Below are 57,671 nucleotides of genomic sequence, written 5' to 3' on the forward strand. Positions count from 1 at the left end.
CGAGGCGAAAGCCCGCTTCGAAGCACTGCTGGCCGAAGTCGGCGACGAGGCGTGGGTCGGCTACCACGGGCATCAGAACCTCAGCTTCGGTGTCGCCAACTCGGTGATCGCTCATGAGGTTGGAGTCCGCTACATCGACGGATCCCTGTGCGCGCTCGGCGCCGGCGCGGGCAACTCGCCGACCGAGGTGTTGGCTGCGGTGTTCGACCGTCTCGGGGTGGACACCGGACTGGATGTCATGGGTCTCCTGCACGCAGCTGAGGACGTCGTGAGGCCGTACCTGAACCGCTGGCCGAGTATGGACCGCAACGCCATCGTGCAGGGCTGGGTCGGCGTCTACTCATCCTTCCTGCTGCACGCCGAGACTGTGGCAGAACGCTACAAGGTGCCTGCCCACGAAATCCTCAGGCGCTGTGGTGATCTGGGTCTGGTAGGCGGCCAGGAAGACATGATCATCGACGTCGCCGTAGAGCTGGCGGAGACGCGCTCATGATCACGGCTGGACACGTCATCGACGGCGAAGAGCGCGAATCTGTGGACGGCGGCCGGTTCGCCTCCGTGGACCCATGGACTCAACAGCCCTGGGCCGAGGTCGCCCTGGGCGGTACCGGCGATGCGGACCTTGCCGTAACGGCGGCCCGCCGCGCGTTCGACGAAGGCCCCTGGCCGCGAATGGGCCACGCTGAGCGTGGCGCACTGCTGCATCGGCTCGCCGATCTGATCGACGAGCACGGTGAGGAACTCGCCCTCGCAGACTCTCACGACATGGGAAAGCCGGTCGCCGATGCCAGGGGCAAGGACGTGCCGCGCACCGCACAGAACTTCCGGTTCTTCGCCGACCACGCCCGGCTCGCCGCGTCGGATGCCTATCCGAGCGACACCGGACACCACGCCTACGCGCGCTTCGAGCCCGCAGGAGTGGTCGCGGCGATCGCGCCCTGGAACTTCCCCATGATGCTGGAGTCCTGGAAGGTCGCACCGGCACTCGCCTGGGGCAATACCGTCGTGCTCAAGCCCGCCGAGGACACCCCCATCAGCGGGACGATCCTGGCACGCCTCGCCCTGGAGGCCGGGATCCCGGCAGGGGTATTCAACGTGGTGCACGGATACGGGCCCGGTTCGGCCGGCGAGGCTTTGACCACCGACCCGCGCGTCGATCGGATCACGTTCACCGGCGAGTCCGGCACCGGGCGGGCTATCACCGCCGCTGCTGCGCGAAACCTCACCCCGGTCAGCCTCGAAATGGGTGGCAAGGGTGCCAACCTCGTCTTTGCCGACGCCGACCTGGACACGGCGGTGGAGTGGTCGGTTCGCGCGATCTTCACCAATGCGGGGCAGGTCTGCCTGGCTGGTTCGCGGCTCTACGTCGAGCGCAGCGTAATCGACGATTTCACTGCGCGATTCGTGGCCGCGGCTGAGGCCCTGGTACTCGGCGACCCGCGCGATTCTGCAACCCAGGTGGGGCCGCTCGCATCGGAGGAGCACTGGCGCAAGGTCTGCGGCTACCTCGACGACCCTGGCGGGACGGTGGTCACCGGTGGGCGAGGTGCCGGCTGGACAGTACGGCCCACTGTGGTCACCGACGTCCCCGCCGACAGTCGACTGCAGCGGGAGGAGATCTTCGGCCCCGTCGTGACGGTCACGGCGTTCGACTCCGAGGCCGAAGCGGTCCGACTGGCCAACGACTCCCCCTACGGCCTCAATGCGATGGTGTTCACCGACAACCTCTCGCGCGCGCACCGCGTCTCGGCGGCCCTGCGGGCGGGCACGGTCTGGACGAACTGCTTCTTCGTCCGCGATCTACGCGCACCTTTCGGCGGCATGGGCGACTCCGGATGGGGCCGTGAAGGCGGCAACTTCTCCCGCGAATTCTTCACCGAACCCAAGACCGTCGTTATGGCCATCCGCCAGGCCGCCGGCCCGGCCATGACAGGCACCCCATAACCCGGCGGCCCGCGTCGGCACCGGTCCGCGGAGCGCACATCCATAGATCGCATCCAGCCTTCCGGCTCGGAAGTCACCTTCGGAAAGGACCCCAATGATCGAGTTCTCATGCATACACAACGGCGGGACCGACCTGCCGATTGCCAGAGCCGATGAGGCGGGTGACGTGACGTATGCGGTGGGCGACTTGGCTGCTGGTCACCGCGCCGCCCAGCGGACGGTCATGCAGCAAGTGGAGCAGGCGGTCCTCGCAGAGGAACTCGGCTTCCACTACTACTTCATGACGGAGCACCATTTTCAGCCAGAGGGCGCCGAGTTCTCTCCTGCCCCCATCGTCGTGGGTGCCGCTATCGCTATGCGCACCAAACGGATCCGAATCGGTCAGATGGCAAACATCCTCGCTCGACACCACCCGATCGCCCTCGCCGAGCAAGCCGCGATGCTCGACGTGTTAAGCGGGGGACGGCTGGAGTTCGGCGTCGGAAAAGGCGGCGGGCCGCGCGAGACCGAGGTTTTCGGGCAGGTATACGGCTCCTCTGACCTTGATCCGGACCGCGCTCAGGCCTATTTCGACGAGGCACTAGAAATCATCATGAAAGCCTGGACCGAGGACTCGTTCTCCTACCACGGTGACTTCTACGCGATCCCACCGAAGTGGAATCGGTGGGAATCTGAGATCACCCGCGCCTACTTCTCACAGCCGGATGTTGCCAAAGACGTCTCCGACATTGTGGAGTCACGCAACGGCAAGCGCTACGTGCGCGAACTGTCGGTGTATCCACACCCACTTCAACAACCGCATCCGCAGGTGTGGATGACGGGGCTGAGCGCGAACTCCGCGCGCGAAGCCGCGCGGCGCGGCTTCAATCTCTGCCACCTGGGTGCGGGCCCCGATCAGGTGCGTCAAGTGCTTGAGACCTACCACGGTGCGGCCGAGGCGGCCGGCTGGCCCGACCGCAACTCGCACGGCCCAGTGAAGTTCGGCTGGGACTCACACGCTAAGCGCGGCGTTGCCTTCCTCAGGTGGATCCACATCGGCGACGTCTCCCCAGAGCAGCGAAACGGGCTGTTCCACTTCCCGAACTATGTAGCGACCTCGCTGATCGACGGTATCCACCTGCCCCACGGTGTGCAGCTCACCGGGTCGCTGTTCGAGCAGATGGGGGTGACGCTGCACGGCAGCAAGGAACGCATCATCGACGGGCTGATGACCGACTTTCAGGTGGGTGGATTCGAGGACTATCACGTCTTCCCGGTCTTCGAGGCCGCTGGTATGACCGGCAAGGAGGCAGAAGACCAGATGCACATGTTCGCCGAGGAGGTGATGCCCGTGCTCCAAGCCGAGTGCGGCGGGTCGCCCGCCAATCCCGCACTCATCGAACCTGACCTGACCTGACCCCGACCGAAGCCCGACAAGAAATGGTGATCGCTGTGCCGAGTTCCGAATCTGAAGCGCTCCGAAAGTATTTCGAGGACAAGCGACAACTCTTCGCCGATAATCCTGACGTGTCCTTCGCCGTCAGGCGCGCCCTGATCGAGGACATCCACGAGTGCACCGCCGAACCCACCGACGTCACTTACGCCGAGGTCGAGATCGATTCCCGGGACGGACTGTGGTGCCTGCCGCGAGCCGCCCGGCCGGACAAGGTCATCCTGTATCTGCACGGTGGCGGCTTCGCCCTGCAGAGCATTCACAGCCACCGCAAATTAGCCGGTCATCTCGCTAAGGCTGCGAGAAGCCGGGTGGCGCTGATCGATTACCGTCGCACTCCAGAGCATGTCTTCCCGAGCCAGATCGAAGACACGATCACTGGATACGACTGGCTCCTTGGACAGGGCTATGCCGGTCGTGACATAGCGATCTGCGGTGACTCAGCGGGCGGAGGGCTCGCGGTGATGGCATCGGTGTGGCTTCGCGACTCGCTGCGTGAGCTGCCCGCCGCCGTATGCGCGTTCTCGCCGTGGGTTGATCTGGAATGTGCTGGTGAATCAATGCGGACCAATGCGCATCTGGACGCCTTCATTACCCGCGAACTCGCCGAGCAGCTCACCGCGTTGTATTTGGGCCCTACTGGCTCGCCCACAGACCCGAAGGCCAACGTTTTTCACGCCGACCTCGACGGTTTGCCGCCCACCTTCGTGGCGGTGGGTGGACACGAGGCATTACTCTCCGACGCTGAGCGGCTCGCAGAGCGCCTCATGAATGCGGGGGTCGACGTCTCATTCGATGTCTGGCCGGCACAGCAACACGTGCACGCCTTCATGGCCGGCCGCGCCGCAGAAGCCGACGACGTGATCAACGCGGCTGCGGCGTGGATCGGAAACCATTGGAACGCAGGGTAGTTCTCGATGACCGAGAATGTCGTTAGTCAATGGAGTGGGCTGGACCGGGCTGCCGTGCTGGAAGGCATCCTGGGCGAACGGCACAGCTGTCGAGCGTTCCTGCCCCACGAGCTCGCCCCGGACACGGTGCGCCGTCTCCTGACGATGGCGCAAAGGTCCGCCTCCTGGTGCAACTCCCAAGCCTGGCAGGTCATCGTCACCAGCGGGGAAGGCACCGAGCGCTTCAGGAACGCGCTTCACCATGCTGCCCGCACGCGACCGATGAAGACCGATGTCCCAGAGCCCAGCGAGTATGTCGGCGTGTACCAGGAACGGCGGCGCGCCGCGGGCTTCGCACTCTACGAGGCCGCCGGCATCCGACGCGATGACCATGCGCGCCGCGCTGAGCAGATGCTGGAAAATTTCCGACTGTTCGGGGCCCCCCACTTGGCCGTCATTACCTCGGATAGCCGACTTGGGCCGTACGGGCTCGTCGACTGTGGAGCGTACGTCTCGACGTTTCTAGCCGCGGCGCAGAGTTTAGGTGTGGCGACGATCGCCCAGGCCGCCATCGCGATGCAGTCAGACGTCGTGCGCGAACACTTTTCGGTTCCTAGCGAACGAGATATTGTGTGCGGCATAAGTTTTGGGCTGGCTGACACTGCGCATCCCGTCAACAGTTTCCGGACTGAGCGCGCTGACATCGATGACGTCGTCGAGTGGGTCACGGCGTAACATTTGCGGCGGCGAGGAGCTCACCACGCTAGGTGCAGCGCTGGCGATGCTTTCCGAGCATGTCTATCCCGAGACTGTGCAAGTGCTGCGCCATGTCATCTATACCCATGGCGCTAAGCAGGCCGAGCGCTGGAGGGTCGAACGAGTGCTGTTGTGCGGGGACGCAGCACATCTCATGCCGCCCATGGCCGGCCAAGGCCTCAATTCCGGTATCCGGGATGTCACCAACCTGACGTGGAAGGTAGCCGCCGTTGTTAGAGACGCTGTTGGACACTTACGAAATCGAGCGGCGCCGCCACGTCGAGAAGATGACCCAGTTGGCTGTCATTTTCGGCCGGTTATGGATGATGAGGTCGCAAACGGGCGCGAGCTGCGTGGCCGGGATGTGGATCAGGCGCCGATCAGGCCCGCGGGTGCAACGCCTGGAGTCGCGAATCCGGGGCTGACTGCGTTGAATTCGTCGGTGAGCGTATTGCGGATCTCGTCGGTCCTGGCTGCCACGTTGTGATAATCGAAGCGGTTGGCTGTCCGCATCCAGACCGCTGCCTGCCGGTTGAGGTCCGCCGACGAACCGAACATCAAGAAATTGCTCATGTAACCGTTGTCGCGGTAGGCAATGCTGGGGTTTGCCCCGAGCGTTGCGAAGTTGATCGTCGAGCGAAAAAGCTGGCCCGCCAGCAATGTCGCCGTAAGTTCCGCAATCGCTGCAGGGCGGGTGATCACGCCGCTGGCGAGCATCGCTTGGGCGTGGTTACCCACGAGGTCTTGATAGACCTTCCAGGCGAGGTGGCGGCAGCCGACCTCCTCGATGAAGGTTGCGCGGGTAAAGGTCGTCGGCTCGCCCCCGGCCCCGGCGGCGTTGGCCTTGCCGACGTCGACGTAGTCGGTAGGTGTGATCGGTTCGGCGTTCAATGCTTTTGCGATTACGCGGTTGCGGACATGGTTGAGCTCGTGGGTAAGGGACAACATCGCACCCACATGGCGTTCGCCGCCGGGGACGGCGCGATCGAGGTACCCATCTTGATAGATAATGAAGCCGCGCATCCACCCGGCCTGATCGAATCTTCTGGTCTCGGCGTTGGCGCCGGAGGCGGGTATATCGGGCGTCGCAGCGAGTAGTCGCGCCGCGATCTGATCGACCAACAAGTGCTCTGCTACCGGAATGTGCGGCTTGAGGTCATCCGCCCGGGAGGCGCGAACAATGCCCGCAAGATTCTGATTGGTGAGCTCCTGAAGCGCAAAGAGTGCCGTCTGACCGGCCCATGGCAGTGCCGCAAGACCAGTCAATTCATCGAGCAGACCAGCAACCGTGAAATCGATGCGCTGGGTGGCCACGAAGGGAGCGAACACGCCCAGACTCATTGCGCCCGGCGGGAACTCGTCATCGAGCGCCTTCGATGTCCTCGGGCCGACGATGCCGTCCGACGGATAGATGCCGCGGTCGAACTTGAAGCGCGAGACGGCTTGCGCGGTACGGTTGCCGTAAGCGCCGTCAACTTCGTCATCGAAGCTCAGCAGGTAACCCAAATCGACGAGAGCGCGCTGCACGCGCTTTACTGCGTCGTGGTCGGTCTCGGGTAACGCACCATTGCTGGGCGGCATTGTTCGCGTCCCGTTGAGGCATTGCTCGATCGTCACGCTCCCCTGGAAGCGCGGTGAGTTCAGCACGGCCATGGAATGCCTCCTCGCTCGATGGCTTCAATTACACAGTGGGGCTGGACAGTTCGACCCGCGCCATGGCTTGCGATGGTTGGTGGTGGTGCAGTGTGTAGCAGTGCGCAGCCGAATTGGGCGCTGGTGCAACAACACTGCGTGCATCGGTAGGAAGCGCGGCGCGCTGGCGGCGACCGGCTCTCTGATTAGCCGAGGCGCGACAGGGCTGGCCGTCTTCTCGTGTGGTGTGCACCGCACGAGTAGAGGTGTGTCCGCTGGTGATGTCATAACCCGAAGCGGTCGAGGTAGACGTATCGTTCGACAGGGGCCCCGTCGCTGAATATTTCGTCGTACGGCAGGGTTTCCCATTCGCCGACGACAATTCGGTACGCGGAGGCTCCCCCGTCGGGGTCTGTTCCCGGCAAGTTGGGTGGGATCGGCTCTGGCAGTGCGACGGTCGCCGACCACACGCGGGCGACTTCATCTTCGTCGATGCGCCGCAGCTCGGTCGGCGCCCCGACGGGTGTCCAGTCGATGTCGGTTGCCAGCGGTCCTCGACGCTCGATCCAGGCGCGCACGCCTCGACGCAGATCGCCGCGCCGTTGAAACTGCGGGAAGCTGTTGGGCGGCAGGATGGCCGCGGCGGGAAGTCGATCGGAGATGCCCGAGACCGTCACGGCGATCGTGTTCTCGTCGGGCCGTGTGAGCGAGGCGGTACGTGCGTTGAGGATCTGCACGAAGTCCACGATCGCGACCGGCGACAGTTCAGCGCCTTCTACTGACCAAGGCTGAAACCTGGTCAGCGCCAAACGTAGGAACGGCCACGCCGCCTCGCCGGGATCGACGTCGATGTCGGCGAACCACATATCGCGTTCGGGTGAATACGTAACGGGATGGCCGACGACGGTGACGCCGGGGTGGCGTCCTGGCGGGGTCTGGCCGAGCTCGGCCAGCGTGAGCCGATCGCGCACCAGCAGGCCGTCGCCGCGGAAGTCTCGCGGCCGCGGTAACGGCGCGGTCAGTTCGCCGGTCGGGCGGATGGGGTCCTTGCCCCAGACGCTGATGTGTTGTCGCCGCATATCAGTGCTGCGCAGCACACCGTCCTCGCCGGAAACGATGACGCCGAGCATCTCGTCCTCCCCGGAGATGTACCACGGACGGGCCAGCCAGACCCGCAGGCCGCTGCGCCGGCGTCTGGTGGTCGACGGCTCGGCGAATCGATCCTGCGAGAGGTCGTCCCACAGGAATGTCGGCATCACGCTGTGCACATGGGGTGCGCCAGGGCGAGCAGAACACGGGACATGGATGATCTCTGTCGCGCCGACGACGGCCAGCGCTGCGGGATTTGAGGCCAGCGGCGGCGGTAGGTATTCGCGGAAGCGTGTGGTCGCGCGCGGCGTGTAGTTGACGACGCGGTGGATCGTGTCGCCGAACTCATGACGGGCGTCGGCGGCCGTTGTGAGGTCGATAGCGTCGGAGCCCGCCACCACTGGCAGGTCGAACGCGTGCCCGGTCTTGCCGTAAACGATGTGCGGCGCTCTTCCCGACGCGGGATCGTCGAACCATTCGCGCCACCGTGCCTCGACGTCGAGGCGACCTGTGGTCGCCGACTGGTTGTGCAGGATGCCGCGGAAACCGGTGTGCGTTTCGCCGTAGGCGCGTGCAGGGCGCAGGGTCTTGAACGCGGGCCGGGCAAGTGGTCGCTGCGTTGCGTGAACGAGGATGATCGTCTCGCCCGGTGTGATCATTTGATGGGTGCCGGCAAGCACATTAGGCCGGTCGGCCGGCGCGACGGTGTCAGCGATCCAGTCCCACAGACCAAGAAGCTCCAGCGTTGCCGCGTCAATCGTGCTCGACGATCGCACCCGGGCGGCGCCGCCGGGCGGCAGCGCCACCGTCACCACTCGGTCCGCAGTCGTCACCGTCGGGTTTGGGCCGTCGACCAGCACGAGCCGCCAGGTGTCGATGTCGGGCCAATCCCCGCCCAGAGGCAGGATCTCGGTGTGGCTCCACCCCGACGCGGTGCCCGAACCCTGGAACCGCAGCGCGATCCCGGCGGCCAGGACGTCAGGCAGATAAGGCACCGCCAAGTTGTCGGTGTCGTGAACCACGGCGAAGCCTGGATCTGGAGCCTGACCGCGCGCCAGTGCGGCCAGTGTCATGTCGAGCTGCGCAGCGGTGAACTCGCCGTCGCGGGCCAACGGCGGGACGAGGTGGATCCCGTCGGCGGGACTGTCGGCGTCGGGGTCGGTGGCCGAGAGGATCCTGATGTCCTGCAACGTGCCCTGTTCGCGGCGGGCGCGCGCATACGCCGTCCGGTAGTCGGCCGCGGCCGCCGCCACGCCGATCGCGTCGGTGTCGAAGCGGCCCAAGAGTTCACTGTCGGTTTGGCTCACCTTGGGCGGCGCGAGATGCCGTTCACACGCCGGCCGATAGGTTCCGAACTGGCGGGCCACGGCGGTGTTGAGCTCGCCGGCATACGCCGATGGCGCGACCGGTGTCAAAGCCGCGCCGGCGTCGGCAGGGGCGCCGGATACCCCGGAGCGGATCACCAGGCGCAGCGTGGACTCGCCTTCAGTGACCGCGTGTCGCTGCACAACGACGGGGTGGGCGATCGGCTGAAACCGCTTGAACGCCTGCGCGCCAGACGCGTGCTCGTCCGTTGGATAGGCGGTCGAGGTGCCCGACAGATCGACGGTACGCATCCGCATCCGGTATGCGGTGCCGTACCGGAGCCGAGGCAACGTCCCAGGCACGAGTGATGCCTGCGGTCTCAGATTCAAATCGCCGGGGAACGGGTCACCGGGACTGTCGGTGACCGGCGGATCACCGTCGGCCGGCGTCTCCCGTGGGATGTGGCTACCTGGGCGTGCCACGGCCAGTGACCATCCGTCCCAGCCGAGCAGCGCTTCGTGCAGGTATGCGGGAGGGTCGGCGACTGCGGGTGTCTGGGTGAGTGTAGCGCTCTTGAGGTAGGCCTCGTCGTCGACCGCGAACCGCTCGGCATCGGTGGACGCATCGACGTAGGAGACGTGGCGGTGCATCAGCGAGCGCCAATCGGCGCCATCGTGCACGTCGGCGCGATATCCCCGCACCAGGTCCTCGGCGAACAGGACGACCTCATTGCCCAGGTCGATGTTCCTGGCATTGTCTGCGGCCCTACCGATCCGCTGCTCCAATACCAGCGCCCGCTTCAACCGGGTCAACGTGAAGCCGGTAGATCGCAGGGCGGGCAGGTCGGTGGCGACCGGGTCGTCGTCCTGTGCCGCCTGCGCGATCGGGTACACGTTGGCGATGCGTTGTTCGACCAGCAGCGCGGTGGAGTCGATATCGACTTGAGACAGGTGGTAGCGGTTGGGGTCGTCGAGCAGCAGCATGCCGTGGTGCAGGTCGCCTGTGTCGCTGACCGGCTGGAAATAGGGTGAGTCCACGACGGTGCGGGTGAATGGTTGCAGCACCACGGCGTTGTCGGCGAGTAGGTCGTGCTCCAGGTAGGCGCGCAGGTCTGCGCCGGCGCCGACGAATCCGGGGTCGAGTTCGAATCCGATGATGATGCCGAGGCGACGTAGCAGCTGGGGGTGGTCGGCCAGCGCCGCGAGCACACCGTGAAAGTCGGGCTTGTCGTTGTGCGGTGCCACCGGCTGGTAGTTGGGGTCGGGCTTCGGGTAGGTCGCGGCGTCTGGGTCGCGTGCCTCGGGGCGGTCGTAGAACCGGCGCGCCTCGGCGAGATCCAGTGCCGCGTTGTAGCTGTCGGCTATCGCCGCTGCCGGATCCAGCGCGGCGGAGGCGGGCGCGGGTCCGCCGTGTCCGAGTGTCCCCGGGGCCTCGCCGCGGCGCTCGCGGCGCTCAGCGATCGCGCGGTCGACCCGCGCGTCGATCCCTTGGCGCAGCTCGGCCGAGGCGGCGGCCCGCGTCGCAGCGGGCCACCCTTCGCGTCCGGTCGGTTCCTGCAGTGGGCGCTCGCCGGTGATCTGCAGATATGCCGCGCCCAGGTTGCGCAGCCCGCCGGCCAACGGATCCGGATGATCGCCGCCGCTGCTGGCGGCCACCGCGTGGTAGAGGCCTTGCGCAGCTGCGAGGATCGACTGGGCGGGAAATGACCGGATCTCGGTGTCCGACAGGTCATTAAACGTCCACCCCGTGACGGGAAGGTCGGCGATGTAGTCCTGCCACAACTCCGAGCTCAGGTCGGTCGTGTCGGGTGCGACGACGGTGCGCTGCCCGTTCGCGTTCTCCACGACGATCCGACTCTCCGCCACGACGTCGGGCCAGTTGGCGAATGGCGCGAAGTCCGACACGGTTTGGTTGGGGCCGTCCGGTGTGAGGCGCGGCGACACGAACAGCGCGGCACGCAGCTGGCCGTCGGCGGTTTCGTCCTGCGGCAGCAATGTGAACACGGCGGACTGGGGCATCTCACACCTCGGCGAATGCTCGGCAGTAGTTGATCCAGGGGCACTCGGGCTCGACGTAGGGGCCCAGCGCATCGGCGAAGGTCGGGTCCCCCTTGGAGCCGGCGAACTTGCGTTCCGCCGAGATCGACACCGACCCGGAGAAAACCAGCACTTCGACCTCGACGGTGATGGTGGCGCGGCCGATGACCTTGCCGGAGCCGAATTCGTAGGTCAGGCCCATGTACATCTCGATGCACGCCGAGATGAGTCCCAGGACGTCGACCTCGCCGCGGATCCGCAAATATCCCGTCAGCGACCCGTCATCGGCCTGCAGCCGCAGGTACACACCGGCCATGCACGACACCGACCCGGACGCGACGCCGAAGTCGAGCGCCAGCGTCGCACCGAACTCGACAGCAGCCTCGAGCAGCACCATCTTCTTCGGACTTAGCCGCAGACCGAAGAAGCCACCACCGCCCAGGAACAGCACCGCGACGGTGAACGGACGCTCGCGCGAACAGAAGCAGAACCCAACAGTCGGGGTGTCGCCGATGAACGGCAGCTTCAGGTCGGCGGCCATCGACATGTTCGACAGGTTGAACACTCCGACAGCGACATTCGGCAAAACCAGGCTGAACCCGGCTGAGACTCCTTGGGTGTCCACCGAAACACTGGGCGGATCAGAGAAGCCATCGCTGGGGATCAGCTCGCGCAGCTTGTCGACGAAGCCGAGCACACCGAGCCATTCGAGTTCGCCGAGGTCGACGTCGATCTCGGTCTTAGCCCCGCTTGTGGCCCGGAAGTACAGCCGTTTGAACGGGATGTGCAGCAGCGGCAGCCCGGGCAGCAGCTGCAGCCTGAAGTCGGTGAGCTGCGCGAGAACCTCGACCGAGGGTTCGACCACGAGATCGCCGCCGCGCACGTCGACCGCAACAAGCAGCGACCGCGGATTTGGCGGCAGGAAGATCGCGTCGCTGGGCGCGCCATCTGGCCACTGCTTGATCGGCGGACGCCATTCCAGGTGCACATGATTCAGTGCGCTGGCCGTCGGGCGACCGGCAGCGATCGATCCCAGCAGCGCGGCCGGCACGATCGGCGATCCAGGCGGTGGGTGGATCACCGCGTCGACCGTGGCCAACGTACGCTCGACGATGGCGGCCTCGGCTTTACCCAACGTGCCCAGCACGCCCGCCGCGCGTCCAGCCTCGACCGCGGGCCTCAGCGTCGCTGTGATGAATGCCGCGAAGTCGCCCTCACTCGGCGCGGGAGTCTGATGGATCAACGCATCGAGGCCAGCCCCGGCCGCATCCAGCTGCCCGCCAACAGGATTCGCCCCGAGGAAATCGGCAGCGCGCGAGATGCCGCCCGTTATCGCGCCGACAATGTCCAGCAGCTGTGCGGTGTAGGCGGGAATGTCGTCGAGCCCGAGGTCGTCAAGAATGTCGGCGAGCTCGAACAAGCCCAGCAGCTTGCCGATCCCGGCGAACAGCGCCGACGGGTCGGCCGGCGCCCCCGTCGTGGCAGCAGCGACGTCGGATACCGGACCGCTGCCGCGGGCGATACCCGCGATGTGCTGACTGGGTTTGAGAAACCCGCCAGACCTATCCGACGAGTCGAACGTCAACGCGGCCGGCGGCGCGTTCTCGGCGTTGACGAGCACGACCTCGCCCTTGTTGTCGGCCGGGCTGAAGCCGTGTTGCACATATGCGTCGGCATAACTCAGCGGCAGCGAATCCTTACGGCCCGTGGCAGCAGCCACCGCCGGGATCACAAACTCGCCGAACAACATTGACGGCGTACACGTGTCATCGGCGAGGTCGGCGGTGAAACGCAACGTGCGCGTCTCATATGTCGCCTCACCGCTCGCCGCTGTAGGAGCGATCGCGATGCGCTTGCCACCGAGATCGTGGCGCACCAGCTGCTCATAGGGCGTGCCAGTGATGTGGTGGCGGCCATCGTCGGTCAGCGCATACTTCTCATAAACCTCGTGCTTGGTCGGCCGCCCCTTGTCCGGCGCTTCTGCCCGGCGCTCGAGGACGAACAGCAGCGGTGCGTGGTACTTGTGCTCGCTTCCGTCCTGGTCGACAACCGTGATCGTGAACGCGAACTCCTTGGTGCCGATCGTCGGCCAGAACACGAACGCGTCCTGTCCCGGGTCGTTAATGTCGGGCGTCACCTTGGGGTCGATCGTGACCTGCACCCCGGGCATGCCACGGTCGGAGTAGGAACGCACACGCTCACGCAGAATTATGTAGTGCCGCTGCCACAGGATGGCGAAACCTCCATCCGGCAACGTCGGATCGGCGCGACGACGTGTTTCGGTGATGTACACGGCTCGATGTCCGAACGGACAGAAGTACCCCTTCTCCACCACCCGGACGAACTGGTCGCGTCCCAGCGTCGTGCGGTGTTGCCACTCGGTCAGTGGGACACCCTTGACATCCCAATGGCCGCGTACATCCATGAACGCACCAAGCGAGGTCAACGCAAGCTTGTTGACCTCAACCGGCGCCGGCGCCGGCAGCAACCACGGGCTCCCGGCGTCTCCAGTCGACAGGTTGACGATGTCGATCCTGTTCGTCCGTGTGAGGCTCGCGCGAAAGGGCCACGGCGGCAGCTCAATCCACGACGGCAACTCGATCTCCTGCTCAAGGTCCCGCGTCCAGACAGCTCGCACGATCCTCTGATCAGCAGAGACCTCATCGACAGTCGGGGCATCGGTGCTGCCGGCCCGGACACCCAGCCTTGTGTTCCACAGTTCCACGGCTACACCCGGCGCATCATCGACATCGATCGCATGCGCCCACGCGCCGCGCTCACTCGGCGAGAGCTGCAAACGGCTCGGCACCTCTAACGCCGTCTCACTCTGGGTCGGCGGCCGCGGTGAGGGCCGCCCGATATAGATGGGAACCCGCCCAACGTCGACCCCGGGGCGCAATCCGGCGGCCGCGATGCCATCGATGGCTCGCGCTCGTTCGCTCGCCGGGATCGCCACAATCGCCTGCCGTGCAACCGGTTCCAGCGCCACAACCTTTTCGCCTAGCCCCGCCGCCGTCAAAGTGCGCGTCGCACGCACACGATCAACAGCGCTCTGCGCAGCGGCCACACCCGCCCGGCCGAACACTCCGCTGACCGGCTCTTGCGCCTCGGCAATTGCAGGTGTGGTCAGAACGTCCCAAAGGTGCCAGATGACCCGCGGCTCAGCCAGCGGAGCCACCGCCAGCGCCAGACGGCTCATGGCTGTGAGAATTCCGTTCACCGTGAGCTCGACGGAGTCACTTTCCGAAAGCGTGAATGCCAACCGCGACCGCCCCGAAAACCGAGCGCCGGCAGGCAAATCCGGATCCTCGGGCTGGCCCACTTTCGGGCCGGTTCCTTGCTTCTCCTGGTAGACCTGCTCGAGAACATGCTGCGGCGGCAAGGTCACAATCAGCCGCGACTGCGACTCACCCTCAACCGGCTTCAGCCAAGGTACCTCGTGCTCGTCGACGACCACCTCACAGTCCACCGCACTCACCGTGAGCACGAGATGGTCACGCGGCCGCACTACCTGAAACCGCAGACGCCGGCCAAGCAAGCCGGGCGACTCCAAGCGCGCCGCGTCACCCACACGCATTCGACGCAGACGTGCAGCAGCACCAGGGTCGCGTTCAACCGGACGGTTCATATCTCCAACCTCCCCCGTCCTCATCGCCACGAGAAAGCCTCCATGGACAGCGTTTCAATGCCCCGCAGAACACTCCGAAGCCGCGCTTTCGCAGGCAGAGAATCGTGTACACCTTCGAAACATTCAGCTTGCACAGCGCATCAGCAGCAGTGACTCCGCCGCGCAATACTGCTGCCGAAACCTGGTCGATCCGATGCCCAAGATAAAGCGAGGGAACCGCCGATCCATCAGGAAGGAAACGGCCCCGTTTAAGTGGGCCCAAACCGCCTCGACATCGCAGTGATGAACAACAACGACTCGACCAATCGGCGTCGACGCCGGCCCCACGCCAGTGCCGATTCCCGCAATGAATCTGGCTGTGCGTTTAGAGCGCAACCCGTCGCGCCTAATCGGACGCCAATTCGATGTGGCGGCAGACCGCGACGGACCCGGTTCGATTCCAGACAGCAACCTAACCCCCTCCCCACGCACATGCGCGTTAATCGGTGACCGAACAGCGACGGTCCATAGAAGACAAGAACTGACTTGTGCGCGTGTTTCAATTGTGCGCTTCGAAGACATGCATTGTGCGCGTATTTGACAAGTCGAGTATCCCGAGTTTGACCAATCGACCGAACGCCTCCGATGTGTCAGCGGTGGCGGTCGCGCGACGGCGTGCATATCACCAGCGCGAAATTCTTCGGCGGCGCAATCTGCAATCACTGATCAGATCGTTCGCAGAACCAGAATCGCATCACTGTGGTATTCCTCGACCCTTCTCATTCTGGAACGCGTGCAGTCATGGCGCACAACAAGGTTCGGCGACGCCGAGGCTAGGTAAGCTGCGATCGTCGCAGGAACCCCGCCGATCAGGGGGTCGTTGATGGAACTCGATACGATGGGGCGCCCCAACGGGATCTCCGAAGACAAGGCTCGTGAACTGCACACATTGCGGCGGCGGGCGCTGTATGGGATGGATCCCGCAATCAGTCAGGAGTTGAACAGATCAGGATCGGCCAAGATGGCGTTCGCTGGCGCATCGCCTGTCCGCGTCGCCGACACCGGAATGATGAATACCGTCCCCTGTAGGGCGCATTCATTCGTTTCCATCTTCTGAGTTGCTACCCCTTCGAGCGTGCCGTCGGGCTGCGGCTCCAAGTCCAGACTTGCGGTCACCGTAAAGAGGTCCTTGGGGTCGATGGTCGCGGTTGTTGAGCCTCGGCTGGTGCCGCATTCTATGCGCAAAGTGAGCGGCACATCATGCCAGTGACCATTGTCGAAACGAAGGACTGTTGAAAGTCCGCTGGCCTCTTGATAGTTGGCGTCGTCGAGTTCGGCGCCGGTGGCCACGCAACCCGAAGCGGCGCAGGAGGAACGGAATGCCCACCGATACGTTCGATTACTCGTGGCGAGATTCGGCACCCCCTTGTTATTCGTCGCGCTCAGAAAGTCGTAATCGAGCCGATAGGTACCGTCGAGCAGTGGGCCTGAAATCGTCGGCGGGGATGAACTGATTGTCGGTCGGTCGACCACGGAGACCGGGTCCGCCACAGTAACGCCGGGTGGAATATCGCCAATCCGCGCTGCCACAAAGGGATCCTGTCTGACCACTCCCTGTAGGCCGCACTCGCTGGTGAGCACCGTGTTGGTCCGAAGGCCTCGGAGGGTACCGTCCGATTGCGGCGTCATTGTCCACGTCGTCATCTCGGTGTCCCCGCCGGCGACTTCTTTGTCGCCGTCGACCGAGCAATGCTCGTACTGGACGCGCTGCCTATCGGGCATGCGCAGCCACTCACTATCGGCATAGTGCCAAACGGCTGAAACGTTGGGTGTGATCGCTGCTTTGTGGTTGTCGTCCAGGGCGGTTCCGGTAGCCACGCAACCCTTGGACGTGCACGCTTGGCGATAGGCCCAATATGCGGTTTGGGTTTGCGGCTCCTTCCCTGGCGGAGGATTCGGCGAGCCGTTGACCGTTTGTTGGCCGAGCATGTAATCGAGGCGGTACGTGCCGTCGAGGACAGCGGCGGGTTGGACCGGGGCATTGGCTGTGGTTGGCGTCACACGATCCTTTTGGTGAATCACCCAGCTACTCAACCCGATCCCCGCGATGAGGATTACCGCAAGCGCTGCAGCAAGAACGACTTTGGGCCGCTGTTTCCGCTTCTTGCTGAACGCCGGCGGATCGATTCCCCCTGGCGTCGATTCAACCCTGAGACGATTCACTTGCCCGGCTGCAGCGGGGGGCGTCGTGATCCGCAATTGAGTCTTGGACGTTGGAATGGGAGAGGCAGATGTTATGCCGGCCTCCGTGCCCCATTCACTGATGGGGTCACCGACTTGTTCATGGAATGCCGTAGCGAAATCGCGGCACCGCATGAACCGCTCGCCGGGGTCCTTTGCCAAAGCTTTTGCCAGTACTAAATTGAGTCGCGCCAAGTCCGGTCGTCGATCACTGACTGGCGGGGGGACCTGGGTGAGGTGCTGGCTGATGACCGCAACGGGGTTGGACTGCTGAAACAGCGGTGCCCCGGTCAGCAGGTGATACGCGGTAGCGGCGAGCGCGTACTGGTCAGCACGCCCGTCGAGTTCCGAACCCATAAGCTGTTCGGGCGCGGCGTAGGCGACGGTACCAACCGTGAGATTGGTCGCCGTGAGTCCACTCGGATCGATCATCGGTCGAGCTATTCCGAAGTCCGCCAGAAAGATTCGTCGCTGACCATCGCGATCGGGCTCGCTGAGCAAGACGTTGGCTGGCTTGACATCGCGGTGCAGTAGAAGGCGCTCATGGGCATGATCGAGCGCGCCAGCTAACGCCGTGACGATGGCCAGCACATCGTCGACCGGCATACCCGCGGGGTAGCGGTCGCACACCAGCTGAGCGGCGTCGGTTCCGTCGATGTAGTCCATCGAGATCCACAGTTGGTCGTCATACTCGCCGCGGTCATGCATACCGACGATGTGCGGATGAAATAGCGTCGCGGCCAGGTCCGCTTCCCGGATGAACCGCTGGCGGAACTCGATGTCAGCGGTCAGGGCCCGCGGGAGGATTTTCAACGCATCGTGACGCGGCAACCTCGGATGCTCAACAAGATAGACATCCCCCATGCCGCCCGATCCAAGTAGCCGCACAATCGTGTAGCCAGCAAACTTCGATCCGCTGGCAACAATCATGGTCACAGACTACCGAGGCGCGCTGGTTAGATGGCCGTCTTGCGGCCGGTTGCTCTGGTGTATCGGTGGTTTGCTCGTTGGTTGCTCTGAGTGTCTGAAACGGGGTTACAGTTGTCGCCCGGCGGGTTGCCAGGGGGACAGGGGACTTTTCCAGTGAGGCTTACCAGCGGAATTGTCTGCGTTGCATTCAGCGCGACATGGGCACTCATTACACCCCTTGCGCACGCCGATCCCGGCAGCGATTTCCTGTCCAGGCTTCACGCGTACGGGATCGACATCTCCGCAATTATGGGTCACCCGATCAGCTCGCAGGACACCATCGAGCTAGGGCAGGCCCTTTGCACCGAGTTGCACCAGGGAACGTCTGCGCCAGTCGAAACCGAAAAACTGTATCGGCAGATGCCACGAATCACCGACAAGCAGGCGGGCAACTTAGTTTCGGCAGCTCAATTCTCGATTTGCCCTGACACGCTTTGAATGACTCCTTCGGTCTGAAGTGGGGTATGCACATGGGAGAGCCTCCACCACATTGCAGAAGGCCTGCGGCGTTTATGTCATATATGCCGTCGAGATGACATCTCAACTGAGACAACGACACTCAGTTTGAGAAACTACAGCCGCCGCGGGGGGCGACTACGCCTTCGCCATGCTCGTGAAGCGCGCCATGTGAAGTTGATGGGCGATTCTGACCGACTTAATGGGACCATAAATTGGCGGTGTCGCCAGAACGGCGACGACGACGCCGTCGAGAAGCCCCGCCTACCCCGTCCACGTCTGTTCCTGGCGGAACACCACCATCGCGATATCGATGACGCGCGCCCCGGCGGTGATCCGCACCGTGTTCTCCGACGTCTGCTGGAACAACACATCGGGCCGGGTGGCCTCAGACGGGTTGTGCCCCAACGTGATCACCGTCGAGGACAGTCCCGCCGACGGCACGATCTGGGAGTGGTCGTTGACAATGATCGTCGGCACGAAGTCGGCGTGTCGGCCCGGCTCGACGACGGTGAGGTGCCGCTGGGCCAGCGAATACCAGCGGCGCGGCTCCTCGGAATAGATGACGATGCGCTCCCCGCACGCCGCGGCGCGGATCAACAGTTGCCGCAGATAGAACGCTGAGGTGTCCATCGTGATGCGGGTGGCCCGCTGCGGATCGGTCAACGGCCACATCACCAGGTCGTCGCGCTGCATCGCCGGGCGTGCGGCGGGGTCGTCGTTGATCGCCGCGCCGACCAGCACACCGGTCGACCCGATCGGGATGGCCAGCTCGTCGCGCGCCTTCAGCACCCGCCGCGGCAGCGTCAGCCGCGGACGCGAGGTCGGGGCGGCGGCCAGCGCGGCTGAATATTGGTCGCCGGGTAGCGGATTGAGGAACAGCGTGGGCGGCTGCTGGGGGGCTTGCGGGTCGGTGGTGCGCACCAGCGCCGACACCGCGATCTTCCCGCCGCGCTGTTTGCGCAGCGTCGTCATCTGCACGACGTGATCGCTGCGCAGCGCCCACATCGCGTTCAGGCTCTCGGTGGTGATGTCCTCAGGTGAGAAGTAGTACGTCGTCAGATAGCCCGGCCTGGTGTTGATGGTGCGCCATCCGACGCTGGCTTTGGGGCGCACCCGCGCCGGATGCGCCTCGGCGTGCTCATCGACGTCGGCGACCGGCGCGGAGGGTGCGCCGACACCGGCGAACACCTCGGACTCGAGCTCGTCATAGCCGGGGTCCTCGAGCACGTCCGGCGCGATCTCCTCGTCGGCCACCGCAACGGCGGACCGCGGCGGCGGGGCCGCCAGCCCGACGCCCAGCGCGGCCAGCGCCGCGTCATGTTCCTCGGCGTTGCAAGGCACCGCCCGAATCCCCTGCTGCAGTAGGGCTTTGAGGATCCGGTCGGACGCTGCGGCCGCGGCGGTGCCGATCGAGTGCCGGTAGGACAGGCCGGCCACCGACTCGGGCAGGATCAGCCGCACGGTCAGCCGGGTGGTGCGCTGCCCGGCCGCCGACCGGTCGGCCAGCAGTGTGGAGTACAGCGGCGGATATCCGCTCTGGGGCACCACCCGGTAGCCGTCGTTGACGATGTCGAGTTCCAGGTGCAGGCCGCCGGGTTGCTCGAGATGGTCGATGAGCACCCGCAGCGGCACCGTGTTGGTGGTGTGCAGGGTCGCCGCGCTGCGCAGAAACGTCGGGCTGTCGGCGCGCCCGTCGATGCGCAGCATCGTGACGGCCTCCTCGCCGGCGGTGCGCACCCCGTAGACGTGGCCGCCGTGGTTGATGTCGACCGCGGCGCCGACGGGGGTGGCGAATCGGCGCTGGCGTCGCCAGCGTGCTTGGGCGCCAACCCAACTCACGGCGTTGCGCCGGTGCACCGTGACCACCAGCGCCACCAAGGCGACCGCGGTGATCACCGCGGCCGGCCACCAGCCCCACCGGCCCGGCGGCAGCGCGGTGAACGCGGCCAGCGCGACGACCTCGGCGGCCACCACGGCACCCAGCGCAGGGCGCAGCGCCACGGTGCGCGCCTTCACGACATCCTCCTGCGGATCCCGGCCACCGCCGCGACGATGAGCGCGGCCCCGAACGCGACCCCCACCCCGATCAGCGCCACGTTGCGCGGCCGCAGATCCGGGCCGGGCGGCGGCGGGGGCACGTGCAGGGCGCTGCTCAGATGCTCGGCGGGTTTCGGGTCGCCCGGCGTCACGTCGAACGTCAGCGCGGCGACCGGATCGACCACCCCGTGCCCGACCTGGTTGTCCACCCCGTGCGCCGGGTCGTGCGCGGTCTCGGTGATCCGCCGGATCACTTGGTGCGCAGTCAGATTCGGAAACTTGGCGCGCACCAGCGCCGCCACGCCCGACACGTAGGCCGCCGAGAAACTGGTCCCCCACATGCCGTTGCCGGTGCCGGGATCCTTGGCCGGCGAGGCGTTGACCGCCGCGCCGTTGACGCTAGACAGCCCCATGATCCGGGCGCCGGGCGCGGCCACCCCCACCCACGGGCCGTTGATGGAGTCGGGCATCGGCAGCCCGCCCGGGGTGACCGCGGCCACCGAGAGCACGTAGTCGGAGAACCACGCCGGGCTGACGATGGTGCGCACCCCGGCCCAGTCCCGCGGGTCGGCGGGGTTGAGCGGATTGAACGCCGGGTTCTGCCCGCAGTCGGGCTGCAGCGGGTCGTTGCGGTTACCGGCGGCGGCCACGATCACCGCGTCCTTGTCGACGGCGGCGTAGCGCACCGCCGCACCGAGCGGATCTTGGTTGACCGGCGCCGCGGCGTTGGTGCACGACGCCAGCGACACATTGATGACCTTGGCGCCCAGATCGGCGGCGGTGCGGATGGCCTTGGCCAGCGACAGGATGTCACCGGCCTTGCGGTGCAGCGACTGCTCCTCCGGTGTCGGATGCGCGGGCGCGAACGCCACCGACGCCTGCCGGATCGAGATCAACGCGGCGTCGGGCGCCACCCCGACCACGCCGTCCGGTCCGCCGGGCGGCGGGCCGGGCACCAGCGGCGCGGCCGCGGCGGGATCGGCGGCCCCGTCGGCAGGCGCGTCGCCCTCGGGCGGCGGAGGCGGAGGGGGCGGCGGTGGCGGCGGCGCGATCACCGTGATCGTCTGCGGCGGCGGGGGTGGCGGCGGCGCGCTGGTCGGAGCCGGGTTGGCCGGCACCGCGGGGGGCGGCGCGACCGGCGGGGCACCCAGAGGCTTGGTCGGCGGGCGATCCGCGGGATTGGACGGCGCGGCGCCGATGATGCTGGCCACCGCGGTGCCGTGGTTCTCGCAGTCGGTCAACCCGCCGCCCGCCAGCCCCTGCACGTAGTCGCCGCCGGCGAACAGCGCCGGGAAGCGGGGATTGGGTGTCACCCCGGTGTCGATGACCGCCACGGTCACCCCGGCGCCGGTGGAGTACTGCCAGGCCTGCGGCACCGACAGCATCACGTTGCCCGGCGCCGGCTGGGTGACGTCGGGATCGGCGATCACCACCGGGTTGATGCAGGCCTCGGTCTGGCGCATCTCCTCGACGGGCCCCGGCGGCTCGGGCGGCGGTAGCGCGCCCGGGTCGATCACCGGCGGGCCGATGGCCAGCGCCGCAGGCGGTGCGGCCACGTTGGCCCCGAGCAGGACCGCCGCGCCGAAACCCGCAGCGGCCGAACGCATCCGCATCAGTGGTACCTGACGAAGTGCAGCAGATCGATCGCCCACGCCGCGAACACGATCACCGCGGTGGTCGCCACGTACTCCACGTACTCGACGAGTTCGCGGACCGGTTCGGAGAAGTTCCGGTTCGGGATCACCGTCCCGCCGAGCAGCGCACACACCGCGATGCCGAGCACGACCGCCGCCGCCCACAGCCCGGTCACCGACGCCGCGTCGGCGGCGACGCCGTAGTGGACCGGGATCGCGAACAGCGATACCGCCCCACCCGTGACCACCGTGATCGCATGGCGGCGGTCGCGAAACGCGCGCGCCCGCAACACCAGGATCACCGCGATGATGGCGACCACCACCACGAACGGCCACTGCGAACCGACGCCGGGATGAATGGCGAACCACGACGACCCGACCTGCACCAGCGCGTTGCCGAGCAGCAGCCCGGTCAGCACCCGGTTGGACCGCCGGGCCACCTCGGCGAGCGCCTCACCGCGCAGCGTGATGTCGTGCGGTGCGTCGGCGACGGGAGTGATCGTGTCCTCCGGCTCACCCGGTGCCCGGGTGTACATGTCCTTGCCGGTGATCGAGTCGAAGCTCTGGCGCGGCACCTTGGCCAGCTGCCTGCCGATCGCCGGCGCGGCCAGCGACACCGTCAGCACCGCGATGAGCATCACCGTCGCGATCCGCTGGCCGGGCACGGTAAAGAACATCCGGGCACCCGAGGCCGCCAGCACCGCCACCGACACGGTGATCACCGCCGCCGCGGCCACCCAGTAGCGGCTGGTGAAACGCGCCACCAGCGCGGTGGCCACCAACGCCACCCCCGCCGCCAGAAACGCGTGCGGTGCGCCCGGATGGGCTCCGGGCGGTGCGCAGGCCCCCGCCGCGACCAGCGCTGCCACCGCACACCAGCAGGCCGCCGTCCTGGCCGGAAGCGGCGCCGCCATCCGCACCGTCACCAACGTCACCGCGAGGAGCACCAGGCCCGCCGCGCCGAAGATGACCGGGGTCAGCCATCCCCCGTCCGTGGCCCAGCGCTGGCGCCACACGAGAAGACCCGACACCAGCAGCGCCACGGTCGTCAACGCCACCGCCACCGCGGCGGCGTCACCGGCCGACACGGCCGGGAAATGGCTCCTGGCCCACCTGGCGATCGCCGCCGACACGTTCTCGATGTTGGGTTCGTAGCGCTGCGCGGAGGCCGCGGGCACGAACGCGAGCAGCTCGGCGTCGCTGACACCCTGCGCGGAGAGCGACAGATTGCCCGCCAGCATGGTCATGCCCGCGGCGCGGGCGAACACGAAGTTGCGCCGCGGCAGCTCCTCGGCGCCGATCGAGCGCAGCTGCCGGTTGATCGCGTCGCGGGTCGGGTCGGCCAGCTTGGCCAGCGGCACGGCCGCGGGCAGCAACAGGTCGATCTGATGGCTCTCCCCCACCAGCAGCGACACCCGGCTCGAGGCGGGCACGCCGGTGTCGGCCCGCAGGTCGCGACCGGCCACCCCGCGATCGGCGGTGGCGGTCATCGGCGCTCCCGGGGCCGCTCGGTGGTCGCGGTGAAGTGCTCGGCCAGCGCCGCGGCGATCTCGAGCACCCGGCGGCGGGTGTGCTTGTTGAGCTCGTCGTCGATGTCGATCACCCCGGCCGGGCGCAGATGCCGGTCATAGGGCATCTCGATGACCTTCTGACCGCGGCTGCCGAACCGTTCGATCAGCAGCTTCACGTCCCGCTTGCTGGCCTGGTTATCGGAGTTGTTGACGACGACCACGGTGCGGTGCAGCAGCCCGGTGTAGCCGTTGTTGGCCAGCCACTCCAGGGTCTGACCCGCCGCCGACGCGCCGTCATACCAGCATGAGGACACCACGATCAGCGCGTCCACGTCGGCGACCGCGGCGCGGGTCACCGGGGCGTCCATCGTCGACCCGCAGTCCACGATCGACACCGTGAAGTGGCGGTCCAGCTGGGCCACGGCAGCCGAGTAGACCGACGGATCGAGCACGCGGCGGCGCGCGGTGGACATCTCCCCGGCCAGCACGAACAGCCCCGAGGCGTTGCTGCCGACGCGGCTGCGAACATCGGCGAAGGTGTGCAGGTTGCGGTCACCGGCCAGCTCCCAATAGGACCCCGACGCCTTGGGGTCGATGCGGCTGGCGAGCTTGCCGAACGCGGTGTCGGCGTCGATGGCCACCACCCGGTCATCGGGGCGCATCTCGGCCAGCAGCGACCCCACGCAGGCCGAGATGGTGGTCTTGCCGACGCCGCCCTTGCCCAGCACGCCGATCTTGTAGCGGCCCCGCAGCAGCGAGCGGACCTTGGCCTCCAGCTCGGCCTGGTAGCGCTCGTCGGGTGACTGCCCGGGGTTGATCAGATGAAACGTCGCGGCGTACAAGGCTTTTCGCCAGCCACGCTGCGGCGGGATCTTGCGGGTGGGCACCAGTTCGGTGCTGCGGATGTCGTCGACGAAGTTGAAGCTGCCCGCCCCGCCGGGCGTCGGACCCCAGCCAGGTGGCGCGCTGCCCCAGTCGCCGGCAGGCGGACGCGGCGGAGGACTTTGCGGGCCGCGTGGACCCGCCAGCAGCTCATCGCGGTTGATCAGCGACGTCTTTTCCGACAGGCCCTCGGGGTCATGGCGCGCGGGCTGCTCGAGGTGACGCGCGCCGGTGTTCGGCGGCGGGGCGGACGGATCCGGGCGGAACGGCGCCGGTGCATCCGGCCACGGCGCAGGGGGAACCGGGCGGGTCACCCCCGGGTCCGGTGCGCCCGCCAGGTGGCGGGGCGCCTCACCGGACGCCTCGGTGGGCGCGGGCCGTTCGACGTTCTGGGCGCCGCCCGGCTGTGCGCTCGGGCCGGTCTCGTACTCGTCGGAGTCGTCCCGTTGCGGGTTACTCATATCGTCATCCTAACGGCGCACATGCACAGCATGTACGCCAGTTGCGGCGGCACCGATTGCGTCATTCTCATTGCGGCGCCTGCGTTTTCGTGGGTAATGCCTCGGCCCCACCCACCGGGGTCAGCGAGTCGTGCTGGGTCAGCGCATCGGCTTTGGACAACGCCGCACCGGGGGCGAACGTGCGGATCATCGCCCACGGTGCCTGGCGCGCTGAGGCGGTCGCGATGCCCAGCGGGCGCAGCGTCGCGTCCTCCAGCGCGATGCCGTAGCGCACCCCCTCATCGGAGATCCACCACAGCGAGTCGCGGCTGACCGAGGACGGATCGGCGTTCGTCGTCATCACCAGGTTGGTCGACCCCGGCGCGATGTAAACCTGATCGGCCTCATCGGAATCGGGGTCGTTGCGGCCGTCCTTGACCAGATGGATCAGCCGGTTGTCCGACTCGGCCGGGATCGGTAACCCCTGCCCCGAGAGCACCGCCACCACCGCGGCTTTGTCGGTGGAGCCCTTCGACCACGCCATGCACGTGGTGACGGCCACGGAGGTGTCGACCAGGTGCAGCCGGGTGGCTGGGTAGTAGGACACCGGCAGCGTGTCGACCACCGGGACCGGTGCCAGCCGGTCGGGGGACACCGCGACCGGCGCGACGTCGCCGAACGAGTTGGCCGCCCGCAGCAGCGACGCCACGAACGGCGAAATGCGTTGCACCCCATTGGACAACAGCACGTACAGCGATTCGCCGCCGCCTTGGGCGACGTCGTGCACGCTCAGCACCGAACCGACGACCACGCCGGGTCCCAGGTTGTACGGTGAGGGCGCTCCGGCGTCGGCGATGGCCGGCACCACCAGCGGATCGGTCGCCGGGATGGCGTCATAGAGCGCGTTGGACATCGTGACCGGTTGGGGCGCAGCCGAATCCACGCCCAACGCCAGCGCAACCGACTTGTTGGACAGGTCGATGTCGGAGCGGTGCCCGTCCCACACCACGAACGTTTTGTCGTTGTGGCGCGCCAGGATCGCGTTGGGCATCTGCAGCGGCGCCGACCGCGCCCCCAGCGTCAGCGGCCCGGCGATCGCGGTCACCATCGGGGCGCGCCCGGCCGACGCGGTTGCCGTCGCGCTGGGTGTGGTGTCGCACACCGCCCACTGGGAACCCAGCCCGGTGCGGATCGGCATTTGTGTTGGGGCACCGACGATTCCGACCCACGGCGCCTTGGGGTATTTGTCGAGTTCGGCGGCCTTGACGAACGTCGGGTTGGCGTTCTGCCCCGAAATCAGCCGCGCACTGGTCAGGTTCAGCGCGGGGTGCAACCGCCCGTCGACGAGCACATAGATGGCGCCGGTGTCGCGGTCGGCCAGGATCGCCGACGTGCCGACCTGGCCGGCCGGTTTGATGTAGGCCATCAGCGCCGCCAGCGCGATCGCCACCAGGGTCAGCACGAAGCCCAGGATCAGCGCGGCGATACGCCGCTGCTCGGGGTCGTAGTCCAGCCGAACCCCGTGATGGCTCAACGCCGCAGCGTTGCGCCGGTTCCAGAAATAGTGCGCCGTGACCTGCAGGCGCGACGTCAAATTCAGCGCCACCGCGCCACCCCCGCCGAGGACCCGCCCGCCACTGACCTGACGCTCATGTCAGCTGCGGCACGGCCAGCAGGTCGGCCAGGTCATCACGCAGGCTGGTGGGCGTCGCGGGAAAGACGGCCATCCACTCCCTGCCGTCGGCCGCCGTCGTGGTGGACAGGCTGATCCGCCCGTACTCGGTGTCGGCGACAGTCAGCACCCGCGGGTGCGGGCGCATCTCGGGCACGTGGTCGATGACGATCACGACGGCCATCGCCGAGGTGTCCAAACCGGAGGCCGCCTGCAGCACCTCCACCTCCCACGGGCCCAGCCCCAGCGAACGCAGCGCCGCGGCCATCGCCTCGGGCCCCTTGCCGGCCGCGGCGTGCACCGCCGAGGTCAGCAGGTCCTTGGGCACATTGAAACCCTCGATGTCTGCGGGTGGGTGTTCACCGAAGGCGGGCAACAACATCCGGCACATGTGGGCGATCTGTTTGTCGGTCTCTTCGGCCTCACCCACACCGCCGATGACCATATCGCCGCCGTCGCGGGCGGCCATCGCCAGGAACCGGCGGTGCCGGCAGATCACCATCACCCGCTCGGCCACCGTGGGCCCGGCGGTTTCGGTGGCGGGTCCATCGGGGCGGCGGATCCGCAGCACCACCTCCCGCTCGGGACGGCCCAGCACGGTCATCCAGTCGGCCACGATCGGGTCGACCGCGCCGCGCTCGTCGATCACCCCGGCCTCGACCAGACTCTGGTACTGCGCGGTACGCGCGATCGGTTGACGCCCGGCGGTGGTCTCCACGATCAGGTCGCCGTGTGCTGAGGGGATGTAGGGCTTGAGCTGCAACGCCACTGGCATCGACTCCACGCCGACCAGTGCCTGCAGCACCCAGATGCCCTCGACCGATGTCTGCAACACCGTTGCCTCCCAATGCCTTTCACTCAACACACGCACAAGAGGGGGCCTGCCGAAGTCAGGCCCCCTCTTGAACGGTTGACGCTAACGTTGCCGACTTCTCAGATCGACGTGAAGGACTGGCCGATCGCGCCGTCGGTGGCCTGGCTGTTGCCGGCCGCGGTGTCGATGGCGTTGCCGTGGCGGGCGATGACCTCCTGGCCGTCCTGCACGGCCTGGTGGATCAGGCTCATCACCTGCTGATAGGCCGGCGCGCCCTGGGGGCCGGTGAAGTACTCCGGGGAGGCGTTGACGGCGTTGATCGCTTCCTGCCCCAGCGATTCCAGTTCCTGGGAAAAGCTCATGTGTCCGGAGGCCAGATCGGCCATGCCCGCCAGATTGGCGATGATCGTTTCGTTGTCCATCAGTGAAATCCTTTGTCTCTCAGTTCGATTGGATGACTAGCGCAAGCTCGTGGGGTCCAGATTCACTGGAACTTGATGGCACCGGCGACCTGCTGGTACAGGCTGGAGTTGTCGTGATCGGTGTTGGTGGTGTGCGAACCGGCCTGGCGCAGCGTGTCATTGACCTGCTGGAAGCGATGCTGGATCTTGGTCTGGGCGTCGTGGATCTCTGCACCGGTGGCCACGCTGGTCATCGCGGCGTTGCCGCCCATCGTCTGGTTGGCGATGGATTCCTCGTTGGCGTGCTGGTAGCGGTTGAGCACATCCTGCATGCGCTGCGAGACGTCGTCCATGGTGTTGGCAAGGTTGTGAACATTCGCGGCATTGACCTTGATCGTTCCGCCGCCGGGCTCCGTCATCTGGTGTCTCCCTCGAAATTGGTTGGTAGCTGCTGGATTTCAGTTTAAGAGCCGCGCGGGGCTGCTCTGGACGCTAATTTTCATTCAGATCCGTTGCTGCTCCCCCCTGCTGGGACGCCCGGTGATCTGCATCGCCCGTCCCGGGCGTTGCTCGGAGCGCGACTGCTCACCGTCGCGGCCCAACGCTGCCGGCGGCGCCCCGTACAGCCCGCCGCCGCCCAGTCCGGCCGGGCGGGCCGCCCCGGCCTCTGCTGCCGGGCCGCCGCCCTGCCAGCCGCCGGGCAACGTCGGCGAGGTGGGTGCGGAAAAGCTGCTCGCCGGACGCACGAAGCTGCTCGACAGCGCGGCGTTGCTCAGCGCGCCACCACCGCCGCCGCCCAGCGAGCCCAGCGCTCCGACGCCGCCCAGCCCGGGCCCGATCGCTCCCGCTGCCTCGGGCGCCAGCGCCGCCGCGGCCTGCGCCCCGTTGGCGCTGGTCATCGATTGGGTAAGCGGGCCCAGCATGCCCGACAGCAGCTGCGGTGCCTGCCCCAGCATCTGCGGCAGCTGCCCGCCGACCTGGCTGATCTGACCGAATGAGGAGCCGACCTGGCCGAACACGCCGCCGAGCTGGCCGACCATCGACGACATCATGCCTTCAGAACCCGACCCGCCCTGGACCGTCGCGTCGCCGGCCTGCGTCATCGTTTTCGCGCTGGCCTGCAACGCGCCCTGCGTGCCGTCGGTCGCGGCAGCCTGTGCCACGCCCATCGCCGGGCCCAACGGGTTGGCGGCGTCCGGGGAGAACGGCGCCGGTGTGCCCAGCGCGGCCAGCGCCGTCGACACCACCGATCCGTAGCCGGTGCGCGCGGTCGCGTTCTGGATCCAGAACGCGTGGTACTCGCCCTCCAGCGCGGCGATCTCGCCGGTGTGGATGCCAAAAGCGTTGGTGGCCACCAGCGTTGCCTGGGTGGTGCGGTTGGTCACGACCACCTCGGCCGGGATCATCGACTCCAGCGCGCTGCTGTGCGCCATCGCCACTTCGGAAGCCTGCACCATCGACAGCCGGGCCCACGCCGAGGCCGTCTCGCACAACAGGATGAACTCGTCGGCGCTCATCGTCATCATCTGCCCGCCGGGCCCCTGCCAGGACACCGACGCCGTCGAGTGGACGTTGATCCCCATCGCGGCCATCTCGGCCAGCAGCATGTCGGCGATCGACTCATGGCCCGTGGCGGCATCCAGCAGGCTGGCGCCCAGGTCCCCCGAGCGCATCAACACGTGGTTGGTTGCAGGATCGACCGCAGCCGCGTCCCCGAATCCCGACATACCGCCTTCAGCCGATCAGATCGACAGGGTGGCTTCGTTGATGGCGTCGGTGGCCACGTAGGCCGCCGCACTGGTGCCCACCGTTTCGGCGAACAGCCCGCGCACCATCACCAGCTGCGACAGCATCGCCATCGTCTCGGCGCCGCGCGCACCGAAGGCCGCCGCCGCCGCAGCCGAGGCGTCCTCGGCCCCCGGCGGCAGGATCGCCGTCACCGGGGCGGCCGCACCGGCGCCGGTACCGGCCATCGTGGCCGTTCCGGCGTTTTCGATCGCCGACGCGACGCCCACCGCGGGCGCATTGATCAGCAACGGACTGCTCATCTGATTCCTCCCCAACACACGCTGAGCCTGGACAGAAGGTGTTGTTGATTAGTGTAAGACCTGTAGCCGACTGACCTGTCCGCCTTTTTCTGCTCCCCCGCTGTCGATAAGTGTCACGACAGTGTCGTAATGCAGGGAACAGCGCTTGGGTGTTTTCCTTCGCCCCATGGTGTCTAGTTCTCGACGAGGGCACAACGTGTGAAGTTCTGGGTGCATTGACGACACGGTTCGTGTCTGGCCGTACGTGTCGCCCGCTCGTAGGTTGGCAAGAACTGACGGTCTCGACGTGACGCCACCGGACAAGGAGGGCAATGATTCCCAAGCTCGGCTTCAAGCTCGATGGCCGACCCGCCGAGCACGTCATTCGACTGGCTCGATCGGCCGAACAGGCCGGCTTTGACGAGTTGTGGGTGTGCGAAGACCTCGCTCTGGCAGGCGGTATCGCGCAAGCCGCTGCAGCGCTGGCGGTAACGACCGACATCGTGGTGGGTCTGGGTATCGCACCCGCCGCCGTGCGAAATCCGATGTACCTGGCGATGGAATTCGCTTCAGTCGCGCGTCTTTCGGCTGGCCGCTTCCACGCTGGTATTGGACACGGAATGCCGGCCTGGCTTCGACAGGTCGGACAGCATCCCGACAGCTTGATGGTGTGTCTGGCGGAAGTGTCACAGACTGTCCGAGACTTGCTCAGGGGCGATCTGGTCAGCTACTCGGGGCGACATGTGCGCCTCGATGGGGTCTCGTTGACGCATCCACCAGCTCAGGCTCCCCCGCTTAGCCTCGGAGTGCGCGGCCCGAAGGGCATCGAACTCGCCGGCGAGCTGGGATTCGGAGTGATCCTTGCCGAAGGCTCCCCGCCGGAATATGTAGCCGAGGTTCGCAAGACACTGGGCCCCGACGCTCACATCACCGTCTTCGTCTGGTCGAACCTCGACACCGAAGACGCTGGCCGGGGTGTTGAAGCGCTTTTGCCCATCGTGCAGAACGCACTTCAAAAACCTTACCTCGCTGCGCAATTGGGCAACTTGCAGCAAGCTGACTGCGATCTCGAGGTCGTCAGCCAGCTGACCGTCAGTGGCGATACCTCGGCGTGTGAGGCGGCGATCGCCCGGCTGGCCGCGAGTGGTGCCGACGCCGTGGTCCTGCAGCCGATTCATGGCACGGAGGAACAGCAGATCGAGGCCTTTGGCACGACGGTTCTCCAGAGTCGGGATATCGCGGACATGTCGACCACACGGTAGGTAATCGCTGCGAGGGTTACGCGTGGTAAGCCGAATTCGAGCAGTTGTCGGAGCCGCACCTCGACCAGTCGCGTCCACGTGCAGGTGGGATGCTACTCCAATGCCGACTCGTGATGTCCTGCAAGCGTTCACAGAAGCACTGCGGCGTTGAGTGCTGGTCTCATCGGCGAAGTTGGTGGTGACAGCCTGATTGAGATGGGGAATCCCACTGCGCCAGGGGCTTTCGTTCCGCACGAATGTGCTCGACACACCCGGCATGAATGCTGATACTTGAACGGCCCGTCCCGTCACGTTCTTGCGATCGAAATCGCTTCGCATCATTGATAAATGGATGTACAGGTAAGAGTGTGCGCATCCCCCACCTCAGCCGGCTAGGCCCAACTTGTGCACGATCAATCGTGAGCGTTCACGGGATGATCGGCGGCAGATCGTCCGTGAGGACGCGTAGTGGTGTAGGTGGACTCCGCCCGCTCCGCTGCGCCCACCATTGCAGCTGGCGCACGAGCGCTCGCCGACTCCGATGAGGCAGGCCCTGAGCGTGAAGGACGGCCAGTCGCGCCGAGGTTGCGGTCCCACACGGCGATCGATCTACCCGGCCCGGCGAGACGATCACGGCGTTCCGTGACGTGAGGACGCCATCGACGCGAGAGCGCCCCGGACGAACTCCGTCTGGGTGATGCCTGCAAACTCGTGGTTGAACGGATGGGTAAGCGGAATCTGTTGGGCCGCTGTCATTTTGAGTTTCGACCTAGGTCACGAAGGTCGCGTGCCTCATCCGGCGTCAGTTGAAGGTCCAGCTGGCCCGCCGAAGCCAGCACATAAGCCATACCACCCCAGGCGACGTCGACGGTCAGAGTCGGGTAACCGTCGAGCTTCAGAGGTGCGCCAAGGTGATAGGCGAATGCGGGCTGGTTGACGAATTCGACGCTCGTGACCTTGCCGTCGCGGCACGTGCAGCGGACGCGGATAAGACCGGCAGGCGCCTCCAGCGTCACCTCGGTGACTGGCTCGACCAGCTGATCAGAACCGCGTGATTCGAATAATATATGACATCTCTGGTGCGCTGTATAGTGTTGGTGCACAGTAGGTGATACGATTCACTTACTGTTCGAAATCTACATCCGAGCCTCACACCGGCCCGGCCGACACGTGTTGGGCGACGGCCATTTCCATAGATCGCCTCTGGATTAGGAAACACACCATGGGACAACTTGACGGCAAGGTCGCATTCATCACCGGCGTGGCACGCGGGCAGGGACGCTCGCACGCACTGACACTGGCACGCGAAGGCGCGAGCATCATCGGCGTCGACCTGTGCGCCAAACCAACCACGACGGCCTACGAGGGCGCCACCGAGGAAGATCTGCAGGAGACGGTGCGACTGGTCAAGCAGGCCGGCGCCGACATCGTCGCCGAGGTCGCCGACACTCGCGACTACGATCAGGTCAAAGCGGTTTTCGACCGCGGAATCGAGCAGTTCGGCCGGGTTGACATCGTCATTCCCAACGCCGGGATCTGCTCGGGAGCCAAGACGTGGGAGATCGCCCCCCAGGACTGGCGTGAAATGATCGACATCAACCTCAACGGAGTTTTCCACACTGTCAAAGCTGCGATCCCCACGCTGATCAGCCAACAGCAGGGCGGCAGCATCGTGTTCATCGGTTCAACGGAAGCGCTCAAGGGCGCGGAGAACATCTCGTCGTATGCCGCCTCCAAACACGGGGTGACGGGATTGATGACATCACTAGCACGCGAGTTGGGGCAGTACAGCATTCGCGTGAACTCCGTCAACCCGACGTGCGTGGACACCCACATGATTAACAACGACTTCGTGTACAGCCTGTTCCGTCCTGACCTCGACAAGCCCACCCGTGACGATGTAGTCGGTACCTTCGCCGGCACGCACATCCTGCCGGTTCCGTGGATCGATCCGAGCGACGTCAGCAACGCAATCCTGTATCTGGTCACGGAATCCGGGCGGTATATCACCGCCACCACGCTGGTCATCGACGCCGGTTTCATAGTGAAGTCCTGAGTCGTCGCCTCGCCACGCCCGCCGAGCGCGTAACCGTCGGTTGCGGAAAATGACCTCGCCTTGGGGCTAACCTGCGTGAGGCTGGCCTCGTCGGCTCTCCACTCGAGTCGACCGTCGGATGAACGGAGAGGCGACATGGTGACAATGAAGGATGTCGCCGCCGCAGCCGGGGTGTCGCAAGCATCGGTGTCCTACGCCTACAGCGGATCACCACGCGTGTCTGCCGCTCAACGCGATCGCATCTTCGCCATCGCAGCCGGGCTTGGCTACACCGGCCCCAATATCGCCGGAAGCAGCTTGCGGCTGGGCCGGATTGGCGCGGTCGGGATACTCGTAGCGGGCTCATTGGCGCAGGCGGTCGTAGACCCCTCCACGATGTTGTTGATGAAGGGCATCGTCGAGGTCGGTGAACTCGCCGACGTCGCATTGACCCTGCTGCCGGTCGATCCGCAACCCGGCGCCGACGGCCCGATCAAATCCGCCGTGCTTCGCGGTCTTGTCGACGGCGTGGTGATGCACGCCTTGGCCGACGACCATCCTGTCGTCGACGCGGTACGCGCGCGGATGATCCCCGCCGTGGCGATCGACTCGCCGCGCGTGGCCAATCTGCCCTATGTCACTGTGGATCATCGCGGGGCCGGTGCACAGCAGATGGCCCACGTTCTGGAGTTGGGGCACAAGCGAATCGGCGTGATCACCGACCGTCTCGGCCCCACCGCTTCGCCCGGCTTTCGCTACTGGTCTGACGTCGAATCGTCGAAGGAGACCTATCTTCGGGAGCGGCTGGCCGGGTATCGGCAGGCGACGGCGGCCCACGGCGTCAGTGTCGCTGACGTCGCACTGGTCGAAGCCGCGGGCATTGACATGAACAGTGGCTGCTCCGCAGCCGAGCTACTCATCAGCGAATTCGCCCCGACCGCGATCGTCGCGACCTCCGATGTCCACGGCGTGGCTGCATTGCAAGCCTTGTCAGCGCAGGGCATTGATGTGCCTGGGGCGGTATCCGTCATAGGCTTCGATGACGCGCCCCTCGCGGATCTCGTGGGTCTGACAACGGTGCGCCAGCCGTTGGAGGACAAGGGTCGAACGGCTGCCAAGATCTTGCTGGATCTGATCGCAGGTCAGGCACGCCGACGCTCAATTAAAGCCACCGAATTGATTGTGCGGACGACGACGGGTCCAGCGCCTCAACGCTAGCCGCCGCGCCTCCAACGCAGCATAGCCGCCGGGGATCTGTTGATCCCCGGCGGCTATGGGCTGGTGACGTGTTACTCAGCGGCTGTAGCGGTTTCCCGCTCGACGTCCCTGCGTCCGTGCCTGGCCTGCGCTATCGGCGCAGTCGGTTCGGCCAGCGGCACCTCTTCGGCGTAGGTTGCCATGTCATGTTGCGCCCGATGCTCACGCAGCAGGTTGGCGATGGCGATCGCGTCGCCTTCCGGTGCCGTTGAATGCCGGTATGGCTTGGCGATCAACATGTACGCCAGGCCGACGCCGGCGACGATGAGGAACCCGATCAGCGCGATCCAGCGGTCGTAGAACGCCAGGCTGGTGTCGCCATTGGGACGCGCCAGCACGATCATCGAGAGCACGCCGTAGATGAGTGCACCAACCCCGACGGGCCAGCCCCACTTGCCAAGTGTCCAGGTGCCACCGGGCTTCCAGCCCTTGGTTTTTGCCCGCAGCGAAGCGAGCACCACCATCTGGAATGCGAAGTAACCGGCAAGAATCTGGAAAGCCGCCACGCGGAACAGCGCGTCGGGCAGGAAGTACAGCAGCACGAACAGCACGAACGGAACGACGGTGACGATCAGCAGAGCGTTGAACGGCACCTTGTTGGCCGAGATCTTCTTGAAGACTGCGCTTCCGGGGAACATGTCGTCGCGGGCGAAGGAGAAGATCAGCCGACTGCCTGCCGCTTGCTGCCCCATCACGCAGGCCAGGAACGACGTGAGCGCGACGACGAGGAAGATCTTGGTGCCGACAATGCCGAACGTGGCAGTCAGGATCGCGGTGATCGGGTTGGCCACATCACCGTTGACGATTTCCTGCAGGTTCGGTGCAGCCAGGATGTAGCCCACGAACGCGAACAGCGCAGCGATGCCACCGAGTACGACAGTCAACATCATCGACCGCGGGATCGAGCGGGCCGGGTTCGGCGTCTCCTCGGCGACCTCACCGCACGCCTCGAAACCGTAGAACAGCACCAGTCCGACGATGGCTGCGGTGACGAATGCGCCAAGGTATCCGCCTTCACCGCCGGTGCCGAAGGTGTCGAAGAGAACGGAGAAGCTGTTCTTGCGTGCGAACAACAAGAGATACAGCCCCACCACGATGATGCCGGCCAGTTCCGCGGCCAAGCCCACCTTTGCGATCGTCGCCAGCGTCTTGGACCCAGTTGAGTTGAGTGCCAGGCAGATCAGGATCACCACGGTGGCGACAATGAGCCGCTCGAGCGGAGTGGAGGAGATGTTGGAGTCCGAATGGAACAGTGCCAGAACGAAGTCCGCGCTGAACATCGCTGTCGTCGTACATCCGATGATGACGCCCGCAATGTAGATCCACGACATGATCCAGGCGTACTGCCCATTCCACAGCCGGCGCGCCCATTGGTAGAGCCCACCTGCTATGGGGAACTGCGACACGATCTCACCGAATGTCATGGCGACCAGCAGCTGTCCGCACATGGCGATGACGAGCCACAGAATCGAAGGTGGCCCCGCGGTGGTGAGCGCCTGCGTGAACATCGAGAGCACACCCACCAACGGCGACAGGTACAGGAAGCCGAGCGCGAAGTTCGACCACAGGCCGATCTTGCGTTCGAACTTCTCCTCGTAACCCAACACGCGTAGGTGGGCGTCGTCGCCCGACAGCCGATTCCGCTCACCGTTTGTTATCGACATCTGCTTTCCCTTCACCGCGGATCCTGCACGGCCCGCTGAGTCCGTGTGACTGCAGCCACAGTTGAATTCTGGTCGAATGGTTCGGGCGACAGGCAGACGCAATATGCGCATGCTATTGCGTTAGAATTGCACACATCGCGCGCATGACCGGGCGGCAGTCACCACAGGAGGACATGACTGTGAAGTCGACCGCGAGGCTTCTTCACAATCTGAGCCTTACCCGCCGCGACCCGTCGCCTAGCGTTCGGAGCATGGACGACGGCTCGGATGCCGTGTACTGCAGCGCAGTTACGAACAAGCCCTGACTGACGGCGGTCGCTGGACCTTTCACGGTTTTCGCACCCCGATGTATGGGCGCTCGGCCAGTCCATGGTCCTCGGTGCCGCCGAATCGCACTATCCGCTCGCGATCGCGATCAAATTCGGTCGGCAGCGGGTGTTTCACGCGACCTGCCTGGGTCGTCGGCAACCAATGACGACTGGCTGGACCGGAAGTTTCGCGAGGTCGCTGTTCACATCCGCTCATCGTGGGCGCTCGCGTGCCAGCATCGCGCGGCCGCCGCCGACTACTTCGCCGATTCCGGCTACGACCACCGGAGCATCTCACTAGCCGGCGGGGCCGTGCCGTTGCGAGCGCCGGGATCGCTGATCGGCGCCGAGTCTGGGTTAGCCGGGGAAGACGACCATCGATTCCTCGGCGACGCGTTGCGCCCGCACCTCGCAACGATTTCGACGCGACCTGATCAGCTACGCAGTCCTGGCCGCCCAGGCGATCCCCTGTTTGGTCAGCCTGCGGACGTCCTCGCCCGCAAGATCCACGGGAGCATGCCCGATCGAGTGGTAGAAGACCCGGCCTTTGCCCCATTGGCGGGCCCATGCCACCGGGCTGCGCAGTCCGTCGAACCACGCGAAATGTTCACCGGTGAACGTGGTTTCGGCCAGGACGGTGTTATTGGGGTCGGTGCTCATGTAGTACTGCTCGGACGCGACCTTAAAGTCATTGACTCCCTGGCTCACCGGGTGATCGCGGTTGACGATGGTCACTTGGTAGGGATAGGGATAGCCCTCTCCCGCCGGATGCGCGAGGAAGTCACCTCCCAACATCAAGTGATACCGCAGGCTCGACCTGAAAGCGGCGGCAGCTCCATGCCAGGCCGCGACACCCGTGCCGGCCTCGACTGCTGCCAGCAGGTGATCCTCCTGTGAATCCGACAGATCCTCGGTAGTCAGCGCGTTGTTCCAGCCAAGGATGATGAGGTCGTAGCCACTCAAGTCCCGGTCCAGTGTGAAGATGTCCTGCGACTCCTCAAGATGAAGGTCCAGTTCGCCGACGAGCGCGCGGGTCCATTCGGCGATGTTGTACGGACTGTGGCCGGGCCAACCTCCGTAGAGATACAGCACTTTGGTCATGCGATGGCATCCTTTTCTGGTCCGTGCTCAGCAACGGCCGCCAGTGCAAGCATTTCTCGAGGGCTGACCAAGGATTCCGGCACCAGCAGATCAGCGACCTGGTCGGCGGTCAGCAAGCCGTCTTCGACCACCAGTTCGGGGATCGGTCTGCCGGTTTGCAGAGCGATCTTGGCGATCCGCGCCGACGGCGCGTAGCCGATGTAAGGGCTCAGCGCGGTGATCACCCCGATTGAGTTCGTCACCGAATCATGCAGTCGCGCTTCGTTCGCCGTGATGCCGGTGACGCACCGATCAATCAATGTACGGCAGGCGGTGTTCAGATGGGTCAGGGATTGAAACAGACTGTGGGCGATGATCGGTTCGAACGCGTTGAGCTGAAGCTGGCCGCCTTCGGCCGCCATGCTGATCGTGACGTCGTGGCCAGCGACCTCGAAAGCCACCTGGTTGACGACTTCAGGAATAACGGGATTCACCTTCCCAGGCATGATACTGGAGCCGGATTGTACGGGGGGAAGGTTGATTTCGTTGAACCCCGACCGCGGCCCTGATGACAGCAAGCGCAGATCGTTGCAGATCTTCGATAGCTTGAGAGCGGTGCGTTTGAGCACACCCGATACTTGCACGAATGCCCCGACGTCCTGGGTAGCTTCCACAAGGTCCTGCGCCGTCGACAGCGAGAAGCCGGTGATGGTGTTGAGCCTGTCGCACACCAGCGCGGCGTAACGCGGATGGGCGTTGAGTCCTGTTCCGATCGCGGTGCCGCCGAGGTTGATTTCCGCGACCAGGCGAGACGCCTCGAGCAGTCGCTCGGCATCCTCGGTGACCATGATCGCGTAGGTACCGAATTCCTGCCCCAGTGTCATGGGCACGGCGTCCTGCAGTTGGGTGCGACCCATCTTCAGCACGCTCTTGAACTCTGCCGCCTTCGTCCTGAACGCCGCAGCGACGTCGATCAGTGTTGAGTGCAGCGTGGCGATGTACACCTGCAGAGCGACTTTGATCGCCGTCGGATAAACATCGTTGGTGCTCTGACTGCGGTTGACGTGTTCCAGGGGGTGTAACCGGTCGTAATCGCCACGCACGGCGCCAAGATTCTCCAGCGCGCGGTTAGCGATGACCTCGTTGGCGTTCATGTTGGTAGACGTGCCGGCACCACCCTGGATCACGTCGACGACGAACTGGTCGTGCAGTGCACCGGCGCGGATCTCGGCACACGCAGCGGCGATCGCATCGGCGCGTTGGCGATCGATAAGTCCCAGTTCGCAATTGGTTATCGCGGCGGCCTGCTTCACCGCAGCGATCGCATCGATAAATTCTGGATAGGTCGATAGCGCAATTCCCGAGATCGGAAAGTTCTGCAATGCGCGGGCGGTATGAATTCCGAAGTATGCACTGTGCGGAACCGAGAGCTCCCCTAGTGAGTCACGCTCGGTTCGGTCTGCAACGGCGACGGCAGCGGCGTCGGCAAGTGCTTCAGGCACGGTTATCTATCTCCACTCTTGAGTCGGTGGCGCCATCGCGGCGCCGGGCAGGCCGTCGTAGAAGCCCGCGCCTGAACATGTGGTCAGCTCCATTTGCATGCCCCACGGTGTTTGGAAGTAAAACCAGCGCTGTCCGGCCACGGGCGCCCCTGCGTCGACCCCGTTCGGACCTTGCTGCACGGTGACACCGGGGATGGAGCGGATGTAGTCATAGCCGGCGTCGATGTCGTCGACGTAGAACGCCAGGTGGTGGCCGCCGACGTCGCTGTTGCGCGGCGGCGTCGATTGTTGTTGGGGTGCAACGTATTGGAACAGCTCTATGTTGTGGTGCTGGCCCAGTCGGATCATCGCAAGAGAGCACCGGGCCGCGGGGTCCACGTTCAGGCGTTCGCGCATGCCTTCACCATCCCGATCTTCGAATGGCCCGTCAGTGAAGATGAGTTCGGCACCGAAATGCTCGACGAAGAAATCCACCGCCTCGACGAGATCGGGCACAGTGAACGCCACGTGGTCGACGGCGCGCATCGTCGGCACCCTGGGGCGAGGTGCGTTGACCATCAACATCTCCTTCAACATCTGTTCGCCGCCGGTGTCGCTGGAAAACGCCGCGCCCGCGGGTCATGGGGCCAGGGGTGGCGCTGGCGGGCCGTCGACTAAACGCATCGCCCGCCGGGCTACGACACCGTAGCCCCCTGCGTGGCGCCAAACTCGTGGTCCGACCACCGCAGAGCATTTCCGCCGTACTTGGCAGCACGCACATCAGCCGAGCGGGCGTGCCCCTCGAAATTCTCGAGCCGGGAGGCTCGACCGCAGATGCGACCCAGCTCAGCACTGGATTCGGGGTTGTCGATCTCCTGATAGGTGACCGTCTTGAGGAACTTGCCAACCCACAGCCCACCGGTGTAGCGCGCTGCACCCAGAGTGGGCAGAACGTGATTTGTTCCAATCGCCTTGTCTCCGAAGGGAACACACGTCTTCTCGCCCAGGAACAAGGCACCGTAATCATGCATTTCGGTAAGCGCGCGGCGCGGCTCGGCGGTCAGAATCTGCACATGTTCGCTCGCGTAGCGGTCTGCCAGGGTGAAGGCCTGCTCCACGGAGTCGACCAGATGCACTTCGCCGTACTTCTGCCACGACATAGACGCAACATCGGCTGTGGGCAAGTTTTCCAATTGGCGTGCCACCTCCGCCATGGTTTCGCGCCCGACCTGCTCGGAGGTGGTGATCAAGACGCATGGTGAATCGGGTCCGTGCTCGGCCTGGCTCAGCAGATCCGCGGCGACGACGAAAGGATCTGCCGTCTCATCGGCGACAATGAGCACCTCGGTCGGACCGGCGAACAGATCGATGCCCACCTCGCCGAACAGTTGGCGCTTGGCCTCAGCGACGTACGCATTGCCCGGCCCGGTGAGCAGGTTGACCGGGGCTATCGACTCGGTGCCAAGTGCCAGCGCGCCGATCGCCTGCACCCCCCCGAGCACATAGATTTCATCGGCGCCGGCCAAGTGCATCGCCGCGACGCTGATCGGAGGGACGCCGCCGCCATTGGGGGGTGTGGTGGCCGCAACCCGCTCGACCCCAGCGACTTTCGCCGTTACCACCGTCATGTGTGCGGACGCCGTCAACGGGTAGCGTCCGCCCGGCACGTAGGCGCCCGAAGCGGACACGGGCACATGCTTATGGCCCAGCCGCACGCCAGGAAGTGTTTCGATCTCGACGTCATGCATCGAATCACGTTGCGCCTGAGCGAAGTTACGCACCTGCTCCTGTACGAACCGCAGATCCTCGATCACCGTGTCCGGTAGCTCGGCGACGATCTTGGCGGCCTCCGACTCGCTGAGGCGGAAAGACGCCGGTGCCCAACGATCGAACTGATGCGAATACTTGCGCACCGCATCATCACCGTTGGTACGAATGTCTTCAAGTACCCTCGCGACCGTCTCCACGACCTGTGGGTTGCTCTTGTGGGGCGTTCCGCCCTCAGCGGTCGGCGCCTTGAGTGTCTTCGACACTGTCTGTATCTCCTTGCGCTTGCCCTGCGGGCTCTCGAACGTCGGCGGTTTCAATCGATTCCGACGTATCTCCAGTCTCAGCCCCGAGCGGCGACGACGGCAGACCCATCATGTGCAACAGATGGCCTTGGCGATGCACACCTAGGCCGGCACCGGGGTCAATTTGATCGGCGCTCGGACGGTCGCGGCGCCAGGACGGTTGAGTGACCGCACCAACGCTGGCGATGGTGACCAGTGCGATCGCAGCGTAGTGCACGGCGCCCAGCTGCTGTCCGAGCACCAGCCATCCGATCACAGCGGCGAGCATCGGCGACAGGCTGGCCAGGATAGCGAAAGTCGCTGGCGGCAAGCGCCGTAGCGAAAGCTGCTCCAGTGAGTGTGGGATCACCGAGCTCATCAGCGCGACGGCCACCAGGGTGCCCAGCACGGGCCAGCTTCGCGCGGCGCCGAACGTGCCGCTAAGAGCTGCAAACGGTGTGGTGGCGACGGCGCCGATCAGGGTGGCGAGCGCCAACGCATCGACCTTTGGGAACAGCTCCGTCGCGCGCGCCGACGACACGATATAGCCGGCCCAGCCGACAGCAGCGCCTGCGGCGAACAGATAGCCCACGGCATCGAAACGACCGACCTCGCCCCCGGCCATGCCCAGCATCGCGACGCCGATGAATGCCAGTAGCGCCCACAACCACATCACCCGCCGGTGGCTTCCTGAAACCGATAGGAGCAGCGGCCCACAAACTTCAATGGTTACCGCAATGCCCAGTGGTATGCGCCCGGAGGCGTTGTAGAACAGAAGACTCATCGCCGTCAATGCAGACGCCAATGCCACGACGGCGGCCCAATGCCGCGCGGTCAGTCCCCGTACGCTTGGCCGCACAACCAGACACAGCGTGAAGCTGGCCACAAGAAACCTGATCGCCACGATGCCGAGCGCGCCCAAGGCCGGAAAGACGGTGACGGCCAACGCGGCCGCCAGCTGTTGCATGACAGCGGCTACGACAACGAGAAGCGCTGCAGGACCAGCTTTTTCGGACTTGTCGCGGGATAACGTGACGGTCACACGGCTGCCGCCGCAGCAATCCGGCGCGCGGCACGTTCGCCTTCGTGTACCGCCTCCATCATCGTCCGGCTGGCAACGGCGTCACCGACGCGCTCGACCGGCACACCCCTGTTCTTCAACGCGAAATACAGTTCGGTGACGGGACGGTGCCATCCGGCCAAGACCACGGTGTCGACCCCGGTAAGGGTGCCTGGGCGACCTTTCTCGCTGATGTGGACGACGGCACCGTCGACTGCCGTCAATGTGGTGAATGGATGAGTTGTCATGCCGGACTGATGGATTCGTGGCACGGCAAGGTTTGCGCTGAACGGGCCCAGCTTGGCACCGACGTACGGCAGCGGGGTGAGGTAGTCGACCTCGTGACCCTCGCCCTGAAGCTGCAAGGCAAGGCCGATGCCCTTCCAGCCGCCCTCACCATCGTCGACGATTACCACGTGCTTGCCCACCGCGGCGTACTCGTCAAGGACATCCCACACTGACAACACATGGTGTTGATCAAGGCCGGGGGTGAACGCAATGCCCTGAGCGAGGTTTCCGACGATATCCGGCCCCGGCGCGGACCCCGTGGCCACGATGATGTGGTCAGGGTTCAACTCCAGCACCTCGTCGGCGGTCGGTGCCCACCCCAGCCGCACATCGACGCCGTACTTCTGGATCATCACGTCGAGATGGTCGACGACGCCGGCGATCTCGCCGCGGCCCGCGATCTTGGCCGCGATGCGCAATTGACCGCCGGTACGGACGCGACGTTCGATCAGAATCACCTCGTGACCCTGCCGCGCAGCGACCTCTGCGGCTTTCATGCCGGCCGGTCCGGCGCCGATCACCACGACGCGACGGCGGAACGTCGCCTGCACCAACGTGCCAATGCCGAGTTCTTGTTCGTATCCCGCGGCCGGGTTGTGCACACACGACGAGTGCGTGACATCGAAGAGGCGGTCGATGCATCCCTGATTACATCCGATACAGCGGCGAATCTCCTGCAGCCGCCCCTCTTTCGTCTTGTTGACGGTTTCCGGGTCGGCGATCTGTTGGCGGGTCATGGCGACAAGGTCGGCATGACCACGCGCGAGAACGTCGGCGGCGTCTAACGGGTCATTGATCCGACCGACAGCGACCACGGGGACATCCACCACAGCTTTCACCGCTGCCGCCAGGTCCTCCCAGATTCGCTTGGGGTGCTGCATATCCGGCACGTTCTGATGGGCCTCGTTGTAGGTGGCGGCCTTGACGCAGATGTAATCGATCTTTCCGGTGGCGGCAATGGCCGCAGCGATCTGCTGAGCGTCGACGACTTCGAGGCCCCCGGGGCTGAAGTCGTGACCCTGAAGGTTGATGCCGACGAGGAAGTCGGGACCCACCTCTGCGCGGACGGCGTCGATGACCCGCATCACGATGCGCATCCGGTTCTCCAGTGAGCCGCCGTACTCGTCGCCGCGGTGGTTGGAGAACGGCGAGAGGAACGATGCCAAAAGGTATCCGCCGTAGCCCGAGTGGATTTCGACGCCGTCCATGCCGCCTTGTTTGGCGTGGCGCGCGCCAATCGCATGCGCCTCGACGATCTCGTCGATGTCCTCGATCTCCATCTCCTTGGGCATTTCGAGATTGAACGGGCACGGGGTGTTGGAAGGACCCCATAGTGCGCGCTCGGTAAACGTTGAATGCCCTTGACGCCCACCATGTCCCAGCTGCATCACGATGCGCGCGCCGTGCTCGTGCACGGCATCGGTGATTTTGCGCAGGCCCGGAACTATCTCGGGTAGCCACGCGCGCGGTTCACCGGGTACGTCCTGCGAAGTCGGATGGATCTGGGGGAAGGCCATCCCGATCAAACCCACGCCACCCATCGCCCGCTCCCGGTAGTACGCCACATGCTGGTCGGTGGGCAGATAACCCTTGGCCATCCCGGTGCCGTGGCCGGTCATCACCACCCGGTTGCGAATCTCGACGCTCCCCAAAGTGATGGGCTCGAACAGCGGTGAAAGCGTCGGATCGCCACTTGTGGATGTCACGAGACTAGTCCTCCATCGGGTGAGATCGGTTGTGGCTCATCCGCATCGGCGAATGGCGTCGGATGAGGCGGTGGGTCAGGCGGTCAGTGCGCCAGATTGGCCCAGCCGCAGCGAGAGCGCGGCAACGGTTAGCGCGGGGTTGACCGCGGCAGAGGAAACGAAGACCGAACTGTCGGCGATCCACAGGTTGTCCAGATCATGGGCGCGCAGGTTGGCATCGACCACACTCGTGGCCGGGTCGTCCCCCATCCGTGTGGTTCCGCACTGATGCGAGGTAGCTTCCATACCAAGGCTTCGGGTGAGCACCACCGGAAATCCGGCTTTTCTGACCACTTTCTTCATCCGGTTGATGAGCTCGTGGTGGGCTGCGAGGTTGGTTTCGCGCCGCGACAACGTGATCTGACCGCGCGAGTTCAGCGTGACCCGGTTTTCGGGCATTGGCAGATCTTCGGTTTGGATGAACAGATCCAGGGTGTATTTGGTGACTTCGTCAAGAATCGGCATCGGGACCCGCGGCTGACCCATCTTGGCTTGAGGTCCGCGTAATTTGCCCAGGCCTTGGACGTTGCCCAGCGGATACTGAGTCGACGGGCCAGCGGTGTACCAGTCGTTGATACCGATGGTTTTCTGGTACACCGCTTCGTTTTTGCGGCGCGGGTCGATCGCCAAGAAGAACGTGGTCACGTGCGCCATATAGTTGCGGCCCACCTGATCGGAAGAATTCGCCAGTCCCTGCGGATGGTGAGGCGATGTCGACCGCAACAATAACGCGGCGGTGTTGACCGCTCCGCAGGCAACCACGAAACGCTTGGCGCGCACCTGAATTCGACGTCCCCGGTGGTCGATTTGCGCGGAGGTAACGAGACGCCCGCTCGCGTCGGTGTCCAGGCGCCTTACCGCCGCGTTGGTCAGCAGACGCACATTGCGGGACTTGGCCCGCAGCGCCGGTCGCACGGCGCCGACGTCGGCATCACCTTTTGCATCGACCATGCAGGCGAACGAATCGCAGGTGTAGCACAGCACGCAGGCGCCCCCTGGGCGGCGGTCGAGTGCCAGCGGCGAGGCGAACGGGTGCAGGCCCTGAGCTTTGGCGCTGTCAGCCAGCCGTGCCATCGCGCCCTCGTGCGCCACACCGGGGAATGGGTAGTCGGTGGAACGCCACGGATCGGTGGGGTCCTCCCCCTTGTTGCTGTGCACCCAGAACATCTGCTCGGCTTGGCCGTAGCAGGATTCCAAATCGGCGTAGGTGATGGGCCAGGCCCGCGAGACACCGTCGACGTGCTTGATCGCACCGAAGTCGCTCTCCCGGAAACGCGGCAGGGTGGCGCCGTAGAGCTTCGTCGAACCGCCCACGTAGTGGTAGTTGCCGGGGACGAACTCCTTGCCGGCTGCGGCGTCGTACCAAGCCGCGGAGTTCTTGTAGCGGCCACGGGTGTGTACCGCGTCGAAGGACCAGTTCTCCCGCTCGACCGGCAGGAAGTCACCCTGTTCGATGATCAGGACCTCGTGCCCGCAGTCACGCAGGGCGTACGCCAAACTGCCGCCGCCCATTCCGGATCCGATGATCGCGATGTCCGTGTCAAGAACGTCGGGCGGATCGGTGATGATCTGTGACTGCAATGCCGCTACCGCGGTCGACATGTGGCTAACTCCCCGGGGCCTAGAGGATTGTGGGCTGCCCGTGAGACGGGTGACACATTTCACGGTATAGAGACCTCGTACCGGGCGGCAGGCGCACAATGTGCAGTTCTGAAGCCAGGGCGTTCACAGTCGGTGCAATCGCGTCCTCAGCCCCGGCTCTGGCGTTGCAGCAGATCGTGCCCACGGACCGCGAATATCAATGCCTGGCGCGTGTCCGGGTCGTCCAACGAGCGTCCGAGCAGGTTGCTGATGCGGTCCAGTCGGTAGTACAGGGTTCGACGCTGCACGAACAGCAGCTGGGCTGCCTGCGTTTTATTGCCGTCGCACGTGAGATAGGTGCGCAGCGTCGGCAGCAGCGGAGTGGCCGTGTCCGCGTCGTGTTTGAGCAGCGGCCCCAGCTCGTCCTCGATATAGCGGCTCAACTCTGGACCCCCCGCCAACGACGCCAACAAGCGCAGCACCCCGAGGTCGTCGAACCGGTGCACCGCGTTGTCGGGGCGGGCGGCGGCCACCGACGCTGCGCTGCGGGCCTGCTCGAGCGCCGCCGGAAGTTGGTTGGCACTGACGGGCCGACTGAGACCGGCACGCACACCGAGCGCCTGCAGACGCTCGACGAGTTGCTTCTCCGAGTTCGCGCGTGGCAGACCCATGATGGCCAATGTGTGCTCACCCAGATCGGTGACCACTGCAGGGAAATGCAGTGCTCGGCAAAGGTCCTCGACTGCCTCGTCGCTAGTGTGCGATGCGGGCCCTTCCTTGCAGACGAACACCGCCACCAGCACGCGGTTGCGAAGGTCACGGCCGATACGCAGTGCCCGGGTGACGAAGTCCTCACCCGAAATATCGCCAAGGAGCAGCCGGCTGACCAATGAGTTCTGTCGTTGTGCCGACCTTGCGCCACTCTCCCTTGCGCCGAGCAACGCAATGGCGATGGCATCGGCCGCGCGGTCCAGCGCGTACCCCGCGGTGCCGACGACTGAATCGCCGCCGTGCAACACGTGCAGCCACCCCCATCGTTCGCCGCGCAGCACGACAGCTTTTCTCGTGCAGTGGTGCGCCTCGGTCGCGTTGCCGGTGTCGTTGGTTCCTGGATCGTGGTCGATGCGGGAGTGATGTTCCCACTGTCCGAGTGCTTCATCGCCCACTGGTGAGCTTCCCGAGTATGCGACCACCTGCCGCGACGCGTCCTCCAACACCACGGGATAGCCGACCTCAGCAGACAGCGCGTCGGTGAACTCGACGTGGTCACGGCCCGACAGCAGCAACTTCATGAACGTGGCGTTGAGGCGCTCGTAGGCGCTGAGATCAAGCACCCGCTGATCAACGATCGACTCATGTACCTGGGCGGAGACCTCAACGAACGGTAGCTCCCCGTCCAAGCCGACCAGAGGGAAATCGCGTTCGCGGGCCGCTGCGATCAGCGCCTGGGGCATCGCGTCGAATGCACGCCCACTCAGTTCGATGATCAGCACCGCGGCCTGCGCGTCGGCGATCTCGGTGAGGTACCGGCGCTGGCCCTCGGCGGTCGATCCGATGCCAAGCCCGGCGGTGAGCAGCATTTCCCCTCCGCTCAGGAACTGCGCGATATCCGGTATTTCGGTGGGATGAACCCACCGGATGGTCCGGCTTAGGTTGCTCTCGCCTGCATACACTTTCAGCGGAACACGGCTGAACACTTCCAGCTCGAGCGCCGCCCCGACTGTCATTGCCATGGCCGTCCCGTTCGATCGGCGCCAGAATGTGCAGGGGAATTCTGCTGCACTGCGCACATTGAGTCTATCGAGACATGGATCACTGTAGGCACACTTATCGACAAGGTCGCTGCCCGACCCGGTCGGCGTGACGTAACAGCCGAGCCCGTCACGACAGAGAGGACTCTTCATGCCCAGGCTCAACGGCGGACAGGTTATCGCCCGCACTCTCAAGGAATACGGCGTGCCCTACGTGGCAGGCATTCCGGGGCACGGCATCTGGGGATTGATGGATGCGTTCAACGAGGACGAATCCAAGATTCCGTTCATCCAGACGTATCACGAACAGAGCGCGGTCCATTTGGCTGATGGCTACTACCGAGTTTCAGGGAAGCCGATGTGCGCGGTGACGTCGATCGGCGCGGGCGCCTCCAACACCGTCCTCGGCCTGGCCACTGCCTACAGCGACTCCACCAGCGTCCTGGTTATCACCGGCGGTCCGCCACGACACATGCGCGGTCGTGGTGTGCTCCAAGAGCTGGAAAGGCAAAAGGACAACGGTTTCCCGCAGGTCGCAGAAGCGGTTTCTAAACGCAGCTGGGTCGCCAACAGTATCGAAGATCTGCCGTTCATCCTGCATCGCGCGTTCAGCACCATGCTGACCGGCCGACGTGGACCCGCCCACATCGAAGTGCCATGGGATCTGCACGCAGAGACCGCCGAAGTCAACTTTCATGACCTTGCCCGCCGGCTCCCGGTGGGCCTGCAATATCCCGACCCCGAGGCGATTGAGCGTGCGATCGCGGTGCTGGCCGGTGCGGCGCGACCGATGATCATCATCGGGGGCGGCGCCATCAGTGCCGACGCCACCGACGAAGTGCGGGCCCTGGCCGAAGGATTCAACATCCCCGTCGCAACGACGTGGAATGGCAAAAGCGGGTTCCCCGAGGATCACGATCTGTTCGTCGGAAGCGTCGGCCAGACCGGCACGATCCACGGAAATTACCTGGCCGCCAACGCCGATGTCGTCGTCTCGATCGGCTGCCGGTTCACCGACTGGTCGTCGTCCAGCTACGCCAAGGGGCAGTCGTTCTCGTTCCCGCCGGCCAAGCTCATTCACATCGATATCGATCCGCACGAGATCGGCAAGATCTACCCGGCCGAGGTCGGCATCCTCGCCGACGCTAAACCCGCCGTCGCCGCGATCGTCGACTCACTGCCAGCCAAGCCGACCCGTACTGACTATCTCGCAGAGGTCGCCGAACGGAAAGCGGAGTGGGAGAACGAATTATCGACCCGCCGCGACACCGACCGCTTCCCGTTCACGCTGCAGCGACCCCTGGCCGCCCTGCGCCGCGTGATGGACCGAAGCGGCATCGTACTGGTCGGTTCGGGTAATACCCAAGGTGCCGTCAAGCAGACGTTCCCGGTCTACGAGCCGCGCACACACCTGACGACAGGCGGCTTCTCGTCCATGGGATGGCCGGTGCCCGCCGCGCTGGGCGCCAAACTCGCCGCACCGGAGCGCCAGGTGGCCAGCATCACCGGTGATGGCGACTTCCTGATGACAGCACAGGAGATCGGGGTCGCCATCCAGCACGACATTCCCGTGGTGTTTGTCGTGCAGGACAATTCGGGCTATATCTCGATCCGCGGCGGTCAGCGCAACGCCACCGACCGTATCATCGGCACCGAGTTCAACCGCCCCGACGGCACTCCGTACAGCCCAAGCTTCAAGGATCTCGGAAAGTCGTTCGGGCTGGAATCATTCCGGGTCGACTCGGCAGCCGACCTCGAGCCGACCTTCAAGCGGGCCTTCGACGCACAGGCCCCGGTACTGGTCGAGATTCCTACCGATCGCGACCTCGCCAGCCCATTCGTTCCGGGCTGGCTCGATTTCCCGCCGCTGCCGCACATCACCGACGAACGAGCCGACGAATACCGCCAGAATCGCGCCAACGAGCAGCACCAGTAGGGGTTCACACGATGAACGACGACACTTCATAACGCCCGGGAGTGCCCGCAAGGTGCCCGCGCAATCTGCGCAGGGCGGCGCGGGCGCCTACCACTCAGCGACGTCTAGCGCCTATTAATCCAGTCGACTCAGTCAGCCAATGTTGCCATCTGGCCATATCGCCATGCCGTTTTCCGGGCCAAACTCCCTGATCCAAATCGTCCGCTCCCCACCCAAGAGCACACCCGTAAAGGGGTTTCAAAATGCAGGACAACATTTCTAGAGCCGCGGCCAACATGGCGGGCGCCCAGTTCGACCGTAGGAAGTTCCTGTGGTCGGCAGCCGCGGGTCTCGCCGTCGTGGGCGCCGGGGCCAGCCTCGTCGGTTGCGCAGGCGGCGGTCAAGGCGGCCAATCGTCTCAGGGCGGCCCGGCAGGCGAACCCAAGCGCGGCGGCACCCTCCGGGTCGGCGCGCAAGGCGGCGCCAACACCGACACCCTCGATGCCCAAAACGGTCTCACCAACACCGATTACACGCGCAACGCGCAACTGTACGATCCCCTGGCTCGGCTTGACGACAAGGGGCAGCCGCAACTGGTCTTGGCCAAGGAAATCACGCCGAACAAGGATGGCACCGAGTGGACCATCATCATCCCCGCCGGCGTGACCACACACCAGGGCAAACCGTTTACCGCCGATGACGTCCTCTACAGCCTCAAGCGAATCGTCGACAACAAGTTCCCCGGGTTGTACAGCCTGGGACCGATCGACATCGCGAATTCCAAAGTCGTCGATCCCACCACGCTGAAGGTGGCTTTCACCAAGCCCTACGCCATCCTCGTGGAGGGTTTGACCACCGTGTTCATGAACATGGTCCCGCGCGACTACGACCCCAAAAAACCTGACGGCACAGGCCCGTTCAAGTTCCAGAGCTTCACGCCAGGCGTCGAGAGCACGTTCGTGCGCAACGCGAACTACTGGCAGGCCGACTTGCCCCATCTGGACGCGGTGGTCACGACAAACATCGCCGATGAGACCAGTCAGGTCAACGCACTGCAGTCGGGCCAGGTCGACGTCATCAACTATTTGTCCCAAGGTTCGGTCGCGGCGCTGCAATCCGGCGGCATGCATGTAGTCGTTTCCGGCACCGGCGGATGGGGACCGTTCACGATGCGCGTCGACCAAAAGCCATTTGATGACCTGCGCGTGCGCCAGGCGCTGCGGTTGATCGTGGATCGCCAGGAGATGCTCAACCAGGTCTTCGGCGGCAAGGGAAAGATCGGCAACGACGTCTTCGGCATATACGACAGAGACTTCCCGACAGATTTACCACAACGCCACCAAGACATCGACCAGGCGAAGTCACTGCTCAAGGCGGCCGGGCAGCAGGACCTGACAATCCAACTGGTGACAACCCCCAATGCCCCCGGAATGATCCCCGCCGCACAGGTTTTCGCCACGCAAGCCAAGAAGGCAGGCGTCAACGTCAACATCGTCCAGCAGACAACGACCGACTACTTCGCCAACTCCTACCTGAAAGTGGCCTTCAGCCAGGACTACTGGCCCACGCAGCCGTACCTGGTCGCTGCCGGTCAAGCACTGGCGGGCCCCGATGCGCCCTTCAATGCCTGCAAGTTCAACGATCCCGAATACAACTCGCTCTACAACCAGGCGATCGCCGAAGGAGACGCCGGAAAGCGTGCTGACCTCATCCACACGATGGTCAAGATCGATTACGACCGAGGCGCCAACATCATCCCGTACTTCTTTCCAACGATCGACGCAAGCACCCAGAAGGTGGGCGGAATCAAGGAGTTCCCCACAGGATTCAGTCCCAGCGGTAACGACTTCACCAACTTCTGGTTGGCCTAGAAACCCGCTGATTCGGCGAAAGGCCCACCATGACTGAGACGCTCCAAATCGCCACCGCGAAGCCATCGGGACGCAGTTCCCACCCGATCCGATCGCTGGTGGTATCGCGCGCAATCACTGGGGTGATATCGATTTTCGTCATCTCGATCATTGTCTACGCCGCGACATTGGTGCTGCCTGGTGACGCCGCCACCGCGATCCTCGGCCAACAGGCCACACCCGAGCGACTGGCGGCACTACGGGCCGAGCTGCACCTCGATCAGTCGCCCATTACCGGCTATTTCAACTGGGTGACATCCGCATCGCGCGGCGACTTCGGCAAGTCACTCACCCAGGGTCTGCCGGTATGGGACATTGTGGGGCCAAGGCTGGCCAACTCGATGGTGCTGATCGCACTCACCGCGATCATCTCCACCATTTTGGGTGTGCTACTTGGGATGTGGGCAGCCGCACGCCGCGACTCGTGGATCGATCACTCGCTGTCGGTGAGCGCGCTGGTGGCAAGCGCGTTGCCGGAGTTCGTGATCGCCGTGTTCGTGGTGATGGTTTTCGCCGTCACGATATTCGCGTGGTTTCCTGCGGTCAGCATCCTGCCCGAGGGTGAACACATCTGGAATGAACCGGTGAAGCTGGTACTGCCGGTCTTTGCCCTCGTCCTCGTGGTCACTCCCTATGTATTCCGGATGTTCCGGGCGTCACTGATCGAGGCGCTCAACTCCGACTACGTCGAGGTTGCAACCTTGAAGGGTGCCAGCATGTCACGGCTGTTGTTCGGTCACGCGCTGCCGAATGCACTGGCCGCAACCATTCAGGTGGTGGGCCTGAATCTGCTGTATCTGGCCGGTGGAATCGCCCTGGTCGAGACAGTGTTCCAGTTCCCGGGAATCGGTTTGGCACTTGTTGCGGCAATCAGCGAGCGCGATGTGCCGATGATTCAGTTCCTGGTCGTGCTGTTGGCCATCGCATACGTCCTATTGAATATCACGACCGACCTCGCAGTGCTACTCGTCACTCCACGCAAACGACTTCCGAGGTGACCACGGACATGACCGCTACCCTCAACTTAGACACGGCCGAACAGTCGCCGACCAAGCAGCGAGGTGCAGTACGACGAATACTGGAGAGCGCCTTGGCAACTCGCCGCGGTAAAATAGGCCTGGCACTGACAGTGCTTGTGGTCGGGTTCGCCTTCATCGGCCCATTCCTTCCCTCGCGCTCACCGGTGGAGTTCTCCGGCCCGCCATATGCGTTACCAGGCAACGGTGCAGGAATTCTTGGCACCGACGCGCTTGGGCGCGATGTTCTGGCGCGCCTATTCGACGGCGGTTGGCAACTGTTGACGCTAGCCGCGATCTCTACCGCGGCAGCGGTATTGCTCGGTGCCATTGCTGGCGTGATGGCGGCCTATCGCGGCAGTTACACCGAAATGACGGTCATGCGCTCAGTCGATGTCATGCTCGCGATCCCCCAGCTGGTGTTTGTTCTGCTGATTGTGAGCGTCATCGGCGCGAAGACCTGGCTTGTGGTGGTGGCTGTCACGCTGTGTCAAGCGCCTCAGGTGGCGCGTGTCATGTACGCCGCCGCGCAGGACATCTGCGAGCGCGACTTCGTCAAGGCGGTCGCCCTGTGGGGTGTTCCCCCGCGTACGGTGATCCGCCGCCATGTCATGCCCAGCCTGACAACTCCATTGGCCGTGGAAGCTGGTTTGCGACTGAGCTTTTCGATCATTCTCATCGCAGGCATCAACTTCCTCGGGTTCGGCACACAACCACCGAATCCATCCTGGGGAGTCATGGTGAACGAGAACCGGCTCGGTCTGGCCACCAACTACTGGGGAGTGCTGGCTCCGGCCATCCTGCTCGCCATCCTCGCCGTGGGGACCAACGTTTTCGCCGATTCATTGGCGCGGGTCGCCTTTGGCGAAGGCGGCGCCGAGGAAACGTCGGCCGTTACAGGGCTCACCATGGCGGCATCATGACTGGGGTGCGCGAGGTCGCCACCGATGACCGCGACGCCGGTGCGCCGGAAGCGGGATTACTCGTCGAGGGCCTGACAGTCGTCACCGAGGGGCGCCAGACACCCGTGGTGCAGGACGTCGGTTTCGCAGTGGCGCCCGGCCACGTAATGGGCTTGGTCGGTGAGTCGGGTTCAGGCAAAAGCACCATCGGCGTCGCCCTTCTTGGTCTCGCGCGTCGTGGGCTGCGCATCGCCGGCGGACGCGTGTGCATCGACGGCGTCGATATTCTCGGCCTACAAGGCAGGAATCTGCAGAACGCGCGCGGCCGGCTGATTGCCTATGTTCCCCAGGATCCAGTAAGCGGACTGAACCCAGCGCTCACGGTGGGTCGCCAACTACGCGAGGCGATCATCATCCACCGCGATACCCTGCCGGCGGGGGAAACCATCGAGCAGCGCGTGCACCAGCTGATGGATGAGGTCGGCCTGCCCTCGACCGACGCTTTTCTGAACAGCTACCCGCACCAGATGTCGGGTGGGCAGCAGCAACGAGTCGGTATCGCAATGGCATTCAGCTGTCGACCCCGCGTCATCGTTCTCGACGAGCCGACGACTGGGTTGGATGTCACCACCCAGCGCCGTGTCCTAGAGACCGTGCGCGAGCTCACCGCTGAGCATCAGGTGACCTCGGTGTACGTCAGCCACGACTTGGCGGTGGTGGCCCAGCTCGCCGATCAGACCGCCGTCCTCTATGCGGGTCGCGTCGTCGAGCACGCAGCCACCGAGTCGATGTTCGGTGGTGCCCGTCACCCCTATACCGTCGGCCTGCTGAAGGCAGTGCCGAGTTCGGCTCGCAGTGAGATTCTGGTCGGCATCGAAGGTCGGCCTCCCCGGCCGGGCCGGTGGCCGCAGGGCTGTTCGTTCGCGGATCGCTGCGAGTCGGTACAGCAGACCTGCCGCGAGGAACTTCCGCCGCTACGCAATATTGGTGACAGCGGTCAATCCCACTTGGCGCGTTGCTATTTCCCACAGCCGCCGGTATCGGCTGATCATGCCAAGAACCCTGTGCCAACGTTGTCAGGTGGTCCCCTGCCCATCGTTACGGTACGCAAGCTGGCGGCGCGATATGGAGCGCGCGAAGTGCTGCGCGATGTCTCATTCGAAGTTCTTGCGGGCCGCTGCACGGCTGTGGTCGGGCAATCGGGATCCGGAAAGACGACCCTGGCGAGATCGTTGGTCGGTCTGCACACAGCCTGGACAGGGGAGGTCGAATTCGCGGGCACGCGGTTGGATACGCAGCCGCAGCGTCGGACCAAGGCGCAACGTCAGACATTGCAGTACGTTTTCCAAAACCCTTACAGCTCACTGAATCCACGGATGTCAGTGCGCGAAAATCTGGAGGAACCGCTGCGGTACTTCTCCTCCTTGTCGCACCGTCAGCGCACGGAGAAGGTCTTCGGGGTGCTGGCAACGGTCGCTCTATCGGAGGAGTACGCCGAGCGGATGCCACAGCAACTGTCGGGCGGCGAACGGCAACGCGTCGCGGTAGGACGTGCCTTGATCGTCGACCCCGACGTCATCGTATGCGATGAGATCACCTCGGCGCTGGATGTGTCGGTACAAGCGCTGCTCGTCGAGCAGCTTCGGCGTCTCCAGAATGAACGAGGCTTGTCGTTGGTATTCATCACCCACAACCTGGCGGTGGTGCGCAGTATCGCCCAGGAGGTCGTCGTGCTGTCCGATGGCGTCATCGTCGAGTCCGGCTCAGTTGATCGGGTCCTCGACCATCCCACACACGCGTATACCCAGAGTCTGCTCGCCGATTTACCCAGCACCGAAAGGTCCTGAGCCAGAACAATATTCATGACAACGCAGTTACCATCAGCACGCGGCGTCAATACCACGGCCGAAGCTCGGGACTGGCAACTCTCGGCGCGATGCCGCGGCGAGGACACCGACGCGTTCTTTCACCCGGAAGGTGAGCGCGGAGGCGAACGACGCCGACGTCAACGCCGCGCCAAAGCGATGTGTGCCGAATGCCCCGTCAGGCACCAATGTCTCGTCCACGCGATGAAGGTCCCGGAGGCCTACGGAGTTTGGGGCGGTACATCCGAAGACGAGCGCGCACGCTGGCTCCGCACGCCGTCACCCGTCGTATGTTAGCTAACTCCAGGTGTGGGCGCATCCGGGCGAATCAGTTGAGCATGGCGTAGTTCAGCCCAGAGCTCTTCCGGCACAGCGCTTTCGAAGAGTTCAGCATTGCGCATCTGCTGATCGGTATTGCGCGCGCCGAGGCATATGCTGGTGATCGCCGGGTGGGCGTAGGCGAACTGCATCGCCGCGGCGGCAAGCGGCACCCCATGCCGTTGACACAGCTCTTCGAGTTTTGCCGCCTTGGCAAGTACTTCACGCGGCGCCGGTCCGTAGTTGAATCGGGCGCCGCTCACAGGCCCAGTAGCCAAGACACCGCTGTTGAACACGCCGCCCAATACGATCCCGATGCCCCGTTCCTGACACATGGGCAGCAGCGCGTCCAACGGCTCTTGCTCCAGCAATGTGTACCGGCCGGCCAACAGGCACAAATCAGCATCGGTGGCCTTGACCGCCTCTGTCATCACGTCGGTCTCGTTGACTCCAAAGCCGATCGCCTTGACAACACCTTGATCCCGAAGCGACTCCAACGCGGGAAACGCGCTGACGACAGCCTGGCGGAAGTACTCCGGCTGCAACGGTCCGTGAGTGAAGTGATCGCAGTCGTGAATGAACAGGACATCGAACCGATCGGTGAGCATGCGCTGCATGCTTTGCTCGACTGCACGCATGACCCCGTCGTAGCTGTAATCGAATGCCTCGACGAAGGGCGGGATATCGCGGTACTGGCCGCTGACCGTCGGCGCTGCGCTTGTCGGCGTCAGCACCCGGCCGACCTTTGTCGAGAGCACCATTTCGTCACGGTCGAAACGACGTAGTACATGCCCGAGCCGGTATTCACTTAATCCGTTGCCATACCCGGGTGCGGTGTCGAAGTAGCGCACGCCCTGCCGCCACGACTGCACGACCATGTCAGCCGCTTGGTCGTCGGTGAAGACGCCGTTGAAATTCCCGATAGGCGCACCGCCGAACCCAACGGCAGTGAATTGCAAACCCGACCGTTGATGAACCCTGGTGTCCGACACTCTCATTGGCGCGACCCTTTTCTGCTTGTAGCTTTACTCCGTCGCTTCGCGCTGCCAGGTTAGGGCGCGCTTAATTCGAGCGTAATGTCGCGAACCCACGCGAACCCGACACACTGTGAGCAGCGTCGGCGGCAAATAATGCACCAATTGTGTGAGGTTCGTGAGCGTCGCATCGCATAATCTGTTGACAACTTCCGGCCCGGTCGCCGACGTCTCGCTTATCGGGTGTGATCAAGATCAGGGGGAAAGGGGGGCACCGATCAACGTGCGGGCTCCCGATATCGACCCGACAGGATTGCGGTGGCATATCCGCTCGTACTTCGATGTGTGGACAGACCTACTCGAGCGGTCCCCCCACGGGCGTCCGATAGTCATCGGCATCGACGGTCACAGTGGCTGCGGCAAGACCACTCTCGCGAACGGGCTGGCAGCGGTTGAACCCCACACCGATGTGATCCATACCGACGACGTGGCCTCGCATCATTCGTTCTTTGAGTGGGCAGAGCCGCTGATTGAGTACCTGTTGAAACCTCTGCACCAAAACGGGCTCCCTATCAGTTACCGTCCACCCGGATGGGTTCTGCGCGACCGGCCCGGCGCGATCACCGTCGCCGCCGACACGACTGCGGTGCTTGTCGAGGGAGTCGGCGTCGCACGTCGGGAGGTGCGAAGGTGGTTGGACGCAGTCATTTGGGTATATGCCGACGATGACGTCGCCCGTCGGCGGCTGGTGTCTCGCGGGGAGAGCACAGCCTTTATCAACGACTGGATGGCGCAGGAGAATCGCCTGCTTGCCGAGCATCGGCCGTGGGAGATCGCTGATTTGCTCGTCGCGGGCGAGTTGGGTCAACCGTCGCACGACGGCCGGTACCGCAATGTCGTCACCGCCCCTGGCCCGGGGGCGGCGCGCGTGCGGGCCAAGGACACATAAGCGAAGCACGTCACCGTGAAGGGGTTACATGTCTCAGGCGGCAGAGTCGGAAGCCGATGATCAAGCCAACGAGCCGGCCGAAATCACTTTCGATGAGCACCTGCACCCGGCGCGGCCGCGAGCGCTGCGCTTTCGCCCCCGCGTCAGAGCCTCGTTCGTCCGACGATCACTAGCTCAGGACGGCACCGCGGCCGGAGACAATCCGGCGTATGTGTCCTGGCTGCTGTCGCAATCGATGCTGGCCGACGCCAACGAAATCAGCCAACAGTTCTCGGGACAGGGCTCGATGTGGCAGAACCCCTACGCCACGCCCGCCCCGCGCAGTGCTGTTGACACCGCCTCGGTGTGGTTCACCGCCTATCCGCTGTCGCTGATCACCCGGCCCGACGAGTCTTTTCTCAAAGCGATGGCAGACGAAAATATGTGGAAAGCCTTTTCCGAGATCGGAATTGAGGCCATCCACACCGGCCCGGTCAAACGTGCGGGAGGCATCTCGGGTTGG

42 protein-coding genes and 2 pseudogenes (2 of these 44 cut by a window edge) are annotated in these 57,671 nt (G+C 64.8%); 19 read left to right on the top strand and 25 right to left on the bottom strand.

Annotated features, from left to right (window positions below):
- The 6 genes from dmpG to GGC64_RS35380 form a co-directional block, all read left to right on the top strand.
- A protein-coding gene (dmpG, locus tag GGC64_RS28875; protein WP_192726027.1) for a 4-hydroxy-2-oxovalerate aldolase crosses the window boundary here: on the top strand, positions 1-493 show its end. 533 nt of this gene lie to the left of the window's left edge; 493 of the gene's 1,026 nt are visible here — the last part of the coding sequence; the start codon falls outside the window, past its left edge; it ends in the stop codon at positions 491-493.
- Positions 490-1,944: an aldehyde dehydrogenase gene (locus tag GGC64_RS28880; RefSeq protein ID WP_192726028.1), complete on the top strand. Its 1,455-nt coding sequence runs from the start codon at positions 490-492 to the stop codon at positions 1,942-1,944. The genes dmpG and GGC64_RS28880 overlap by 4 nt, the downstream gene beginning before the upstream one ends.
- 94 nt (positions 1,945-2,038) lie before the next feature.
- Positions 2,039-3,340: an LLM class flavin-dependent oxidoreductase gene (locus GGC64_RS28885; protein WP_192726029.1), complete on the top strand. Its 1,302-nt coding sequence runs from the start codon at positions 2,039-2,041 to the stop codon at positions 3,338-3,340.
- Positions 3,341-3,375: 35 nt separating this feature from the next.
- Positions 3,376-4,287: an alpha/beta hydrolase gene (locus GGC64_RS28890; protein ID WP_192726030.1), complete on the top strand. Its 912-nt coding sequence runs from the start codon at positions 3,376-3,378 to the stop codon at positions 4,285-4,287.
- 6 nt (positions 4,288-4,293) lie between these two features.
- Positions 4,294-5,001 carry a nitroreductase gene (locus GGC64_RS28895; protein ID WP_192726031.1) on the top strand — a complete coding sequence of 236 codons (708 nt, stop codon included), beginning with the start codon at positions 4,294-4,296 and terminating at the stop codon, positions 4,999-5,001.
- Positions 5,002-5,047: 46 nt separating this feature from the next.
- Complete coding sequence (locus tag GGC64_RS35380) at positions 5,048-5,509, top strand: FAD-dependent monooxygenase (RefSeq protein WP_192726032.1); 462 nt, start codon at positions 5,048-5,050, stop codon at positions 5,507-5,509.
- Here GGC64_RS35380 and GGC64_RS28905 read toward each other — a convergent pair.
- The 4 genes from GGC64_RS28905 to GGC64_RS35200 all read right to left on the bottom strand — a co-directional run bounded on the left by GGC64_RS28905 (position 5,392) and on the right by GGC64_RS35200 (position 17,862).
- Positions 5,392-6,675, bottom strand: a complete 1,284-nt coding sequence (locus GGC64_RS28905; protein ID WP_192726033.1) for a peptidoglycan-binding protein — start codon at positions 6,673-6,675, stop codon at positions 5,392-5,394. The two genes, GGC64_RS35380 and GGC64_RS28905, sit on opposite strands and share 118 nt — an antisense overlap.
- A gap of 263 nt (positions 6,676-6,938) precedes the next feature.
- Positions 6,939-11,066: a hypothetical protein gene (locus GGC64_RS28910; protein ID WP_192726034.1), complete on the bottom strand. Its 4,128-nt coding sequence runs from the start codon at positions 11,064-11,066 to the stop codon at positions 6,939-6,941.
- 1 nt (position 11,067) lies between these two features.
- Positions 11,068-14,553, bottom strand: coding sequence for a hypothetical protein (locus tag GGC64_RS28915; protein ID WP_192726035.1), 3,486 nt, complete (start codon positions 14,551-14,553; stop codon positions 11,068-11,070).
- A gap of 1,128 nt (positions 14,554-15,681) precedes the next feature.
- Positions 15,682-17,862, bottom strand: a complete 2,181-nt coding sequence (locus GGC64_RS35200; protein WP_192726036.1) for a serine/threonine-protein kinase — start codon at positions 17,860-17,862, stop codon at positions 15,682-15,684.
- Positions 17,863-18,015: 153 nt separating this feature from the next.
- Between GGC64_RS35200 and GGC64_RS28925 the strand changes: the two genes are divergently transcribed.
- Positions 18,016-18,339 carry a DUF732 domain-containing protein gene (locus tag GGC64_RS28925; RefSeq protein WP_192726037.1) on the top strand — a complete coding sequence of 108 codons (324 nt, stop codon included), beginning with the start codon at positions 18,016-18,018 and terminating at the stop codon, positions 18,337-18,339.
- 282 nt (positions 18,340-18,621) lie between these two features.
- Here GGC64_RS28925 and eccE read toward each other — a convergent pair whose 3' ends face one another.
- From eccE to GGC64_RS28975, 10 genes are all read right to left on the bottom strand, one after another.
- Positions 18,622-20,376, bottom strand: coding sequence for a type VII secretion protein EccE (gene eccE, locus GGC64_RS28930; RefSeq protein WP_192726038.1), 1,755 nt, complete (start codon positions 20,374-20,376; stop codon positions 18,622-18,624).
- Positions 20,373-22,010 (bottom strand): type VII secretion-associated serine protease mycosin, encoded by a 1,638-nt coding sequence (mycP, locus tag GGC64_RS28935; RefSeq protein WP_192726039.1) that lies wholly within the window; start codon positions 22,008-22,010, stop codon positions 20,373-20,375. The genes eccE and mycP overlap by 4 nt, the downstream gene beginning before the upstream one ends.
- The gene (gene eccD / locus GGC64_RS28940; RefSeq protein ID WP_192726040.1) at positions 22,010-23,521 is read right to left on the bottom strand and encodes a type VII secretion integral membrane protein EccD; all 1,512 of its coding nucleotides are present in this window, start codon (positions 23,519-23,521) and stop codon (positions 22,010-22,012) included. The genes mycP and eccD overlap by 1 nt, the downstream gene beginning before the upstream one ends.
- The gene (locus GGC64_RS28945) at positions 23,518-24,885 is read right to left on the bottom strand and encodes a MinD/ParA family protein (protein ID WP_192726041.1); all 1,368 of its coding nucleotides are present in this window, start codon (positions 24,883-24,885) and stop codon (positions 23,518-23,520) included. The genes eccD and GGC64_RS28945 overlap by 4 nt, the downstream gene beginning before the upstream one ends.
- A gap of 67 nt (positions 24,886-24,952) precedes the next feature.
- On the bottom strand, positions 24,953-26,470 hold the full coding sequence (gene eccB, locus GGC64_RS28950) for a type VII secretion protein EccB (protein WP_192726042.1): 1,518 nt from the start codon (positions 26,468-26,470) through the stop codon (positions 24,953-24,955).
- 43 nt (positions 26,471-26,513) lie between these two features.
- Positions 26,514-27,371: an ESX secretion-associated protein EspG gene (locus GGC64_RS28955; RefSeq protein WP_192726043.1), complete on the bottom strand. Its 858-nt coding sequence runs from the start codon at positions 27,369-27,371 to the stop codon at positions 26,514-26,516.
- 98 nt (positions 27,372-27,469) lie between these two features.
- Positions 27,470-27,772, bottom strand: coding sequence for a WXG100 family type VII secretion target (locus GGC64_RS28960; protein ID WP_192726044.1), 303 nt, complete (start codon positions 27,770-27,772; stop codon positions 27,470-27,472).
- A gap of 62 nt (positions 27,773-27,834) precedes the next feature.
- A complete protein-coding gene (locus GGC64_RS28965; protein ID WP_192726045.1) occupies positions 27,835-28,170 on the bottom strand; it encodes a WXG100 family type VII secretion target in 336 nt (111 codons plus the stop codon).
- A gap of 84 nt (positions 28,171-28,254) precedes the next feature.
- Entirely contained in the window at positions 28,255-29,478 is a 1,224-nt protein-coding gene (locus GGC64_RS28970; protein ID WP_192726046.1) for a PPE family protein, read from the bottom strand.
- 15 nt (positions 29,479-29,493) lie between these two features.
- Entirely contained in the window at positions 29,494-29,799 is a 306-nt protein-coding gene (locus GGC64_RS28975) for a PE domain-containing protein (protein WP_192726047.1), read from the bottom strand.
- Between the two features lie 311 nt (positions 29,800-30,110).
- Between GGC64_RS28975 and GGC64_RS28980 the strand changes: the two genes are divergently transcribed.
- Positions 30,111-31,040 carry an LLM class flavin-dependent oxidoreductase gene (locus GGC64_RS28980; protein ID WP_192726048.1) on the top strand — a complete coding sequence of 310 codons (930 nt, stop codon included), beginning with the start codon at positions 30,111-30,113 and terminating at the stop codon, positions 31,038-31,040.
- 526 nt (positions 31,041-31,566) lie between these two features.
- Here the strand turns inward: GGC64_RS28980 and GGC64_RS34865 are convergent.
- Positions 31,567-32,068: pseudogene (locus tag GGC64_RS34865) on the bottom strand (proline racemase family protein); the annotation flags it as partial.
- A gap of 173 nt (positions 32,069-32,241) precedes the next feature.
- On the opposite strand from GGC64_RS34865, the gene GGC64_RS28995 reads away from it, so the two are divergent.
- Positions 32,242-33,075 carry a mycofactocin-coupled SDR family oxidoreductase gene (locus GGC64_RS28995; RefSeq protein WP_192726051.1) on the top strand — a complete coding sequence of 278 codons (834 nt, stop codon included), beginning with the start codon at positions 32,242-32,244 and terminating at the stop codon, positions 33,073-33,075.
- Between the two features lie 135 nt (positions 33,076-33,210).
- Complete coding sequence (locus tag GGC64_RS29000) at positions 33,211-34,272, top strand: LacI family DNA-binding transcriptional regulator (protein WP_192726052.1); 1,062 nt, start codon at positions 33,211-33,213, stop codon at positions 34,270-34,272.
- A 71-nt stretch (positions 34,273-34,343) separates the two neighbouring features.
- Here GGC64_RS29000 and GGC64_RS29005 read toward each other — a convergent pair whose 3' ends face one another.
- Positions 34,344-35,975 carry an APC family permease gene (locus GGC64_RS29005; RefSeq protein WP_192726053.1) on the bottom strand — a complete coding sequence of 544 codons (1,632 nt, stop codon included), beginning with the start codon at positions 35,973-35,975 and terminating at the stop codon, positions 34,344-34,346.
- 449 nt (positions 35,976-36,424) lie between these two features.
- Between GGC64_RS29005 and GGC64_RS35385 the strand changes: the two are divergent.
- A pseudogene (locus GGC64_RS35385) lies at positions 36,425-36,667 on the top strand (heme-binding protein); the annotation flags it as partial.
- Between the two features lie 54 nt (positions 36,668-36,721).
- On the opposite strand, the gene GGC64_RS29015 reads toward GGC64_RS35385, so the two are convergent.
- The 8 genes from GGC64_RS29015 to GGC64_RS29050 form a co-directional block, all read right to left on the bottom strand.
- Positions 36,722-37,384, bottom strand: a complete 663-nt coding sequence (locus GGC64_RS29015) for a ThuA domain-containing protein (protein ID WP_192726054.1) — start codon at positions 37,382-37,384, stop codon at positions 36,722-36,724.
- A complete protein-coding gene (locus tag GGC64_RS29020) occupies positions 37,381-38,865 on the bottom strand; it encodes an aspartate ammonia-lyase (protein ID WP_192726055.1) in 1,485 nt (494 codons plus the stop codon). The genes GGC64_RS29015 and GGC64_RS29020 overlap by 4 nt, the downstream gene beginning before the upstream one ends.
- A 6-nt stretch (positions 38,866-38,871) precedes the next feature.
- Positions 38,872-39,423 (bottom strand): VOC family protein, encoded by a 552-nt coding sequence (locus GGC64_RS29025; RefSeq protein ID WP_192726056.1) that lies wholly within the window; start codon positions 39,421-39,423, stop codon positions 38,872-38,874.
- Positions 39,424-39,539: 116 nt separating this feature from the next.
- Entirely contained in the window at positions 39,540-40,877 is a 1,338-nt protein-coding gene (gene hisD, locus GGC64_RS29030; RefSeq protein ID WP_192726057.1) for a histidinol dehydrogenase, read from the bottom strand.
- On the bottom strand, positions 40,846-41,862 hold the full coding sequence (locus GGC64_RS29035; RefSeq protein WP_192726058.1) for a DMT family transporter: 1,017 nt from the start codon (positions 41,860-41,862) through the stop codon (positions 40,846-40,848). The genes hisD and GGC64_RS29035 overlap by 32 nt, the downstream gene beginning before the upstream one ends.
- 71 nt (positions 41,863-41,933) lie before the next feature.
- Positions 41,934-43,949 carry an FAD-dependent oxidoreductase gene (locus tag GGC64_RS29040; RefSeq protein ID WP_192726059.1) on the bottom strand — a complete coding sequence of 672 codons (2,016 nt, stop codon included), beginning with the start codon at positions 43,947-43,949 and terminating at the stop codon, positions 41,934-41,936.
- Positions 43,950-44,024: 75 nt separating this feature from the next.
- On the bottom strand, positions 44,025-45,590 hold the full coding sequence (locus GGC64_RS29045; RefSeq protein WP_192726060.1) for an FAD-dependent oxidoreductase: 1,566 nt from the start codon (positions 45,588-45,590) through the stop codon (positions 44,025-44,027).
- A 146-nt stretch (positions 45,591-45,736) separates the two neighbouring features.
- Positions 45,737-47,302, bottom strand: a complete 1,566-nt coding sequence (locus tag GGC64_RS29050) for a PucR family transcriptional regulator ligand-binding domain-containing protein (protein WP_192726061.1) — start codon at positions 47,300-47,302, stop codon at positions 45,737-45,739.
- 169 nt (positions 47,303-47,471) lie between these two features.
- Here GGC64_RS29050 and GGC64_RS29055 point away from each other — a divergent pair, with 169 nt between their 5' ends.
- The 6 genes from GGC64_RS29055 (at position 47,472) to GGC64_RS29080 (ending at position 55,225) form a co-directional block, all read left to right on the top strand.
- A complete protein-coding gene (locus GGC64_RS29055; RefSeq protein WP_192726062.1) occupies positions 47,472-49,256 on the top strand; it encodes a thiamine pyrophosphate-binding protein in 1,785 nt (594 codons plus the stop codon).
- 242 nt (positions 49,257-49,498) lie between these two features.
- The gene (locus GGC64_RS29060) at positions 49,499-51,106 is read left to right on the top strand and encodes an ABC transporter substrate-binding protein (protein WP_192726063.1); all 1,608 of its coding nucleotides are present in this window, start codon (positions 49,499-49,501) and stop codon (positions 51,104-51,106) included.
- A gap of 29 nt (positions 51,107-51,135) precedes the next feature.
- Positions 51,136-52,143 (top strand): ABC transporter permease, encoded by a 1,008-nt coding sequence (locus GGC64_RS29065; protein ID WP_192726064.1) that lies wholly within the window; start codon positions 51,136-51,138, stop codon positions 52,141-52,143.
- A gap of 8 nt (positions 52,144-52,151) precedes the next feature.
- Positions 52,152-53,084, top strand: a complete 933-nt coding sequence (locus GGC64_RS29070; protein ID WP_192726065.1) for an ABC transporter permease — start codon at positions 52,152-52,154, stop codon at positions 53,082-53,084.
- Positions 53,081-54,910 carry an ABC transporter ATP-binding protein gene (locus GGC64_RS29075; RefSeq protein ID WP_192726066.1) on the top strand — a complete coding sequence of 610 codons (1,830 nt, stop codon included), beginning with the start codon at positions 53,081-53,083 and terminating at the stop codon, positions 54,908-54,910. Before GGC64_RS29070 ends, GGC64_RS29075 begins: the two co-directional genes overlap by 4 nt.
- 15 nt (positions 54,911-54,925) lie before the next feature.
- Positions 54,926-55,225 (top strand): WhiB family transcriptional regulator, encoded by a 300-nt coding sequence (locus GGC64_RS29080; protein WP_192726067.1) that lies wholly within the window; start codon positions 54,926-54,928, stop codon positions 55,223-55,225.
- On the opposite strand, the gene GGC64_RS29085 is transcribed toward GGC64_RS29080, so the two are convergent.
- Positions 55,222-56,244 (bottom strand): aldo/keto reductase, encoded by a 1,023-nt coding sequence (locus tag GGC64_RS29085; protein ID WP_192726068.1) that lies wholly within the window; start codon positions 56,242-56,244, stop codon positions 55,222-55,224. The genes GGC64_RS29080 and GGC64_RS29085 overlap by 4 nt on opposite strands.
- 259 nt (positions 56,245-56,503) lie before the next feature.
- On the opposite strand from GGC64_RS29085, the gene GGC64_RS29090 reads away from it, so the two are divergent.
- Complete coding sequence (locus GGC64_RS29090) at positions 56,504-57,169, top strand: uridine kinase (protein WP_192726069.1); 666 nt, start codon at positions 56,504-56,506, stop codon at positions 57,167-57,169.
- A gap of 28 nt (positions 57,170-57,197) precedes the next feature.
- On the top strand, positions 57,198-57,671 hold the beginning of the coding sequence (gene treS, locus GGC64_RS29095) for a maltose alpha-D-glucosyltransferase (protein ID WP_192726070.1). It continues 1,749 nt past the right edge of the window; only the first 474 of its 2,223 coding nucleotides appear in the window; it begins with the start codon at positions 57,198-57,200; the stop codon falls past the right edge of the window.

The organism is Mycobacterium sp. OAS707, assembly GCF_014873705.1.
Classification (GTDB): domain Bacteria; phylum Actinomycetota; class Actinomycetes; order Mycobacteriales; family Mycobacteriaceae; genus Mycobacterium.

What these genes read in the sequence shown, in the direction of transcription:
- GGC64_RS28880 (WP_192726028.1), top strand. Translation starts at nt 490, where the DNA reads ATGATCACGGCTGGACACGTCATCGACGGCGAAGAGCGCGAATCTGTG.
- GGC64_RS28885 (WP_192726029.1), top strand. Translation starts at nt 2,039, where the DNA reads ATGATCGAGTTCTCATGCATACACAACGGCGGGACCGACCTGCCGATT.
- GGC64_RS28895 (WP_192726031.1), top strand. Translation starts at nt 4,294, where the DNA reads ATGACCGAGAATGTCGTTAGTCAATGGAGTGGGCTGGACCGGGCTGCC.
- GGC64_RS35380 (WP_192726032.1), top strand. Translation starts at nt 5,048, where the DNA reads ATGCTTTCCGAGCATGTCTATCCCGAGACTGTGCAAGTGCTGCGCCAT.
- GGC64_RS28905 (WP_192726033.1), bottom strand. Translation starts at nt 6,675, where the DNA reads ATGGCCGTGCTGAACTCACCGCGCTTCCAGGGGAGCGTGACGATCGAG.
- GGC64_RS28910 (WP_192726034.1), bottom strand. Translation starts at nt 11,066, where the DNA reads ATGCCCCAGTCCGCCGTGTTCACATTGCTGCCGCAGGACGAAACCGCC.
- GGC64_RS35200 (WP_192726036.1), bottom strand. Translation starts at nt 17,862, where the DNA reads ATGATTGTTGCCAGCGGATCGAAGTTTGCTGGCTACACGATTGTGCGG.
- mycP (WP_192726039.1), bottom strand. Translation starts at nt 22,010, where the DNA reads ATGCGGATGCGTTCGGCCGCTGCGGGTTTCGGCGCGGCGGTCCTGCTC.
- eccD (WP_192726040.1), bottom strand. Translation starts at nt 23,521, where the DNA reads ATGACCGCCACCGCCGATCGCGGGGTGGCCGGTCGCGACCTGCGGGCC.
- GGC64_RS28945 (WP_192726041.1), bottom strand. Translation starts at nt 24,885, where the DNA reads ATGAGTAACCCGCAACGGGACGACTCCGACGAGTACGAGACCGGCCCG.
- GGC64_RS28960 (WP_192726044.1), bottom strand. Translation starts at nt 27,772, where the DNA reads ATGGACAACGAAACGATCATCGCCAATCTGGCGGGCATGGCCGATCTG.
- GGC64_RS28965 (WP_192726045.1), bottom strand. Translation starts at nt 28,170, where the DNA reads ATGACGGAGCCCGGCGGCGGAACGATCAAGGTCAATGCCGCGAATGTT.
- GGC64_RS28970 (WP_192726046.1), bottom strand. Translation starts at nt 29,478, where the DNA reads ATGTCGGGATTCGGGGACGCGGCTGCGGTCGATCCTGCAACCAACCAC.
- GGC64_RS28975 (WP_192726047.1), bottom strand. Translation starts at nt 29,799, where the DNA reads ATGAGCAGTCCGTTGCTGATCAATGCGCCCGCGGTGGGCGTCGCGTCG.
- GGC64_RS28980 (WP_192726048.1), top strand. Translation starts at nt 30,111, where the DNA reads ATGATTCCCAAGCTCGGCTTCAAGCTCGATGGCCGACCCGCCGAGCAC.
- GGC64_RS28995 (WP_192726051.1), top strand. Translation starts at nt 32,242, where the DNA reads ATGGGACAACTTGACGGCAAGGTCGCATTCATCACCGGCGTGGCACGC.
- GGC64_RS29000 (WP_192726052.1), top strand. Translation starts at nt 33,211, where the DNA reads ATGGTGACAATGAAGGATGTCGCCGCCGCAGCCGGGGTGTCGCAAGCA.
- GGC64_RS29005 (WP_192726053.1), bottom strand. Translation starts at nt 35,975, where the DNA reads ATGTCGATAACAAACGGTGAGCGGAATCGGCTGTCGGGCGACGACGCC.
- GGC64_RS29015 (WP_192726054.1), bottom strand. Translation starts at nt 37,384, where the DNA reads ATGACCAAAGTGCTGTATCTCTACGGAGGTTGGCCCGGCCACAGTCCG.
- GGC64_RS29025 (WP_192726056.1), bottom strand. Translation starts at nt 39,423, where the DNA reads ATGGTCAACGCACCTCGCCCCAGGGTGCCGACGATGCGCGCCGTCGAC.
- GGC64_RS29035 (WP_192726058.1), bottom strand. Translation starts at nt 41,862, where the DNA reads ATGCAACAGCTGGCGGCCGCGTTGGCCGTCACCGTCTTTCCGGCCTTG.
- GGC64_RS29045 (WP_192726060.1), bottom strand. Translation starts at nt 45,590, where the DNA reads ATGTCGACCGCGGTAGCGGCATTGCAGTCACAGATCATCACCGATCCG.
- GGC64_RS29050 (WP_192726061.1), bottom strand. Translation starts at nt 47,302, where the DNA reads ATGGCAATGACAGTCGGGGCGGCGCTCGAGCTGGAAGTGTTCAGCCGT.
- GGC64_RS29055 (WP_192726062.1), top strand. Translation starts at nt 47,472, where the DNA reads ATGCCCAGGCTCAACGGCGGACAGGTTATCGCCCGCACTCTCAAGGAA.
- GGC64_RS29060 (WP_192726063.1), top strand. Translation starts at nt 49,499, where the DNA reads ATGCAGGACAACATTTCTAGAGCCGCGGCCAACATGGCGGGCGCCCAG.
- GGC64_RS29065 (WP_192726064.1), top strand. Translation starts at nt 51,136, where the DNA reads ATGACTGAGACGCTCCAAATCGCCACCGCGAAGCCATCGGGACGCAGT.
- GGC64_RS29070 (WP_192726065.1), top strand. Translation starts at nt 52,152, where the DNA reads ATGACCGCTACCCTCAACTTAGACACGGCCGAACAGTCGCCGACCAAG.
- GGC64_RS29075 (WP_192726066.1), top strand. Translation starts at nt 53,081, where the DNA reads ATGACTGGGGTGCGCGAGGTCGCCACCGATGACCGCGACGCCGGTGCG.
- GGC64_RS29080 (WP_192726067.1), top strand. Translation starts at nt 54,926, where the DNA reads ATGACAACGCAGTTACCATCAGCACGCGGCGTCAATACCACGGCCGAA.
- GGC64_RS29085 (WP_192726068.1), bottom strand. Translation starts at nt 56,244, where the DNA reads ATGAGAGTGTCGGACACCAGGGTTCATCAACGGTCGGGTTTGCAATTC.